Here is a 57671-nt window from a genome sequence, read left to right as displayed (position 1 = left end):
GATTGGGGCCGGCGCAACGACGGTGGCGCTCGCCGCGACGGCGCAGCAGATGATCACGCCGACCGACACGCCGCTCAGCAGCCCGGCGCCGACGCCGATGTCGCTGTCGGGGTCGTCCGATCTTGCGCAGTCGCTCCGGCTGGTCATCGAACCGGTCGAGAAGGAGATGATCGACGGCAAGATCGTCTACATGGTGTTCTATTTCCACGAGAGCGGCCAGCCGCAGCCGGTGTTGCGGTACCGCGAGGGCGAACCCGTCTCGATCAGCGTCACGAACAACGACCTCGTCCCGCACGGCTTTGCGATCACCGGCATCCCGCAGGCGACGGTGCCCGAAATTCCCCCCGGCCAGACGCGGCAGGTGCCGGATTTCGTCGCGCCGGTCGGCGGCTCCTATCTCTATCATGATCCGTATGAGCCGCCGCTCAACCGCATCCTCGGGCTGCACGGCGCCTTCATCGTCGACCCTGCGCTGGGCACGACGGTCGCGGGCTCGGCCACGCCGTTCAGTCGCGCGATGCACACGCCGCAGATCGCCGCAGTGTTCGATGCGTTCGGGCGGCACCCGCGCTTTCCCGGCGAGCGGTGGAAGGCGGGGGATCCGGCCCGCGACAAGCTGTGGCTGTTCTCGCAGACCGATTCGGCGATCAACGCGCGCGTGGCGGCGGGGTACCGGATATCGGGCCAGGCGCTGATCGATGCGTTCCTGCCCGATCATTTCCACATCAACGGCCTGAGCGGGTTCGATACCGCGGTCCACGACACCACGGCCAGCGTCGACCGGGCGGCCGCGCAGGCGATCGAGCCGGTCGGGAAGCAGGGCCAGCCGACCTTGCTCCGGGTGATGAATGCCGGGCTGTGCACGCATTCGGCGCACATCCACGGCAATCACCTGTTCGAATGTACCGAGGCGGACGCGAGCGGCGTCCCCTATTGCGAGACCAACGTCTACGAACGCGACGTGTGGATCATGCGGCCGATGGACCGCAAGGACATGATCCTGCCGTTCGAGCGGCCGCCCGACGTGCCGGTCTGGCCGCCGAGGGAGGAGCCGTTCCCGCTGAAATACGTGATGCACTGCCACACCGAGATGTCGCAGACCGCGGGCGGGGGCAATTATCCGCAGGGACTGGTCACGCACTGGACGATGACCAGCCCGATCTACGCCTTCTGATCCGGTCGAGACGATGGGGAATGACCATGGGCGATGAAAGTATCAGTCCGTCGGGGATCGACTGGACCAAGACCGCGGCACAGGGCGTCACCAATTTCCAGACGTTCGGCTGCAACGTCTTCAAGGCGAGCCTGCCGACGCCCGACCGGCTGACGCCCGACATCAGCTTCGTCCGGCAGGTGACGACCAGCGGCAATCTGGTCGCGCCCGACGGGGTACGGCTGCGCTACTGGGCGTTCGAGGATCCGGCGAGCGGCATCAAATCACCCTATCCCTCGCCGCTGATGCGCGTGCGGGAGGGACAGATCGTGCATGTCACTTTGCTCACCGCCAAGCATGCGCACACGATCCATCATCACGGGATCGAGCCGACGACGATGCATGACGGCGTCGGCCATGTGTCGTTCGAGGTGGCGAACCAGTTCACCTATCAGTGGAAAGCGTCGAGCCCCGGCACCTTCTTCTATCACTGCCACCGCAACACCCCGCTGCATTTCGAGATGGGGATGTTCGGCGGGCTGATCGTCGACCCGCCGGAGGGGCCCGGCTATCTCTATTCGACGCCGATGCAGAATGCGCCGTACCAGCGCTACCAGGTCGAGCGGCTCTGGGTGTGCGACGACATGGATGCGCGCTGGCACAATGTGCTGAGCAACAACCATGATGCGGGCATGTGCGGGGAGAATGTCGGGTTGAACCGGTTCGAGCCCAAATATTTCCTGATCAACGGTGTGTTCCCGACCAAGACGATGACCGATCAGCGGGTCGCGGCCAAGGCGCGGGTCGGCGAGACCATCCTCATCCGGCTGCTCAACGCGAGCTACTCGATCCTTCGGGTGACGTTCCAGGTGCCGGTGACCTGCGTGTCGTGCGACGGGCACCGGCTGGGCAAGGAGAGCTGGAATGCGCCGATCGTCTTTCCCGCAGGCACGCCGATCGAGCTGACCAGCGCCGCTCGGCTCGATTTCCTGATCACCGCGACTCAGCGCGGCGCGATCAACGCAACGATCGAATATCTCCACTGGATCACCCGCCGCGTCCAGGACAATGGCCGCGGCGTGGCCAAGACGCAGATTGTCGTATCATGACCACACCCCCGACCCGATCCGCCCCCCCGTCCGCTCGTCCCGGCCATGCGACGCATGCGGCAATGCCCATGCAACTGGGCGGGGCGTTCGACTTTTCCGATGTCGCAGGCCGCCCGATCGGGCCTTCGGACTTTCGCGATCGCTGGACGCTGCTGTTCTTCGGTTACAGCCGCTGCCGCGCGAGCTGCCCGATGGCCATTCCGCGGATGGTGCAGACGGCGGAACGGCTGCGCCAGTCGGGGATCGCGGCGCGTGCGCTGTTCGTCGACATCGACGTACCGCCGCTCGGCGTCGTGCGATTCCGCCGGCCGGGCGCGGCGGCGGCGATGGCGCTGCAGGCGCCGCCGCATCATGGTCATGGCGAGCTCGACCGCATTGCCGCGATGCGCGCGCTGGCCAAGAAGTTCGACGGGCGGCTGGTGGTCGCGACCGGCACGCGCGCGCAGCTGAACGCCGCGACGCAGGCGTTCAACGTCGCGCGCGAGCACATCCCGCCAAGGCCCGGCGAGATGGGGCACAGCATCAACCATTCCTCGCTCATCTATGTCCTCGCGCCCGACACGCGTGTCGCGGGCTATGCGATGCACGACCAGCCGTCGGTCGCGCTCGAGGACATGATCCGTCATCTGGCACGCCGCCGGGGCTGACCCGGCGGCTTTTGTGTCCAGTATCGTCTCGACCGGCTGACCCGCTCGCCGGATCGGGACCCCGCCGCCGGAACGAGCCCCCCCTCACTGGCGGCGGGGTAGCGCCGCGCATGGCCTTGCTCGACCGCGCACAGACCGGGATTCGAAGCGTGTTCGGATCCATCGCCAGGCGGAGCGGCCGCGAACCCGGCCGTTCGGCCTAGGACAGGGCCTAGGCTGCCAGGGGCCGGCGTAGGTCCTTCATGGGCCTTATCCCGCCGAACGAAGAATGGAAGGTTGGCGTCACGACGTGTGCCGGTCTTCGATCACGACCCGATCACGATCGCTCGAGACGTTTCGCGTTTCGTCATTCAGAGGGGAAATTGCATCATGTCTGGTGACTTTACCGTCGATCTGGGAGATCTGAACTTCATCCTGGCGCAGATCAGGATCAGCGAGCGCAATGCCGCTGGCGAGTCACTCGCGGATATCCTGGGCCCCCAGGCGCAATTAATCCCCTATGGTCTGCGGACCGTCGATGGCAGCTACAACAACCTGCTGCCGGGCAATGCGGTGCTGGGCGCGGCGGACCAGCTGCTGCCGCGGCTGACGACGCCGGTGTTCCGCAATCTGAACGACGGCGCGACGTTCGGCACCGGGCCCGGTGGACCGGTCCTGACCAACACCGATTACGGCACGCCGGGCAGCGTGGTCGATGCCGACCCGCGGCTGATCAGCAACCTGATCGCCGACATGACCAACACCAATCCCGCGGCGATCGCCGCCTGGTACGTCAACGCGCATGCGCAGGCCGCCTATGCCGATGCGCATGGCGGCGACGCGCCGCCCGACGGCTATATCCCGACCAACGAGGAACTGGCGTCGATCCCGAACCTGTCGCCGGACATCGGCCTGTCGCCGTCGTTCAACGCCTGGATGACGTTCTTCGGCCAGTTCTTCGATCATGGGCTCGACCTGATCACCAAGGGCGGCAACGGCACGGTGCTGATCCCGCTCCAGCCCGACGATCCGCTCTATGTGCCTGGCGGCCCCAACTTCATGCCGCTGACCCGGTCGACGCAATATGACGCCAACGGCAACCCGGTCGTCGGCGGGACCGAGACGGTCAACACGACGACGCCGTTCATCGACCAGAACCAGACCTATACCTCGCATGCATCGCATCAGGTGTTCCTGCGCGAATACAAGTTCTCGGTCGATTCGGATGGCGACGGGGTGAAGGATTCGCATGCGATCTCGACCGGGCGGCTGCTGGACGGCGCGATCGGCGGGATGGCGAACTGGGCCGAGACCAAGGCGCAGGCGCTGACGATGCTGGGCATCCGGCTCGACGATTACGACGTGCACAATGTGCCGCTGCTGCTGACCGACGCGTATGGCCGGTTCATCCCCGGCGCGAACGGCTATGCGCAGATCATGCTGAAGGACGGCACGCTGCTCGAGGGGACGGCCGAGGGCGTGGCGGTGCCCGCGAACGCGTACTTCACCGGCCACGCGTTCCTCAACGACATCGCGCATCATGCAGAGCCGGTGCTGGTCGACCTCGATCACAATCCGGCGACGCCCGCGGTGCGGCAGACCGCCGACACGGACCTGCTCGACTTTAATGGCGACGGCGTGTCCGACGAGGCCGACCTGGTCGCGGGCGAGGGGCGGATCGTCGATGTGGATGGCGACCACGCGATCACGCTCGACGACCTGCGCGACGTCAATCTGGACGGCGTGATCAACGCGCGCGACCTGATCGCCGACGACAACAACCCGCTGACCTATGACAACGAGATGCTCGACGCGCATTTCGTCACGGGCGACGGCCGCGGCAACGAGAATATCGGGCTGACCGCGGTCCACACGGTCTTCCATTCCGAGCACAACCGCGTGGTCGAGGCGGACAAGCTGACGATCATCGCATCGGGTGACCTTGCCATCGTCAACGAATGGCTGCGGCCCGCCGCGGACGGCACGCGCAGCGCGATCACGCAGGCGGAGCTCGATGCGATCGAGGCGCTGAGCGGGACCGCCAAGACGCTGGCGATCAACGCGCTCGACTGGGATGGCGAGCGGCTGTTCCAGGCGGGGCGGTTCAGCACCGAGATGCAGTATCAGCATCTGGTGTTCGAGGAATTCGCGCGCCGGATCCAGCCCAATATCGATCCGTTCATCTTCAGCAACACCGCCGACATCGACCCCGCGATCACCGCCGAGTTCGCGCATGCCGTGTACCGGTTCGGGCATTCGATGCTGACCGACACGATCGAGATCACCGATCCGACGCTGTCGACGCAATCGCTGAGCTTGGTCGAGGCGTTCCTGAACCCGCAGGCGTTTGGCGAAGCGGGTCTGGATCCCGTCACCGGCGAGGAGGATGCGGCGATCGCCGCGGGCGCCATCATTCGCGGGATGACGCGCGTCGAGGGCAGCGAGATCGACGAGTTCGTGCCGGATTCGCTGCGCAATTTCCTCGTCGGGCTGCCGCTCGACCTCGCCGCGCTCAACATCGCGCGCGGCCGCGATGCGGGGGTGGCGGCGTTCAACGTGGTGCGTGCGCAGCTCTATGCCTCGACCAACGATTCGCAGCTCAAACCCTATACGAGCTGGTTCGACTTCGCGCAGAACATCAAAAACCCGCTGTCGATCGTCAATTTTGTCGCCGCCTATGGCACGCATCCGCTGATCACCGGCGAGACGACGCTGGAGGGCAAGCGCGCCGCCGCGACCCTGCTGGTGATGGGCGGCGCGGATATCGTCGTCCATGCGAATGCCGCGATGGGCGTCGAGGAACATGTGCTCCAGGCCCCGGCCGATCGGCTCAACTTCGTGCAGAGCAAGGGCAACTGGGCGCCCAACATCGTCGACGGGGTCAATAGCCACGAAACCGGGCTGAACCTGGTCGATCTGTGGATCGGCGGTCTGGCCGAGGAGAAGATGGAATTCGGCGGGATGCTGGGTTCGACGTTCAACTATGTGTTCGAGCACCAGCTCGAAAGCCTGCAGAACGGCGACCGCTTCTATTATCTCAGCCGCACCCAGGGCATGAACATGCTCAACGAGCTGGAGAAGAGCAGCTTCGCCGATCTCGTGATGCGCAATTCCGACCTGGGCGACGTGCATTCGACGCATGTCGACGGCCAGATCTTCAACACCGCGGACTATATCCTCGAACTCGATCCGCTGACGCCGCAGGTCACCAATATCGGCGAGGACGGCACGTATCTGGCGGGCGGCACGTTCGATCCGGTCTGGGAGGACAGTTTCCAGCAGGCGTTCGATCCCAAGGTGGATCGGATCGCCCCGGGCGCGGACGTCGACGGCGACGGCCATGACGATGGCGGGATGCTCAAATATAGCGGCGGCGAGCATGTCGTACTCGGCGGGACCGAGGGCAATGACCGGCTCTATGGCGACAAGGGCATCGATACGCTGTGGGGCGATGGCGGCGATGATTACCTGAACGCGGGCACGGAATCCGATCAGGTCTATGCCGGCGACGGTGACGACATCATCGAGGATCCGTTCGGCGACGATTTCCTGCGCGGTGGCGAGGGCAATGACGTCGTCAGCGGCGGCTCCGGGCTCGACATCATGTTCGGTGGCGGCGGCCAGGACTTCATGGTCGGCGGCACCGACGCGAAGGAGATGTTCGCCGGCCGCGGCAACGACTTCCTGCTCGGCGGCAGCGGCAGCGACGGTCTGATGGGCAATGAAGGCGACGACTGGATCGAGGGCGGCGACGGCTTCGACAGCGTGACGGGCGAAAATTCGAACCTGTTCTTCAACAGCCCGATCATCGGCCACGACATCCTGAACGGCGGCGGCAACGACACCGATTATGACGGGGAGAGCGGCGACGACATCATGATCCAGGGGGCGGGGATCCAGCGCAACAACGGCATGGCCGGGTTCGACTGGGTCATCCACCAGGGTGATACGACCGCCGCCAATTCGGATCTGGGGCTGAGTGCCGCGGTCAACCAGCAGGCGTTCACGCTGCGCGACCGCAACGACCTGGTCGAGGCGCTGTCGGGGTGGAAATATGCCGACACGCTGACCGGCCGGCAGATCCCGCTCGGGCTCGTCAGCACGGGCGCCAATTTCCCGGACCTGCTCGGCGACGACAATCCCCGGATCCTCGGCAACAACCTGTACGAGGACGGCGTCCGGCTGATCACCGGGCTGCGCGAGCTGCTGAGCTTCAAGACCTGGGATGCGAACGATGTCGATGCGCTGGTGATGGACGGCAGCACGACCGACGACCTGCTGATCGGCGGCGGCGGTGCGGACGTCATCAAGGGGCGCGCGGGCAACGACATCATCGACGGCGACGCCTATATGCACGTCTTCATCAGTGTGCGCGAAAACAAGGACGGCTCGGGCGCCGAGCTGTTCCGCGCGGATTCGCTGACGGAGATCCAGGCGCGGCTGCTGAACGGGACGATCAATCCCGGCCAGCTCGTCGCGTCGCGCGAGATCGTCTACCGCGAGACCGTCAACGGCTATGCCACGGGTGCGGCGACGATCGGGTCGGGGATGGATACCGCGGTCTATATCGGCAACCGCTCCAACTTCACGATCACGCTGCGGCCCGACGGGCGGGTCAGCGTCGTCGACAATGTAGGGGACGAGGGCAGCGACATGCTGCGCAATGTCGAGCGGATCCAGTTCGCCGACAGCGTCGCCGAGATCAACCGCCAGCATGTCGGCAGCTTCGGGATCGATAACGTCGAGCCGGAAATCGATCAGGTGCTGACGGTCACGACGGGCAGCTTCATCGATTATGACGGCACGACGAGCTTTGCGCGGCAGTGGCAGCGTCAGGTCGAAGGGACGTGGGTCGATATCGCGGGGGCGACCGACGACACGTACAAGGTCACGGTCGACGATATCGGCCAGCCGCTGCGCGTCGCGACCAACTATACCGACAATCGCGGGTTCAGCACGCAGGGGACGAACCAGCCGGAGGCGGTGGTCTATTCCGACGCGACGATGGCGGTCGCGATCCCCGATTACGCGATCCTCGGCGACGAGGAGGCCAACGCGCTGACCGGCACGGAGGACGCCGACCTCGTCTTCGCGCGCGGCGGCGATGACACTTTGCTCGGGCTCGACGGGGACGACCGTCTGTTCGGCGAAGACGGGAACGACAGCCTCGACGGCGGCAGCGGGGCCGACCGGATGGCGGGGGGGCTGGGCGACGACACCTATGTCGTCGATGACGGCGGCGACACGGTCGTCGAGGGCAGCGAAGGCGGCACCGACACGGTGACCAGCAGCATCAGCTACACGCTGGGCACCGAGGTCGAGAATCTGGTGCTCGGCGGCTCCGCGGGGATCAGCGGTACCGGCAATGCGGGCAACAACGTGCTTACCGGCAACGGTGCCGCCAACACACTGACGGGGCTCGCCGGTGCCGATTTCCTTGATGGGGGAGCGGGCGCCGACACCATGGCGGGCGGGCTGGGGGACGACACCTATGTCGTCGACAGCACCGGCGATGTCGTCAGCGAAAGCGGGGGCGACGGGACCGACACCGTCCTCAGCAGCATCGCCTACACACTCGCAACGGGGCTGGAAAACGTCACGCTGACTGGAAACGCGGCGCTGAACGCCACCGGAAACGCGGTCGCGAACATCGTCACCGGCAATGACGGGGACAACAGTCTGGCGGGGCTCGCGGGGGACGACCGGCTGACCGGCGGCGGCGGCAACGACCGGCTGGACGGCGGCACCGGTGCGGACACGATGGCGGGTGGGCTCGGCAACGACACCTATACGGTCGACAATGTCGGTGACGTCGTCGACGAGACAGGCGGCGACGGCGTCGATCTGGTCAACAGCAGCGTGAGCTTCGCGCTCGCGGGCGGCGTGGACAACCTCACGCTGACGGGCAGTGCGGCGATCAACGCGACGGGCAACGCCGATGCGAACGTCCTGACGGGCAATGCCGGGGTGAACCGGCTGACCGGGCTGGACGGCGCGGATACGTTGCGCGGGCTGGCCGGCAACGACCAGCTGTTCGGCGGGGGCGGGGCGGACGACCTCGACGGTGGTACCGGCGCGGACAGCCTGTCCGGCGGCACGGGCGACGACATCTATACCGTCGACAGTGTCGGCGACGTCGTCGACGAAACCGACGGTGACGGCGTCGACTTGGTCAAGAGCAGCGTGACCTTCACGCTCGCCGCCGGTGTCGAGAATCTGACGCTGACGGGGAGCGGTTCGCCCAGCGCGACGGGCAACGCCGCCGCCAACATCCTGACGGGCAATGGTGCGGCGAACACGCTGACGGGTCTCGACGGCGACGACACGCTGATCGGGCTGTCGGGCAACGACCGGCTGAACGGCGGTGCGGGGGCGGACATCCTGAACGGCGGCACCGGATCGGACATCATGACCGGCGGCGACGGCGACGATCTCTATAGCGTCGACACGACCGGCGACATCGTCGACGAGACCGGCAGCGACGGTATCGACACCGTCACCAGCAGCATCACCTACACGCTCGGCGCCGGCGTCGAACGCCTCACCCTGACCGGGACGGGGGGAATCGCGGGGCGGGGCAATGCCGCCGACAACGTCATCACCGGCAATGACGGCGCCAACGCGCTGTCGGGCTTTGCCGGCAACGACCAGCTGTTCGGCGGCGCGGGCACGGATACGCTCGACGGCGGCACCGGCCAGGACGTGATGTCCGGCGGGCGCGGCAACGACAGCTATGTCGTCGACGATATCGGCGACGTCGTCGACGAGACCGGCGGCGACGGCCTCGATACGGTCACCAGCAGCGTGTCCTTCACGCTGGAGTCCGGGGTCGAGCGTCTGACGTTGAGCGGGGTGGCGGCGATCGATGCGACGGGCAGCGCGGATGCCAACATCCTGACGGGCAATGCCGGCGTCAACATCCTGTCGGGGATGGAGGGGGCCGACACGCTGCGCGGCATGGCCGGCGACGACCGGCTGTTCGGCGGCGCCGGGGCGGACACGCTCGACGGCGGCACCGGCGCGGACGTGATGGCGGGTGGCCTGGGCGACGATATCTACATCGTCGACACTCTGGGCGACAGCGTCGACGAGACCGACGGGGACGGCGTCGATCTCGTCACCAGCAGCATCACCTTCACGCTGGCCGACGGGCTCGAGAACCTGACGCTGACGGGCACTTCCGGGGTGCACGGCAACGGCAATGCCGGCGCGAACGCACTGACGGGCAATAGCGCGGGCAATATCCTGTCCGGGTTCGACGGCGACGACCTGTTGCAGGGGCTGGGGGGCAACGACCAGCTGCTGGGCGGCGCGGGGCAGGACCGGCTCGTCGGCGGCACCGGCAGCGACCGGCTGACCGGGGGCACGGGCGACGACGTGTTCGTGTTCGTGACCGGGCAGGGCAATGACACGGTGGTCGATTTCGACTTCGATGCGGCCGGGGGACAGGACCTGCTCGATGTTTCGGGTTGCGGCATCACCGCCGCCAATTTCGGGGCACAGGTGCTGATTTCGCAGGTCGGCGTCAACACGGTGATCACGATCGGCACGCAGACGATCACGCTCACCGGGGTGAACGCGACGACGATCGACCACAGCGATTTCGGGTTCTGATCGATGATGCAGATGTTCGGGGACCGGCTGGCGCAGCCGGTACGGGATGCGGTGACGCGCTGTCGGTCGCATCTCCTTGCCGCCTTGCTGTTCAGCGCGCTGGTCAACATCCTGTACCTCGCGCCGACGCTGTACATGATGCAGGTCTATGACCGGGTGGTGCCGACCGGGGGCGTCGTCACTCTGGTGATCCTGACGCTGGTGCTGGGGGCGGCGATCGCCACGATCGGGGTGCTGGAGGCCCTGCGGTCGCGGCTGATGGTCAAGGTGTCGCTGCGGCTCGACCAGCGCGTGTCGCGGGCGATCCTGGCGCGGCTGATCGAGCGCGGTCACACCCGGCAGCGCGACCCGACGACGGCACAGGCGATGCGCGAGTTCGACACGCTGCGACAGGTGATCACCGCGCCGACGCTGGTCGGGATCTTCGATGCGCCCTGGACGCCGATCTATGTTCTGGCCGCGGTGCTGATCCATCCGCTGCTGGGGCTGTTCATCATCGCCGCGGGCGCGTGCCTCGCGGTGCTGACATGGATGTCCGAGCGGGGGACGCGCGGGCTGATGAGCGTCGCGCACACCGCCAATGCCCGGTCGGCGATCGTCCAGGAGGATATCGCCCAGCAGGCCGAGCTCGTCCGCGCGCTGGGCATGGGCCGGGCGATGGTCGACCGGCAGATCGTCGAACGCGGCGACGGGCAGGCAGCGCTGGCTGCGGCGCAGATGGCGACCGCGCGCTATGCCGCGATCGCCAAGTTCATGCGGCTGTTCCTCCAGTCGCTGGCGCTCGGGCTCGCCGCGGTCCTCGCGGTCGAGCGGCAGATCTCGGTCGGATCGATCATCGCCGCATCGGTGCTGCTCAGCCGTGCGCTGCAGCCGGTCGAGCTGCTGATCGGCGGCTGGTCGAACCTGCAGAGCGCCAACGAGGCGCTGAAATCGCTGAAGCAGTTGTTCGACACGGACGCGGCGGCGGCGCCCGCGACCGTCCTGCCGGCGCCGCTCGGCCGGATCACCGCGCGCAAGATCACCACGCGCAGCGCCGATGGCGCGGCGATGCTGCTCAAGGGGGTGAGCTTCGACCTGCAGGCGGGGCAGATGCTGGGGATCGTCGGGGCATCGGGGGCGGGCAAGACGACGCTGATCCGCATCCTCGCCGGTGGGATCGCGCCCGAGGCCGGACAGGTGCTGCTCGACGGCGCGGACTCGATCCTCTGGGATGCGCAGCGGCTCGCGCGGTACCGCGGTTATGTGCCGCAGGAGCCCGGCTTCCTGACCGGCACGGTGGCGCAGAACATCGCCCGGTTCGCCGATCCGAACGCGGTGGACCCGGTCTCGTTCGACCGGCGGGTGATCGACGCGGCCAAGGTCGCGGGGTGCCACGCGCTGATCCTGTCGCTGCCCGGTGGCTATGACTGTCCGATCGGGCGCGGCGGGCTGGCGCTGTCGGCGGGTCAGCGGCAGCGGATCGCGCTGGCGCGGGCGATGTTCGACGACCCGCCGATCCTTCTGCTCGACGAACCCAATGCCGCGCTGGACGCGGAGGGCGAGGCGGCGCTGATGCGCGCGCTGGAAACCAGTCGCCAGCGCGGCGCGACGATCGTGATCGCGGCGCATCGCACCAGCGTGCTGGCCGCCGCGGATCGGCTGCTCGTGCTCAACGCCGGGTCGGTCGACTGCGAAGGTCCGGCCGAGGAGGTTCTGGCCGAGCTGGCGCGCCGCGCCGGCGGGAGCCGCGGCAATGTCGTCGGACTGAAGGGGGCTGTGTCATGAGCATGATCGACGATTCGGCGCGGGTTGAGATCCGGCGCGGCCTGCGCGTCGCGGCGCTGTTCTTCATCGGGCTGCTGGGGGGCGCGTCGATGATGCCGCTCGACGCAGGCGTCTATGCCCGCGGCGCGGTGATCGTGTCGGGCAAGCGGCAGGCGGTGCAGAATCGCGACGGCGGCATCGTCACGGCATTGCGCGCCGTCGAAGGCCAGAAGGTCGCGCGCGGGCAGGTGCTGCTCGAGATCGCGTCGGCGGACCTGCATGCGCTCGAACGCGGGATGACCGCCGAATTGATGATGCTGTTCGCGCAGCGCGAACGCCTGCTCGCCGAACGCGACCGGCGCGCGGTGATGGCCGAGCCGGTCGAATTCCGCACGCTGCCGGCGGCGGACCGGGTGCTGGCGGAGGACGCGCTGCGCGGGCAGCGGTTGCTGCTGGCGGCGCGCCTGCGGACCGCGCAGACCGAGAAGGCGGTGTGGATGCGGCGCGCCCACGCCAATGCCGAACAGATTGGCGGGTTCGGTGAGCAGATCGCGGCGAACCGCCGGCAACGCGCGCTGCTCGACGACGAGCTGACGGGGATGCGGGTCATCGCCGCCAAGGGCTTTGCCTCGATCAACCGGATCCGTGCGCTGGAGCGGACCCAGGCCGCGCTCGACGGCGAGCATGGCGCGCTGGGTGCGCAGATTCTCCAGACGCGCGATGCGATCGGCGAAGCCGAACTCTCGGCCGCGGGTGTCGATCGTCGCCAGATCGAGGAGGTGGAGGGGAGCCTGCGCGATCTGCTGGTGCGGATGAACGAGCTGCAACCCAAATTGCTCGCGGCGCGCGAACAGCTCGCCCGCTCGATGGTGCGCGCGCCGGTGGCCGGCACGATCGTCGGCCCGACGATCTACACGATCGGCGGGGTGGTCTCGCCGGGGCAGACGTTGATGGAGATCGTGCCCGATCGCAGGGCGCTGGTCATCGAGGTGCAGGTCTCGCCCGACGATGCCGACGACATGCGCCCCGGCCAGACGACGCAGGTCCGCTTCACCGGATTCCACGACCGCGCGATGCCCGCGCTCGACGCCCGGATCGACACGGTGTCGGCGGACAGCTTCACCGAGGAGCGGACCGGCAATCGCTTCTTCCGGGCGGAGGCGTCGTTGCTGCCGGAAAGCTATCGGACGCTCGTCGCGCTGAAGGGGCCCGGCGCACTGACGCCGGGCATGCCCGCCGAAATCCTCGTCCCCCTCCGGAAACGGTCCGCGCTCGACTATCTGATCGGCCCGTTGAAGGAGAGCCTGTGGCGCGGCGGTCGTGAAGCCTGAGTGAGTGCGGGGTCAGGCGGCCAGGCCGTTCGCCTCGACATGCGCGGCGATGTCGCCGGCGGTGGTCCACCAGATGCGCGGATCGTTCGCCGCGCGGAGTTCGGTCAGCACGCGGGCCAGTGCGGGGACCCGGTGTGCCTGTCCCATGATATAGGGATGGAGCGCGATGCCGAGGACGAGCGGACGCCGGTCGCATTCGGACAGCAGCTGTTCGACGCCGTCGCGGATCATGGCCGCGAACGTCACCGCCTCCTGCTTGCGCGCGATGATCGCGGGCAGGTCGTTGATTTCCTGGGAATAGGGGATGGAGAGCAGTCCGCCATGAGAGGTTGCGAGCCGGGTCGGCTGGTCGTCATGCGCCCAGTCGAGGACATAGCGATAGCCATTTTCGGCGAGCAGGTCCGGCGTGGCGTCGCTCTCTGAGATCCACGGCCCCAGCCAGCCGGTGGGACGCACGCCGAGTGTGGCCAGCCGCTCGGTCACGTCGGCGATCATCTGGGTCTCGCTCGGGTGCGCAAGGGACCCTTGCGCGGTCGCGTTGGTGCCGCCATGCGCCGCGATCTCGTCGCCGCGGTCGCGGCACGCCTCGGCGAGCCCCGGGCAGCGATCGAGGACGTCGGCGTTGAGCAGCGCGGTGGTGCGCAGGCCCAGCCGATCGAACAGGTCGAACAACCGCCACGCCCCGACCCGGTTGCCATAATCGCGCCAGGCATAGTTCATCACGTCCGGGTCGGTCTGCGCAGGCGCCAGTTCCGGACCCAGCCCGCCGCCGAAATCGAACACCTCGTAATTTACCCCGAAATAGATGGCGAGGCGGCGGCCGTCGGGCCAGTCATAGTCCGGGCGGTCGACGATCGGGCGATAGGCGTAGCGGCCATGGTGCGACGTGCTCATCACGCTGGAACGCGCGGGTCGCGGGATAGAAACGCCATGATGCAGATACTTATGGAATCCATGATCGCGGCCGGAGCGAGCGAGCCGTCGGGTCCGACCCGCTCAGCCGTCCACAGGGGCGAAACCCTCGACGGTGGCACGGTACAGATCGGCGCGCGCCTGGCTCAGGGCGGCGTCCTGGTCGTCGCCCTGGCCGACGACCAGTCCCGCGAGCGCGCGGACCGGGCCGATCCATGCGCCGCTGCCGCGCAGCCTGAGGCGGCGGGTTTCGAACGCGGCGATGGCTTCGTCGGCGAGATCGCGGGCTGCCGTCAGGGCGACGTCGGTCACGACCACGACGAATTCATTGCCGGTCCAGCGGATGATCTCCTCGTCGGGAAACACCCGTCGCAGGTTCGCGACAAAGGCGCTCAGCACATTGTCGCCGACGGCGTGGCCGAAGCGCTGATTGACCCCGGCCAGATCGGCGACGCTGAAGATCATGAGGACATAGCTTCGCGCCTGTTCGGCAAGCTGTGCGAAGATCGGCCGCGCGCCCTCGGACGTCAGCGCGCCAGTGGCTGCGTCGCGCATCGGATCGTGCCGCGCCGTACCGAGCGAGCCAAGGTCGGACTGGAGCCGGGCGACGTCGCGGCGCAGCTCGGCCAGCTCGCGTTCGGCATCGGCCAGCCGGGTCACGAGCAGCGTCGCATCTGGCCAGTTCTCCGCCTCGCTCGCCATCGCGCTGACGTCGTGGCTGAGCGACCGCGTCAGCGTCTGCGCATCGGTGGTCAGCGCGCCGAGCTGGTTCGCGCGTGCGGTGACCGCGCTCTCGCGTTCGGCGGTCGTGTCGCGCTTGATCGCAAGATGGCGTTCGCTGAGCGTTTCGAGCGCGCGTGCGGTCAGCCTCAGGCCGCCATCCGTCTCGGCCGCCACGGCGCGCGCCAGGTCCGATCCGGGATCGGCGACCACGGCAAGCGCGAACGTATAGTTTTCAGCCACCGGTGCGAGACGATGTGCCTCGAGAAAGGCGAGCGCGTCGCGCGCCGCACGAAAAGCCTCTGGCATGCTTGTCTCGAACCTTTTTATGTACTGGATTGTACAACGCGGGATCGCGCGCGTCCGTTTCATTCCGACGCCCCCTAGCGCGAAAGAGCGTGCGATCAATCCTTGCGCGGCGATCGGTTCCGCGTTCGGGGGCGTGTCGCTGCGACGGGTAGCGGCTGATCGCGGGCGGCAGCGGCGCGGTTTTTCTTATGATGGGGGGCATGTTCCGGGATGGGACGGCCCGTCGACGCCTGTTGTCCGCTATAGAGGGATATGTTGCGCCAAGGGGGGAGTCCGGTCGTACCGGTTTCAGTCCATTGCCGGGGTAGCCGCACCGGGCTGCTGGACGCTGCTGCGCGCTTGCTGGGGGCGCTGCGACGACGGCAAGGTGGTGGCGGTGGCATCGCGGCGGCGGGCCGCGTTGCGCAGGCGGCGCGGTGCGTGCCGACCGGGTGGCGCCCCGATGGGATGAGCCGCGCATCTCGGCTCTGGTTTCTTCAAACCGCCTATGGCAGAGCCTTGGCCCTGCTGAGCATAAGTCGAGATTGTGGCGGGCAGGGAGCTGGCACTGTGGAAAATACTAAAGTTACCGGCACGCGCGGTGCAGTGTTCGATCGTATTGGCTCGACCTCGCATCGTCACCAACTGCGCATCGCTCTTTATATCCTGTTGGTGTTTGCTGATCTGCTCGCGGTGGTTGCTGCATTCGAGCTCGGTATATTTGCAAAATATGGCCGTTTTGCTGTTACGTCGCATATGAACGTCGTCATCGTCACGGCGCCAATATATGTGCTGACGGCGTTCAACAATGGCGCCTACTCGATCGACGTGCTGCGCAAGGCCCGGGCCGGCATCATGCGCTCGGCGACGGCGCTTTTACTAGCCTTTTCAAGCTTCTTGTTCATCTCCTACTATTTTCGGGCGGTGCAGGCGGAATCCCGTGGTGTCATCAGCATCGGAATGCTCGGCAGCTTCGTGCTTCTCGCAGTCTTTCGATTGGTCATCGATCGGTTTGTCCGCCTGACGATTGGCGGCAACGTGACCACCGATCTGGTGATCTTGGACGACGTCGAATTCGCGGTGCCTGCACATTGCAAAGTCGTCGAGACGCGGGCCGCGAACCTTCGCCCGAACATGCAGGATCCGATGATGCTCGATCGACTCGCGCGCCAATTGCGCGGTGTCGACCGCGTCGTGATCGCCTGCCGGCCCGACAAGGAGCGCGAATGGGCGATGCTGCTGAAGGGCGCGGGCATTCGCGGCGAGATTATTTCGAACGAAATCGACCAGGTCGGCGCGATCGGGCTCGACACTTTCGTCGGGCGGTCGACGCTGGTCGTGGCGGTCGGACCGCTGAGCACGCGTAACCGGATGATCAAGCGGACGTTCGACCTGGCCTTCGCGGTGCCCGCGCTGATCGTCGTGCTGCCGCTTCTGCTGATTACCGCCGCGGCGATCAAGATCGACAGCCGCGGACCGGTCTTCTTCCGGCAGGATCGCGTCGGCCGCGGCAACGCGCTGTTCAAGGTGTTCAAGTTCCGGTCGATGCGGGTCGACCAGTCCGACGCGAGCGGCAGCGTTTCGGCGTCACGCACCGACGACCGGATCACGCGCGTCGGTCGCGTGATCCGCGCGACCAGCGTCGACGAGCTGCCGCAGCTGCTGAACGTGCTGCTCGGATCAATGAGCATCGTCGGGCCGCGACCGCATGCACTGGGGTCGCTGGCGGGGCAGCAGCTGTTCTGGGAGGTCGATGAACGCTATTGGCACCGTCACGCGCTAAAGCCGGGGATCACCGGTCTCGCGCAGGTGCGGGGATTCCGGGGTGCGACGCATCGTCGCGACGATCTGACGCAGCGCCTTCAGGCCGATCTGGAATATATCCTGGGCTGGTCCGTGTGGCGCGACTTTGGCATTCTCGTGTCTACGGTACGGGTCGTTGTGCACCGCAACGCATTCTAGTGCACCGTAAGACACGTACAAAAAATGCCGCGACAGTAATTTAACATACGCTTTCTTAACCACCAGTATGGCATGGTGTCGTCATGCCCCTTCACGCACCTCTTGCTAACCTGGCTGACCCCGTATCGCCACATGCGGCGTTTCGTGGCGGCGATCCGCTTTCCGGCGCTACGACGGATTCGTTCGACGGGGCGCGTTCCGTCGCAGACCCGCTCGCGGCCGAGCTTCAGGTCGTCGACCCGCGTGCCGCCAACCCGTTGGCCGGCGACCGGATCGATTATGAGAACTGGCTCCTTCCGGTCGAGCCCGCCTCGTTGGGTGAACGCGCGATCCGGGCCGGTTCGACCATCGCCGGCGTGGCGGTCTTCGCCGCGGCGCTCGCTGGTGTCCTTGCCTGGATCATCTAGCGTGCGTGCGGAGATGACGGCGATCGGGCCGGTGGCCGAGCGCCGGCGAAAGCCGAGTCGTGCGGCAATAGCGCGCGCGAGCACGGTCCGTGCGGCCGATGCGCGGGCGATCGACGTCCGTGTCGAGGATCTGTCCGAAGGCGGTTTCCGTTTTTCCAGCGCCAGCGTCCTGCCGGTCGGTGCCCATATCCGCGTCGGCCTGGCCGGTGCGGGGCAGGCGACCGCGCGGATCGCGTGGCGCGACGGCGAGGCGCATGGCTGCGCTTTCCAGCCCCTGCTGACGAACGATCAGATCCAGTCGGCCTTCACACACACGATCTGCGAGTCCGCGGTCCTGTCGTTGATCCCCGACAGCGCGGTGGTGCCCATGCCCGCCGCGGGTGCGGCGCTGGCGCCGCCGCAGCGCTTTGCAGCGCCGGTGCGGCTTATCCTGCTGGTCGTGGCGAGCTGCGCATGCTGGGCTCTCGCGACGCTGCTGCTGCGCGGACTTTCATCGTTCTGAACCGACGCTGACGCTGGTGTGGTGGTCTGCGCGTTGCAGCCCTGCTCCGGGGGCGGTTGCCGGCCTCTTCGACCCGCTGAACGCACAAGATTTTCAGGATCTTAGCTAATTTTGCGCTAGTCTAGATATTAGTATTGATTATTTATGACCCCTGTCCCATGTTGAGACAAGACGGTTGAAACGACCGCTGAGGAGAGTGTTCATGACTGCGCTTCCCGGCCCGGCTATCCAGGCCCCATCCTATCCCGAAATCCCCTCGGCCGTGCTCGGTCTTATTACTGGCCTCGCGGTCAGCGTTGCGCTCTGGGCGTTGATCGTCCTGATGGCATTCTTCCTGGCCTGATTTCAAGCACATGGGCGGTCGCTAATCTCGCGTCCGCCTGTGTCTGACGATTCCGGTCGTCGAATTGCCAAAATGCTTCGGCGCTCGAGATATGACGGTTCGCCTTCGCCGTAGTGCCGCGGTGATTATCAGCCCTAAGCGTTCGCCTGACCCGCTTGAAGCAACAGGGCCTGTACGCTCGCGGTAAACTCGGCTTTGGCGATGTGGGCATCGTAATCGATGCCGAGCGACGATACGCTCCTCCTCAGCGAATCGCCCCGGAATACGCGGCCAAGTACCCCGACTTTCTCAGCCCTGCACGCCGCGTTTCCGCAGGACATCTTCATACACATCGGCGAACTGCCGCGCGACGCTGCGCCAGTCATAGGCCAGACTCGCGGCAATGTTGTTCGCGCGGTTCGATTCATAGGCGGCGCTCGCATCGCGGTGTGCGGCTTCGATCCGGGCCGCGCCCGCCTCGACATCGTCAATGTCGAACAGGATGCCGCTGCCGGACGAGCGGACCAGCCGGCGGAAGGGCGGGATGTCGCTGACGATCGGGGTCAGGCCAGCGGACAGGCCTTCGACGACGCTCAGCCCGAAGCCTTCATAGCGTGACGCCGAGCCGATATAGCTGGCCTCGCCGATCAACGCCTTGATACCCTCGTCGCTGGGCGAGGGCACGAGCGTGACCGCCCGTTCGGTACCGGTCCGGCGCATATGCTCCTCGATCTGTGCAGGCGTGACGTCGGCCGGGCCGCCCGCGATGATCAGCCGCCAGTCGCCGTGAAGCCGGCCGAGCGCGGCCACGAGGTCGATCAGGCCGGTGATGTTCTTGTTCGAGGAAAAGCGTCCGATATAGATCATCGTCCGGGTCGGCTGTGGCGACGCTGCGCCCTGCCATTTGCCGATATTGACGCCATTCTCGATCGTCACCGTCTTGCTCGCGGCGATCTGGTTGAACCGGGCGGCGTCGCTTTCGCTCGAGGCGATGATCCGGTCATAGGCGAGCGACGACGCCCGCGTGACGCTGGCGAAATAGGCGAGCTTCAGCCGGCTGGCGAAATCGGTGTGGAAGAAGCCGCCATGCGTCGAGGCGACCATCGGCCGGCGGTGGAGCGGACGGGTGAGCGCCATGCCGTCGAAAAACGAATCGATCGCATGGACATGGACGATATCCGCCTCGCCGAGATGCTGCAGCACGGTGGGCGCGAGCGGATAGCGCGTCGAGCCGCGGAACGGGATCCGCTGCACGGGCACGCCCTGATAGGTGTCGCGCGGCGGCAGCGTCGCGTCGAGACGCGAAAACTCCCGGTCGAGCGTGACCACCGACGTGGTAATTCCGCAGTCCCGCTTGAGCGCGACCGCGAGATTGCTGACGGCGTCTTCCAGCCCGCCAATGGCCGGATAAAATTGACGAACGACGTGAAGAACGTGCATCGGCTTCCCAACGTGATCCAGATTGCCAGCCCCTTTGTCTGATTACGGCCAACCGTCCAGCCCAAAGTCGATGGAGTGTCATGCATGTCCGATAAGCCAGCGCCGGCGCAGCCAAAGCGTTCCCGTGTCGTCATCCTGTCGGCATTTCAGGATTACCGGACGCCCAAGCGCGCCAGCATCCATCAGGTCGCGCATGCGCTGGCGCAGGATGGCTGCGACGTGTCGTTCATCTCGACCCGGTTCAGCCTGATCTCGAAGAAGAAGGGCGATTCGCGCCTGTTCCTGTGGGACCAGGCCAATGCCTGGCACAAGGTGGACGGCGTCAATTGCTATCTCTGGCGGACGCCGCTGCATCCCTTTGCGACCAACAATGCGGTCGCCGATGCGGTGATGGCGAAGCTGTTTCCGCTGTTTGCCAGGCTGCCCAATGCCGATATCGACGGCGCATTCCAGGCGGCGGACTATATCGTCATCGAATCGAGCGTCGCGGCGATCTTCATCGACCGGATCAAGCGGCTCAACCCGACCGCCAAGATCATCTATTACGCCACCGACCGGCTCGATACCGTCGGCGCGCATCCCTATGTCCGCCGCCATCTGGTGAAGAACGCGCGGCATATCGACCATGTCTGCCTGCGGTCGACCAAGATGGTGTCGGATTTCCTGTGGGCGAAGGATCGCCTGTACCGTGCCGAATTCGGGATCGATCCCGCCGACTTCGAGACCGTCGGGCCGTCGCCCTATACTGCGCAGCGCAATGCCGTAGCGGTCGGGTCGATGCTGTTCGACGAAAGCTTCTTCCATGCGGTCGCGCCGCAGTTTCCCGATGTGCATTTCCACGTGATCGGCTGCGGGAAGAGCTTCAAGGGGCCCGACAACGTGTTCGTCCACAAGGAAATGCCGTTCCGCGCCACGCTGCCCTATATCAAGCATGCGAGCATCGGCATCGCCCCCTACCGGCTGGCGCCGGGGGTCGAGTATCTTGCCGAGTCGAGTCTGAAATTGGGACAATATGAATATCTGCAGATCCCCGCGGTCTGCCCCGATTTCGCGGTCGGAGCGAACCCGTTCCGCGCCGGCTATGTGTCAAACGATCCGGCGTCGATGATCGCGGCGACCGAAAAGGCGCTGGCGCTGGCGGGGCAGGTGCCCGCGCGGCATTTCTCGACCTGGACAGAGGTCGCCGACCGCGTGCTTCGTCCCGAAAACTACCCTGACGCCCGCATCGTCGCGGACTAAATGAGCGGGGCTGGCGCGTCGCCCGCGGGCGCGGGCCGGCCCGCCAACCCTCTCGGATATCGGCGTTTGATCGGTATCGGCACGGATCGCTGGAGCAGCGTACCGGCCCGCCGCATCAGGTGAACCACCTTATTGATGGCTGGCGGTTCATCTTCTAGGAGTTCCGCCGAATATCAATGTCCGTACGACGATCGTAGGGACCAACATCGTCTGAGGGATTATAATGCGCATAGCGATGGTGGGATCGGGTTACGTTGGTTTGGTGTCGGGCGCATGTTTCGCCGATTTCGGACATGACGTCATCTGCATCGACAAGGATGCCGGCAAGATCGCGGCGCTCGAAAACGGCATCATGCCGATCTACGAGCCGGGTCTGGATGCACTGGTGGCGCGCGGCGTCGAGGCCGGGCGGTTGCGCTTCGGTACCGATCTTGCCGCGAGCGTGAAGGGCGTCGACGCGGTCTTCATCGCCGTCGGTACGCCGTCGCGGCGCGGTGACGGTCATGCCGACCTGTCCTATGTCTATGCCGCCGCCGAGGAAATTGCCGGCGCGATCGACGGCTTCACCGCGATCGTCGACAAGTCCACGGTCCCGGTCGGCACCGGCGACGAGGTCGAGCGGATCATCCGCCGGGTCAATCCGGATGCCGATTTCGCAGTCGTGTCGAACCCCGAATTCCTGCGCGAAGGCGCCGCGATCGACGATTTCAAGCGTCCCGACCGCGTCGTGATCGGCAGCGACGACGAGAAGGGTCTTGCGGTCATGCGCGAGATCTATCGTCCGCTCGCCCTCGGTCGTTCGCCGCTGGTCGAGATGAGCCGGCGTGCTGCCGAGCTGACCAAATATGCCGGCAATGCGTTCCTCGCGACCAAGATCACCTTCATCAACGAGATCGCCGATCTGTGCGAGAAGGTCGGCGCGGACGTGCAGGACGTCGCGCGCGGCATCGGCCTCGACAACCGCATCGGCTCCAAGTTCCTGCATGCCGGCCCCGGCTATGGCGGTTCGTGCTTCCCCAAGGACACGCTCGCGCTGCTCAAGACCGCGCAGGATCACGACGCGCCGCAGCGCATCGTCGAGGCGGTCGTCGCGGTGAACGACAATCGCAAGCGTGCAATGGGCCGCAAGGTCATCGCCGCGGTCGGTGGCGACGTTCGCGGCAAGACGATCGCGGTACTCGGCCTGACCTTCAAGCCGAACACCGACGACATGCGCGACAGCCCGGCGATCGCGCTGATCCAAACGCTGCAGGATGCGGGCGCGACGATCAACGTCTATGATCCCGAGGGTCATGAGCAGGCGAAGGCGGTCATTAAGGACGTGACCTATTGCACCGGTCCCTATGAGACGATGGAGGGCGCCGAGGCGCTTGTCATCGTGACCGAATGGGACATCTTCCGCGCGCTCGACTTCAAGCGCGTCAAGTCGCTGCTGGCGTCGCCGGTGCTCGTCGACCTGCGCAACATCTATCCGCGCGACATGGTCGAGAAGGCCGGGCTGACCTATCACGCGGTCGGCCGCTGATCGACCGGGACGGGCGGCGCGCCGATCGGTGCGCCGCCTGTCTAATTAAGCCAAGGGCCAGTCCGGTTATTCGACCAGGCTGGCATATTGCATATGATCCGGGTCCCGCATCGTGTCGGGGGGGATGACCGCATCGTCGGTATCGCTGGTGGCTGGTGTGCCTGCGTCGGCGCCGGTCGCCGCTGCAGGCGATGCCGCTGCTGCAACCGCGATACCGGGTTCGCTCGGTCCGGCCCCCGATCTCACGACGACGATTCCCGCCTGTTCGGGCGCTTCGACCGCGGATCCGCAGGCGGCGAGCATCGCCAGCGCTGCGATGCCGACCATGCCGCGCAGGGCAGCGCCAAAGGGCTGAGGTCGACCACCATCATAAAGTGAGCGCGGCAGGACACGGTTCCGAGCATGCGGGCGAGCGGCCAGGGCCGGCGCGGCGGACGCGACGGCGCGATGCGCGTCGTGGATCAGGGGCATTGGAAATTCTCCGTTGGCACCCGATCCTTCACTCGGCCGATGCAAAGGAGGTCTCTTCAAACCTGGTTAGCGGCGGGTTTAGGGTAATGCAGATCCTGTTCTACCATGATCGACCACTGCTGCCGGGGCCGGCGCGTCCGGCCGGCCGGATCAGCGCCCGGGCAGGGATGGGCGCAGCACGTAGATGATATAGCCGACACTGGCCGCAAGCACGAGCACGGCGGGGATCGCATAGCCTTCGTTGCCGAGCCAGTTGCTCAACGCACAGGCGATCGCGGGCGGCAGATAATGCCACACCGTATCGACCGGCTCATCCTCCATCGAGCGTTGCAGATAGAGCAGCGCCAGGCCCGCAAATACTGCGACGCTCAGCCAATCGTAAATTGTTTCCATGATATACTTCCCAAGCCGCCCGGAACCCGGTCGGCGCCACATTCCGTCAGAGGCGATCCCTATGCCCGGTCCTTCTAGATTTTCTCATCGTCTCGGGCAAATGCAGTATCTTGCCCCCGCTCTCGCGGTGGGACTGCCCTGACGACGACCACGGCGCTGCGCCCGACCCCGAGCGGGCGCGACGTCTAGGCCTGACGGGCTCGCGACCGAGCAGGTGCAGTCGGGGATCAGCCAGCGTCAGGCGGTGCTGTGCAAGGCGGCGAAGATCGACGATGCGAAGGGCTTCGCGCCCAAGGTCAGCCCGACGCCACCTTCTTGAATTGCGCGAGCATTGCCTCGGACAGTCGCATCGGATCGAGCGGCTCCAGATCGGGGCGGCCGCCCGGTGGGCTGGTGCGAAGCATGTCGATGTTCGCGCGCAGCGCCGGCGGCGCGAGTGGGGGATCGAACAGCGTGACCCAGCCGCCAGCGATCTCCGCCGCCAGGCTGGGCAGCGTGCCGACCGCGGGGGCGAGTAGCGGGCGGTCGAGCGACAGCGTGACGAGCGCGGTGCCCGAATTGAGCGTCGAAATCTGGTTCATCAGGCACGCGTCGCAGGCGGCGATCGCCGAGGCGAAGCGCGCATCGTCGAGCGGACCTGTCACGACACGGATCGTCCCGTCGGATCGCGCCGCGACGCCGGCCAACTGCGCGGCGATGTCGTCATCGCCCGCATCGCCCGCGATCAGCAGCATCTCGTCGGGCCGGCGGATGGCGAGGAACGCCTCGGCGGCCTCGACGAGGTTCTTGCTGGGGCGGAGCGACCCGATCATGCCGAGCACCCAGATACCGTCAGGAATCGCCCAAGCCGCGCGCGCTTCGGCACGAGGGATCGCCGGATAGTCCTCACGATAATGCGGGTGCGGAATGATCGTCCCCGCGACCGCGGCGATCGCCGGATGCGCGGCGCGATAGTGCTCGAGCGAGGCCGCGGACAGGCCGATCAGGTGATCGATCTGGCCGAGGAGCCGTGCATGATAGGCGTGCCAGACCCGGTGCCGCCAGCCGGTCAGGTCGCGGTGCGGCGTGACATTGTGCGCGGTGACGACGAGCTTGCCGCCCGATCGACGGATCCCCCGCGCGGCGTTCAGCACGCGCGCGGCCTTGGCTGCGACGATCGCCGGGTTGTTGCTGCCCGAGCCTTCGAAGATCCCCTCGGGCCAGTGGATGTGGAAGATGTCCGCGGCGGGAATGCGCCGCATTAGCGGCCGGAACGCGGTGATCGAGGCCGCGGGCGCGCGGAACGCGCCGTACATGCGGCGGACATAGGGGTTGAGGTCGCTCGGATCACCGGCGGGCCAGGCGAGGACGCGGAGCGGATCAGCCACGGGCCACCGCCGTCCGCGCGAAGCGGATGAGCGCGAGCATGTCACGGCGGCCGATCACGAACAGCGCCGCGGCATAGACGACCGCGCCGACCGCGACGTGGATGACCAGCGCGAGCAGCGGGGAGGGGACGTCGATCATCCGGTGCAGCAGAAGCAGCGCCCCGACCATCACCGCGGATGCGGCAAGCGAGGGTGCTATGCGCGCAGCATAGGCCATCGGTTTTATCCTCAGCAGGTGGAGGGCCGCGCCGACCGAGAGCGGGTAGAGCAGGACGGCGCGGACGGTGAAGCCGATCGCGAGCGCCTGGAGACCATAGCGCACGACGACGAGGAACAGCGATATGTTGCTGACCGCGTAGATCGAGGTGAGGACCGTCTGCCAGTGCGGCTTGTCCTTCACCAGGATGATCGCCTGATTATACTGGCCGATCGTCGTCAGATAGGCGGTGCCGGCGATGATCGAGATGATCGGTGCCGCCTCCATCCATTTCGCGCCGAGCGCGACGCGCACGACCAGATCGCTGACCGCGATGAGCGACAGGAACATCGGCGCGGTGATCGCGGTGGTGAACGAGACCGCGTTCAGAAACGCGCCGCGGAGCCGTTCCTCGTCGTCGCGAAGCCCGGCAAAGGTCGGCAGCGCGACGCGCGACAGTGCGGATGCCATCAGCTGGTTGAGGCCGAGCAGGATGCGCTTGGCCGCGTTGTAGATGCCCGTCGCCGACGCGCCGAGATAATAGGACGAGAAGAACGTGTCGCTCTGCGTGTTGGCGAAGTTGGTGAAGCCGGTGATCGCGACATGGCGGCCATAGCGCCAGGTCGCGAGCAGCTTTGCGCGTTCGACGCGCAGGCTCGGCCGCCAGTCGCTGACGACCCAGAGCAGGATCGTCGACAGCAGGGAGGTGGTGAGCTGCTGGACGACGAGCGCGGTCAGGCCCCAGCCGTTCATCGCGAGGAACAGGCCCGCACCGCCGCCGACGAGCAGCGCGAGGATCGAGCGGATCGCGAGCGGCTTGAACAGCAACTGGCGCGTCATCCACGCTTCATGCGTGCGCGACAGTCCCGAACTGAGCAGCAGGACGGAGGTCAGCCGGAGCGCGAACTCGATCCGCTCATTGTGCATGATCTCCGAGATGAACTGCGCCGACAGCAGCATCAGCGCCGCGCCGATCACCGCGCCGATCTGGATCAGCAGGAAGCAGGCGTTGTAGTCGCCGGCGTCGGGCGCACCGCGCGAGACGATCGCGGTGGCGAAGCTTTCGACCGAGATCTGCTTGAACAGCTCGACGAAGAGCAGACAGGTGGCGAGGATGCCGAAATCGGCGACCGGGACGAACCGTGCGGTCACCAGGAAGACCAGGAGGTTGATGACCTGGACGAGCGCGCTGTTGACGACTGACCAGATTGCGCCGCGTCCGACCTGTTTACCTAATGAGGGGGCAGCCATGACTCACTCCCACAGATCGTGCGGGAATGTCGCGAGCAGCGCCTGGGGATCGAAGGATATCGGCGGTGCGCCCCCCATTTCGAGCGCTTCGGCGACACTGTTCGCGGAGTCGATGCCGGATCGTCCGGTCCCGCGCGCATAATCGTCATATTTGAACGGCGGCTCGGTCTCGGTCAGGCGGACATGCCGCGCGGGAATGCCGAAGGCCTCGGCGATCACGACGCCGTGGAGCGAACTTGCGAGCACCAGATCGGCGCCGACGATCTGCTCGACGACTGCGTTCCAGCCGCGCAGCGGCGACACGAACGGCAGGCCGAGCGTCGGCGCGAGCGTGAGGTCGTGGAGGTTGGGGACGAACAGGACCGGCCGGGCGCTATGCCGCTTGAAGCGGTCGGGGAACAGCGTCGGCAGCAGCAGCGCGGGGTCGCCATAGACCGCCGGGACGTCCAGCCCGCGCTCCGAAAGGAACGCCGCCGTCAGCGGACCGCGGACCGCGCGGATGTCGAGTGCGTCGAAGGCGTGGCGGTCGGCGGGAATCTTGCCGTTGACGCCCGAGCCCCAGACGGTGTCGCCGGTCTTGGCGAAATGCATAACCGATCCGACCGTGAACAGCGTCGCGTCGCGCGCCGTCTCCTCGTCGAGGCTGCGGCCGTGCAGCGCGAGAACACGCTCGGCGACGACCGTCGCCAGCCGGTCGCCGAAGTTGATCGCGCTGCCCGCGGGACGCCATTCGAACACGTCGACGCGCGGATAGCGGTCGTCATAGGACGGCGGTGGCGCATGGCGCAGACGCGAGAGCGCGCGGTGCAGGCGAGGAGGCATCATCTGTTTCATCGCTTCATCCGTTGTCCGAGCGTCGCGGCCAGGAAGGTCGCGTTCCCGACCAGATAGCGAGACGCCATCCGTCGGGGCTCCTGCAGAAGGCGGAAGGTCCATTCGATGCCCGCGCGCTGCATCCAGAGCGGCGCGCGGACGAACTGGCCCGCAGTGAAATCGAGAAAGGCGCCGATGCACAGGATCACCGCACCGACTGCGCCCGCATTGGCGGCCGCCCATTTTTCCTGCCGCGGCTGTCCCATGCCCGCGAGCACGAGTCGCGCGCCCGATGCGCGGATCCGCTCCGACAGGGCGGGTGCCTCGTCGGCGCTGAAAAAGCCGTGATGGCTGCCCGCGATACGGATGTTCGGGAAGCGCTCCGCGAGGATCGCAGCGGCCTTTTGCGCGACGCCCGGCGGGCTCCCGAGCAGGAAGACGCCCGTTCCCGCCGGCAGTGCGGCGAGCACCGCGGGCGTCAGGTCGGTGCCGTTGAGATTGGCCGGGAAGCGTGTGCCGTAGAGCAGCCGACTGGCGATATCGACGCCGCTGCCGTCGTTGAAGAACACGCCCGCCCGCGTCGCGGTCACGAAGGCGGGATCCGCCCGCGCAAGGTTGACGCTGTGCGCATTGCAGAAGCCGAAGATGGCCGGACCGTCGCCTTCTACCGCGGAAACGACCTGTGCAACGGCACCCGGTACATCGGTGGCGACCACATCAATGTGGCCGATGCGCCGGATCTCCATCATGCCCACCATGCTCAATCGATCAGGATCGAGCCGAGAACGGGGGTGGCATGCTCCTGCAGCACGGCCGCGGCGTTGCGCAGCGCGCGCGCGTCCGACCGGTTGCGGCGCGCGACGATGATCGCCGCGTCGAGTCCGAAACACGCCTCGAGCTGTGTCGCGCTGGCGGGGCCGGCATCGAAGATCACCAGCCCATAATGATCGCGCAGCGGATCGAGCGTGTTGGCGAGACGCTGCCGGTCGAAGAGCTCGGACGCGTTGGGGACGCTCGGACCCGCCGACAGCAGCGACAGGCCGGGGATCGCGGTGGTCTGGGCGATCGCCTCGACGCGGCCGCCCGATGACAGCAGCGTCGACAGACCGGTGCGGTTGGGCAGGCGGAACAGCCCGTGCTGACGCGGTGCGCCGATGCCGCCATCGACCAGCAGCGTCGAATAGCCGGCCTGGGCGCACGCGACCGCCAGATTGGCGGTGAGCACGGTGGTATGCAGCGTTTCGTCGTCGATCCCGATCATCGCGATCCCCTGAAGCGGGGAGCCGTCGGGACGGACGTCGCGCGTCACGATCGCGCGAATGTCGCGCGCGGTGACCGCGATGGGATCGTCGGGCGCGAACGCCGCGACGACCAGCGGATCGACGCGCTCATCGCCCTCGGGAAGAACCGTGAAGCCCTGCTGCAGCTCGATCGCGCGGCGCACCTGCTCCTCGGTCGCAAAGCCGAGCTGGACCGCCGCCTCGCCGAACAATAGCCCGGTTTCGGCCTGGCGATGCTCGATCTGGCGATGCGCCTCGGGCGACAGCGACAGCAATTTGCCCAGAAGCTGCCGCTGGCTGGGCGCTTCGGCGCCCGGCGCGACCGCGGGACGAACGACATTTGCCGTTTCGCTCGAACGAAGCCTCATGACGTCTGCCTTCCACCCAGCAGCGACGCGACGCGCGACTGCGAAAACGATACCGAGCCCAGCACGGGCACACCCATGGCGGTCGCTGCGCCACTCGACGTCCGCACCCGCGGCCGCCACAGTTCGAGCGCCAGCGCCGTCCCCGCTGCCAGCATTCCGCCCAGCACGAGGCCGAGCGCCAACCGCATCGGTACGTTGGGCGAGGAGGGGAACATCGGCGGCTGCGCGACGTCGAGCTGGACGACGTTGGTCGACGGCGCCTCGCTCTGGAGCCGCATCGTGCCGAGACGCTGGGTCACGGTGTCATAGGCCGCACGGGCCGAATCGACGTCGCGCTGGAGCACGTCGAGCTCGGCGCGGTCGCCCGCCAGCGACAGCATCTTGCCGCGCTGCTGGTTCAGCAGGGCGCGCATCTGGCTTTCCTTGCTGCTCGCCGCACCGCTGGCGACACGCACCGCATTGGTGCTCGTCCCGGTCTCGACCGCGAGCCGGCGACGCAGCGCCGACAGTTCCGCCTCGGCGGCCTGGCGCTGCGGGTGGTTCGGACCGAGATCCGCGCTGAGCTGTGCGACTTCGGCCGTCTTGGCCGAGATCTGCGTGCGCAGACCCTGGACGACGCCGGCCGACTGCACGTCGAGCCCGGTGCTGCCGCCGCCAGCGCGCGCGCCGGCATCCGCCGCCGCCGCTTCGGCTGCGGTCAGCTGGCCGGACAGTTCGGTCAGGCGGGCGGCGTCGGTGTTGTTGGTCGTCGTGTCGACGATACCGGTGCGACGCTGGAACGCGGTCAGCCGGCCCTGTGCCTGCTCAAGCGCGGTGCGGACCTCGCGCGTGCGATCCTCGAACCAGCGTGAATAGGTGCGGGCGGGATCGGTCTGCAGTTGCAGGCGCGCTTCGAGGTAGCTGGTGGCAAAGCCATTGGCGACCTGGGCCGAGAATTGCGGATCGGCCGATTTGAAGCGGATCGCGAGCACGCGCGAGGTCCGGCCGGGTATGACCTCGAGCCCGCTGAGCAGCTGACGACCATACCAGGCGTTGACGTCGCCGGTGCCACCGGTGCGCGCACGCCACTGGTCAGCAACCTGCGGGTTGGCGGCAAGCTTCAGGTCGCGGACGACCGCGGCGGCAATCGCCTCGCTCTGCAGGACGTCGGCCTGGGTCGCGACAAGCGCGGCCACGCCATCCTGCTGCGGCGCCGCCTCGTCGGTTACAGACTGGGCCGGGCCACCGTCGAACAGCAGCGAGGACTGCGCGACATAGGTCTTGGGCGTGACGGCCGTCCAGAGTGCGACCAGCACGACGATCAGCAGAATGATCGCCAGCTCGATACGCCAGCGCGCCTTGAGCGACGCGATCAGATCAGCGGGTATTAGCAAGGTTGCTCTCCTGCGGTGCGCCAAGCCGGGCCGCCGTGGTGGAAACAGGGGTCGTCATCAACAGCGCGATCAGCATCTGCGGCGCGGTACTGTCACGGAAATACACGCCATCGTGTTCGCCGTCATTGCCCCGTTCGCGGACCAATGCGGGGTCTAGCATCGAAATGGCACGATCATATCGATCGGTATCAAGCAAAACGACGTCCATCGTCGCGGCGGCGCGGGCCAAAGCTTCGAGCGCATCGCGCTGTTCGAGTGTGCAGCCGAGCACGACCTTCGCGAACAGCCGCGCATCGGGCTCGTTCATCTGCGCCCAGTGGCTGAACGCATCGACGAAGCCGGTGCGGGTATGCGCCTTGGTGACGATATCCGCGTCGCTGCTGACAGCGGCGAGCGACGAATGCCCGGCCAGCATGCGCAGGTGATAGGGCGAGCCACAGGCGGCATCGGCGATCATCGCGCGCGCATCGGTATCGAAGCGGACGCCGGTATTGGCCTCGCCGCGTGCGATCAGCGCGTCGACGCTGTCGGCGCCGATCCGGCCCAGCGACACGATCCGCATGTGACGGCGGAGCGACGGGTGGCCGGCGACGACGTCGGACACGGTCCGCGCGATCCCGACCAGCACGAACAGCACCGGCACGAGCGCGTCGGACAGCAGCTTCATCGCCGCCGCGACGTCGCTCTTCACGCTCGCATCCTCGATCCGGTCGAACTCGTCGAAGATCAGAATCGTCGGCGCGGTGACGCGGTCTGCCACCAGATCGACGAACGCCCGCGGGCCGAAATTCTCCGGCATCTGTTCGAGCTTCTGCGCAAAGGCACGCTGTCCGCCGGGCGCGAAGGCTGCGGGCGGGAGCGCATCGAGATAGAGCCTGATGATGTCGGCGAAGGTCGCATGCGGTTCGCACGCGAAATAGAGCACGACGGCGCCCGATTCATCCGCATGCTCGCCGAGCACGCGCACCAGCGACGTCTTGCCCGAGCCGCGTGCGCCGTGGATCACCGCATGCTGGTGAAAGTCGAGCGTCGCGGCGAGCAGATGGTCGAGCTCGACCGCGCGTCCGAACAGTTCGCCGCGGGTTCGCACCGGGCGTGCGGCATCGAACGTGTCCGCGATCCTGCGCCGGTCGCCGATCAGCCGCGTCGCGGTGCTTGCCGGGGCGGGATCCGCGGGCAGGTCGACGACCGGCGCGGCGGGCGGGGTGTAGCGATGCGTCAGCTCGATCACGGGGGGCTCGGCCCATCCGCGGCCGTCCAGCCAGCGCGTCAGCGATGCAATCCATGACTTCAACATAATTCTTGTATCTGCCTTGCCGATCCGGGGAGCGGGTACGCGACGTTGCTGCAACGCACAATAGGATTGCGGTACGGCTCCACGGGGCCACTATACCCTGTGATCATTAAGATTTGTGCCGTATCAGGATAGACATTTGCGGTTTGTCCCCGGTCTTGTCGGGTTGCACGCTGTACATATACGGCCCCCACAGGGCGCCGCCTGCCCAATAGGTCCAACCGAGCCAGACGTCCGAGCCCGCGTCAAGTGTGCCGAGCACCGCATCGAGCGCGGCGAGGCAGTTCGGGTCGCTGCTGGCGCCGAATTCGCCGAGAAATCCCCGTGCCTTGTTGGCGCGCAGCCAGGCGGTGGCCGAATCGAATGCCTGTGCGGCGGCCTTTGGCGACACGCATTCCGGATGCGTTCCCGAGGAGTCGGCATCCGGATATTGGTGCATCTCGAACGCCATGTTGTTCGCCGGGTCGACGAGCGTTTTCAGCGCTTCGCCGTTCGAGTCGCTGCCTTTCGTCCAGGAATGGGCACCCGACCAGTTCGTCCCCGGGACGAGCACCAGATTGCGCGCGCCTGTCGCGCGGATCGCCTGTAACGACGCCTCCGCAATCGGTCGCCACGCGGTGGCGGAGAGGCCATTAGGTTCGTTCATCACGCCGAACGCGATACGCTTGTCCCCGGCATAATGGCGGGCGAGGCGGGTCCAGAGGTCGGCGAGCATCGCGCCGCGCGGGTCGATCTGGTCGAGCCGTTGGCCCCGGTATTTGGCGTAATTGTGCACGTCGAGGATGATCAGGCCGAACCCGCCGAGCCCCGCGATCGATTCGTCGAGCCGTGCGAGTTCCGCGGCGTCGATCGGGGCATTGGGCTGCGGTTGCAGCCGTTCCCAGAGAACGGGCACGCGGATCGCATTCATGCCCGCGGCGACGAAGGGCGCGGTCTCCTGTGGCTTGGGGTAGAAATAGTCGAAGCCGTAGCGCCCGGGAATGCGCTTGGAGGCAAAGCCGCCCGTCGCGATGTTGACGCCGGTATAGCGCGGATGCGCGGGCCTGCGCGGCCCTGTCGCGGAGGGGGCATCGGCGGCGGGATCGAGCGTGATCGGCAGACCGGTCCGCGCGGGCGCAATCATGACCGCAACGCCAGCCGTCGCGACCAGCGCAGCGCCTCCCAGCGCGATGAACAGGCCGTTATGTCGCATCGGCACGCCCATCACCCAAGCCGGTGACCCGTGCAAGCATCACTCGACCAACGCCGGGGGAATCGCGACGGCTGGTCCGGGTAGCGGGGTGCCCCGGCGCCGGCGGCGACGGACATGGGGGGGGCAGGAGGGCATGAAAAAGGGCGCCCCTTTGCCGGAGCGCCCTCTTCTCAGGCCGTGGCCGCAGACGTCAGGCTGTTGCGAAACAGACCTGGCGACGACGAACGCGCAGGGCATCGCATGAAACGAAACATTCCGGCCCCCGGAAGCCGATCACTGATTCAGAGCCATTTTTCATTGATGAAGACCGAGTCCTCGGCCTTCAGTTCGCCGTCGAGATCGACCTTCTTCAGCTTCTCGCCGTCGCGGAAGATCGTGACGTTCCGTGTCGATCCGGCGAGCGTCGGACCACCGGCGCGGGCAAGCGCTTGGCGAACCGTCATCCCGGTCTTCAACGGGAAGGATCCGGGCGAATTCACCTGGCCATAGACATAGATGACGGGCGCGACCGGAACGAAGAGCGTGTCCTTCGCCTCGAGCAGCGTCGCCGCGCTCCATTCGCCGCTGAGGTCCGACAGGAGGATGCGGTGTTCGACCGGATCGCCGACGCGCTTCAGGATCGCAAAGTCGGCGCTGGTCCCACGCGTGCCGCCCGCGCGGGCGAGCGTCATGCCGACGGTCAGCTGCAGATCGAGCGGATAGATGCCGGGGGTTCCGACCTCGCCGAACACGGTCACCGAACTGCTGACGAACTGCGTGACCTCGACATTGACGACGGGCTTGACGAAATAGCCGCCACTCCGCAGCCGGGCGGCGATATCCGCGGCGAGTTCGCGCGCGGTCTGGTTGCGCACCTGGACCGCGCCGAGGAACGGCAGGGTGATCGTGCCGTCGCTCTTGACGCGCGTCTTGACCACCTGGCCCGGGCCCTGGCCAAAAATCGTCACCTCGACCTCGTCATCGGGGGCCAGCCGATAGCCGTCGTTGGGTACGGCACCCGCCGGCGCGGGTGTCGGGCGCGCGGTTGGTACCTGCGCCCCGGCGGCCGCAGCGGCCATGAGCAACGGCAGAACAAGCGAATGCGCCATGCGGATCTTCATCATCATCCCCTTAGAAACGGGCCGTGACACCCGCCGATGCGGATGTGGCCGTATAATCGTAAATCGCATTGTCGGCTGTGCGGCGCTGATGCGTGACGCTCAGGCTGAGCCGTAGCGACCGGTGAAAATCGAATGCATAGCTTCCGCCGACGACGTTCAGCCTGTCCTTGCCGCGTGGTGGCTGAAGCGTGAGCGCCAGATCCTCGCCGCGCGGGTCGCGTCGCGCGCGCTGGGCGAACAGCGTGGCGGTGCTACGCGCCGAGAGCAGATAGGACACGTTGAGATTATAGCTGTCGGCGATGATATAGGTCGCGCCAAACGAGCTCTGATTCTGCACCGCACGGCGGCCGGAGCCGACGATCGTGAACCGGGGCACCGGGCGTATCGTCACCTGCGCGTCGAACGACGGGCCGCTGAAGGACGGCACGGCCGCGCGCTTGGGGTCGGCATGCGTGATGCCGCCGCCAAGCCGGAAGCTGACGCGCGGCGCGACCGAACGTTCGAAGACCAGCTGGACGTCGGTGATCATCGTCGAATCGTCGATCCCGGTCAGATCCTCGATACCCGGGCGCGCGATCTTCGCAACCGAGCCAATGAGCTGCAGCGTACCGAGGCTGGGCCGCCCATAGCCGATCCCCGCGCGCAGCGCCGACTGGTTCGTGTCCAGAACCTTGCGGCTGCTGTTGGTGAGCGACACGCGGTTGACACCCACCGCGGGAAAGAACCCCGCCGCGGCGCGGCAGCTCGCGCCGACGTCATAGACCTGGCGCAGGAAGCTCTCGGTCACCACGGTGTTGGTGTCGCCGAGATCGAACTGTGCGCGTTCGAGCGCCGCGCTGCCGGTCACGCTGCAGGGCGCGCCGACCGGGGTCGTCACGCTCGAGGTCAGGTTGATCCGCTCGCGATCGAGGCCGCTGAACCGGGTGTTGAAATCATAGCCGACCGTGCCGCCGGCGGTGACGCGGGTGCGTCCGAAGATGCGGTTCAGGTCGACCGCCAGCGCCGGCGAAACGCGGATATTGTCGCGCGGCCCGCTCCCGCGCGCGTCGTTGAGACGCAGCACGTTGCTGTCATAGACACTGGTGATCACCGGCACGACACGAAACCGGTCGACATTGCCCGCGACGGGCACGCTGACGGGTGTGTTGACGTTGACCGTCTGTGCCTGCGCACCGCTCACCAAACCGCCAGTCATCGCCGCCGCGAGCGCGACCTTGCCGATCCGTGCAGTTCGGTCGTCTCGAGCCCTTCGCATTGTTTCCCGTCATGTTTTCAATTGCTACCCGCATGATGCGCGGTCGCATTTGTCCTTCGAGCTATTCCGGCGCTTGTCAAATCTCGACTCGCGGCACCGGGCCCAAGGGCACCGCGTCTCGATAAGTGAAAAGCGCGATCAGGTCGAGTGACGGCGTCGCACGGTGCTGTCCCTTGATCGTACACCGGGTCGCGACGATTCGGGTGTCAGGCCTCGGCGATCAGGCTGAGAACGTCGCCGATCAGGCGTCGCATCGCGTCGCGCGCACCATCGGCATCGCGCGCGGCGATCGCGACGGCGACCGCAGCATGGTCGGCGATGTTCGCGCTGCGCCCCTTGATCCGGTTGGTGAAGCGGATCGAGGTGCGAAGCGCGGTTTCGACCACCGACTGGAACTGTGCGTAGAAGGGGTTGCGCGACGCGCGCAGGACGGCGACGTGGAACGCGATGTCCGCGTCGAGCGGATCGTCATAGCTGCGCTCAGCAGCGGCCATCCGCGCCAGCCCCGCCTCGATCGCAACCATGTCCTGTTCGGTGTGGTACAGCGCCGCGAGCGCCGCCGCTTCGGGTTCGATCCCGATCCGCAACTGGTTGAACTGCTGCAGCAGTTCGACCGAGAATTTGCGGTCGAGCAGCCAGCGCAGCACATCGGTATCGAACAGGTTCCAGCTGCTCGATGGCTGGACGATCGTGCCCTGTCGCGGGCGCGCGCTGACCAGTCCCTTGGCGGTGAGCATCTTGACCGCCTCGCGGGTGACCGATCGGCTGACGCCATGCGCCACCGCGATCTCCGCCTCGGTGGGGAAGGGCCGATCCGTATATTGGCCGGTCACGATGGCCTTGCCGAGCAGGTCGAGCATGCCATGCGTAAGGTTCCGTCCCAGATCCCGATTCTCCAGGGCAACGACGTCGGTCAGCACACGCTCCATAAAGCCTGTGTGGCGCAAACCGGTCCGGCTGTCACCCACTGCAAGCGTCTGGGTGGCGTGGATTGTCATATAATTCTGCCGCGCGTGTGCCGGGAAGGCGCTGCGGAAGGGCGAACGGGCAATAACGCTATCCCCGGAAGACCGAACCGCCTAGACGGCGCGCTCCCCGGGGGGCCGCTGACGCGCGGCTGAGAGGTGGGCTGCAGCCCATGACCCGCTGAACCTGATCCGGTTGATACCGGCGTAGGGAGGGCTGGCGGCGCGTCCGTCGTCCCTCCGTGTGGAGTGGACGCAAGACCGTGATGATCCTTCGATTTGACCTGATGACGGGCCGGCCGCCCCGTGTTGCATGTACTGCGCTGGCAGTGGCACTTGCTGCTGTGGTGGCCTTCGCCCCCGCCAGCGCGCAGACGCAGGCGGATTCGCGGGACGGCGCCGACCCGGTCGATATCCGCGTGGTCGGCCTTCTCGATCCCGAGGGGCTGCTCCCCGACCAGACGGTGCCCAAGTCCGAGAGCGCGATCGCCGCGGCGTTCATCACCAAGCAGGCGCCGACGCTCAACGCGTTCCAGCTGGTCAATCTCCTGCCCGGCGCGACCGTCGCGTCGAGTGATCCTTACGGTCTGTCGACCAGTTCGAGCCTGACGTTGCGCGGGCTGGGGCAGGACGAGATCGGCGTGACGATGGAGGGCGCGCCGCAGAACGACATTGGCTATTATTACGCCTATCCCTCGCAGTTCGCTGATACCGAGAATCTCCAGCGGATCGCGCTGGCGCAGGGCGCGGTCGATATCGCGTCGCCGACCCTGGGCGGTGCGGGCGGGTCGCTGTCGCTCTGGCTCGACGATCCGAGTGCGGCGCCGCGCGGGCTCGTCGACCTGTCGATCGGATCCTATGCGGCGCGGCGCGGCTTCGTCCGGCTCGATAGCGGACGGATCGGCCAGACGGGGCTGCGGGCCTTCGTCTCTTATTCGAACACGCGCGCGAACAACTGGCGCGGTGCCGGCCATGACACGCGCCAACATGTCGATGCCAAGCTGCTCGGCGAATGGGGCAACGGCAACCGCGCGAGCCTGGCGCTGTCGTTCAACGACGCGAACTCGTCGACCTATCGCAGCCCGACGCTCGCCGAATGGCGCGCGCAGGGACGCGATTTCAACTTCGATGCGCGGTACAGCGCGGGCAACACCAATTACTGGCGGCTGTACCGTGCGCCGTTCCGCAACCTCTATGCGTCGGCGCCGGTGCATCTGGCGCTGGGCGCAGGGGTAACGCTCGACAGCACCAGCTATCTGCAGTTCGGCTACGGCAATTCGCCCTATGGGACGCAGCTCGGCACGACCGGCAATTTCCTCGGCATCGAGCCGCTCGCCGATCCGATCGCGCTGCCGGGTGCGGTCGACGGGGTCGCGACGGTGCTGGGCAATTATACCGGCGACCAGCGCCGCGCCGGGACGGTCAACACGCTGACAATCGAGCGCGGCATCCACCGGCTGACCGCGGGGCTGTGGTTCGATCACGGCACCGACCGCGTCGTCCAGTCCTACACCGCGGTCGGCGCCGACGGCGAACCGGCCGATCGCTGGGGGTATCGCGCAAAGGCGATCCGGACCGCGGACGGCCGGTTGCTCGCCTATGAGAACCAGCGGACCGTGACGGTGACCAAGGCGGCGTTCCTGGCCGACCATGTCACGCTGACCCCGCGTCTTGCGGTCGATATCGGGTTCAAGGGCGTCAACGTGCTGCGCAGCGGGCGCAACTACCTGCCCGGGCCGCAGGACCGCGTCCGCCTCGACAGCTTCGCCGCGCTGCCGCGGGCGGCGGTGCATTACGAGATCGACGACCGGCAGCAGCTGTTCGCCAACATCACGACGAACTTCCGCACGCCGAACGAGTTCAAGCTCTACGACAGCTATGCGGGCGGTGCGCTGGTCAGCGCGGGGACGACCGCGCTCAAGAACGAATATGCGGTCTCGCAGGAGCTGGGCTATCGCTATATCGGTACAGCGCTGTCCGCATCGGTGACGGGGTTCCATTATGATTTCCGGAACCGCCAGCTGGCGACGGTCATCAACAATGGTGGCGCGCTGGTCAATTCGACGCTGAATGCCGGGGGGCAGAGCTCCTACGGGATTGATGCGGAGATCGACTATCGCCCGGCGCGCGGTGTCAGCGTCTATGTCTCGGGCGAATATCTGCGCGCACGGATCAGCGACGACCTGCCGGTCGGCGACGACTATCTGCCGACCCGCGGCCGGCATGCGGTCTCCAGCCCGACCGTCCAGGTCGGTGGCGGCGGGACCTATGACGACGGACGGCTGTTCGGCAGTTTCGTGGTGAAATATGTCGGGCGGCAATATGCGACCTTCGTCAATGACGAGAGCATCAAGGGCTATGCGACGCTCGACCTGTCGGTCGGCGTGCATCTGGCGTCGATGCTCGACGGCAAGCGGACCGACCTGCGGCTGAACGCGATCAACGTGACCGATCCGCGCGTGCTGGCGGGGGTGCAGTCGGTCTCGACCAATGCGCGCGACGTGATCGGGCGCGGCGGGACGCTGATCGCGGGATCTGCGCCGACCTATTATGTCGGGAGTGGTGCGGCCGTCATGGCGACCATCTCCCGCGGCCTGTGACCGATGCCGGCGCGATGAGCGGCGCGGGCTCGCCGGCGGCGCATCTGGTCCACGGGATGGGCACCGACATGGCCGCGCCGAGCTGGCCGGCAATCACCGCCGAGGAAGCCGCGACCGTGGTCGCGCAGTTCCCGGCCGCCGGTCGACTCGCGCGCGTGCACTGGCATTCGCCGCGGCCCTTCTCCGCGGCGGCGCTGATCGAGACCGGGCAGGGGATGTTCCTGCTCAAGCGGCATCACCGCCGTCTGCGGACGCCCGATCAGCTGGGCGCGGAACACCGGTTCATCGCGCATCTGCGCCCGCACATTGCGGTGCCGGAGGTCATGACGCTCGCCGCCAGCGACAGCGGCGCGCTGGCCCGTGGCGACTGGACCTATGAACTGCATCGCAAGGCCGCCGGCGTCGACCTGTATCGCGACCGGCCCTCCTGGACGCCGTTCCTGTCGCTGGCGCAGGCGCGGGCGGCGGGCGTTGCGCTGGCGCGGCTGCACCGCGCGTCGCAGGGGTTCGATGCGCCGGCGCGACCGCCGCAACCGCTGGTCGCCAGCTTCACCATCCTGCCCGATCCCGACCCGATCGCGGCGACGGAACGCTATATCGCGGCGCGGCCGGCGCTCGCCGCCTTCCTCGCCCGGAGGCCGTGGCGGCGCGAGTTCACATCGCTGTTCAGCGTGCTCGGCGACGGGTTGCAGCCACGGCTCGCCGCGCAGCCGGCCTTGTGGACGCATAATGACTGGCATCCCTCCAACCTGCTCTGGGAGGAGGAGGACGTGCGGACCGTCATCGATTTCGGGCTGGCGGACCGGACCTGCGCGCTGCACGACCTGGCGATCGCGCTCGAACGCAGCGGTGTCGCCTGGCTGGCGCTCGGGCAGGGCGCGGACGCCACGATCGGCCAGCCCGAGGCGGCGTGTGCGCTGCTGGCGGGCTATGCGGCGACGACCGCGTTCGGTGCGGAGGACGGGGCGACGCTCGTCCGGCTGCTGCCGCTGGTGCATCTCGAATTCGCCTTGTCGGAGGTCGCGTATTTCGCAGGGGTGCTCGGCGACATGAGCGCGGCGGCGCTGGCCTGGGACGGCTATCTGATCGGCCATGCGGCGTGGTTCCTGTCCGAACCGGGGCAGGCGTTCCTCCGCCGGATCGCCGATGCGGAGCACGGCGCGTGACGATGCTCGAGATCGCCGCGGTCGCGGTCAGTTTCCTCGGCATCTGGCTGACCGCGGTGCGGCGGCTGTGGTGCTGGCCGGTCAACCTGCTGGCCTGTGCGCTGTACTTCAAGCTGTTCCTCGACGTGCGGCTCTATGCGGACATGATGCTGCAGGCGGTGTTCGCGGGTGCGCTGCTCTATGGGTGGCGCAACTGGACGCGCGGGCGGCAGGATGCGGGCGACGTCGCTGTCGTGCCGCTACGGCCGATCCCCGCGCTGGCGGGGCTCGGCGCGGGTGCGGGTGCCGCGATGGCGATCGGCTTTGTCATGAGCCGCTATACCGACGCGGCGCTGCCCTGGATCGATGCGACGCTGAGCAGCTTCAGTCTGGTCGCGCAATATTGGACCGCGCGGCGGCACAGTGCGAGCTGGCTGCTGTGGATCGTCGTCGACATCGTCTATGTCGGGATGTTCGTCGTGAAGGGCCTGATGCTGACCGCGGGGCTCTATGCGGCGATGATCCTGCTCGCGCTACTGGGCTATCGACAGTGGCAGGCGGCGCGTCAGAACCAGGCGCGCACACCGAGCGCGAGCGAAACCCCGCCGGTCCTATCGCCATCGCTGCGCGCATAACGGGCAGTGGCGCCGTGGCGCCGTTCCCAGGACAGCCCGACATAGGGCGCGAGTTCGCGGCGGATCTCGTAGCGTAGCCGCAGGCCGAGTTCGGCGGTGGACAGCCCCGCGCCGATCCGGCTGCCGGGCATGTCCTGCGCGGCGAGGTTCAGCTCGACACGCGGCTGGAGGATCGCACGCTGGGTGATGCGCTGGTCGTACCAGGCCTCCGCACGCGCCAGCACGTCGCCCTTGTCGGAAAGGAACAGCGTGCCCTCGACGTCGAACCAATAGGGCGCCAGACCCTCGACCCCGAGCGCGGCATAGGTCCGCTTGTCGCCTGCGCCGAGATCCTGGCGGACGCCGGCCTGCAGGTTCCAGTACGGGTCGAGCGCGCGCGAATAGAGCGCCTGCACTTCGGCGGCCTCGACCCGGTCGCCGAAACCGCCTTCGCCCTCGGTCTTGACGACCAGCCGGTCGATATCGCCGCCGAACCAGCCCGCGCCGTCCCAGCGATAGCCGTCGCGACCGTTGCGCACCTGGACCTCGGCGAGGTTGAAGAGGATCTGGCTGAAGCGCATGCCGCCATGCTCGTCGCGCATCATCCGGTTGGCCTTCGCCATCGTTGCGGGATCGTAGAAGCGCGCCGCCGCGAGCGTGGTCGGCGGCGCGGGGGGCGGTGCGGTGCCCGCGGGCTGGTCGGTGCCCGCCGGGGCGGCGGGACCGTCAGACGCGGTCGGGGTGCAATGGCCCATCGCGGCGTGTTCGGGCGGGCACGGGTCGGCGGCGGCTGAGATGGCTGGCGGTGGGGCGGTCGCGTCACCGGCGGCGGGTTTGCAATGGCCCATTGCGGCATGCTCGGCCGAACAGGCGGCGGTCGGGGACATGTCCATCGCCGGCATTGCTGATGCAGCGGGCTTCGCAGCGCGCGCACGCGCGGGCGTCGTTTTGCGTACCGCGGGTTTTGCCGGGGCGGTCTTTTTGGGTGCCGGCCTTTTTGGTGCGGGCTTTTTGGGCGCGGGTTTGGCGGGCATCGCCATGCCGGGCATCTTCATTCCGTGCATGTCGTGCATCTGTGCCGCGGCGGGCGTGGCCGTGACGGTCGCGAGGAAGAGAGCGAGCGTCTTCATGCCGCTGCTCCCGCTTCGCTGTCGGGGCGGACGGTGACGACCTGCATCATGCCCGCGTGCATGTGGTAGAGCATGTGGCAATGGAACGCCCAGTCGCCGACCGCATCGGCCGTGAGGTCGAAGGTCGCGGTGCCACCGGGGGCGACGTTGATCGTGTGCTTGCGCGGCGCATGATCGCCGTGCCCGGTCACCAGCTCGAAGAAATGGCCGTGCAGGTGAATCGGGTGCGCCATCATCGTGTCGTTGACCAGAGTGACGCGGACGCGTTCGCCCTGGCGGAACGGGATCGGCGCCTTGACCTCGTTCAGCTTTACGCCGTCGAACGCCCACATATAGCGTTCCATGTTGCCGGTCAGGTGGATCTGCAGCTGCCGCGACGGCGCGCGCAGGTCGGGATTGCGCTCGAGCGCGACGAGATCGCGGTATACCAGCACCGTGTGGCCGGTGTCGCTAAGGCCCTGCGGCGGCTCGCCGGTGCGATCCATCGACATCGGCGCGACGGTCTGTACGGTCGGCGTCTTCGGCAGGCCCGGCGCGTTGGCAAAGTCGCGCATGCTGTGGCTCATAGCGGGCATCGGCGCCTCGCCGGCGGGAGCCTTCACGGGCTTGTCCATGCCCGGCATCGTGCCGTGGTTCATCCCCGCCATGCCGCCCATCGCGCCATGATCCATCGCGGCCATGTCGCCCATGCCCATGTCCTTCATGGTCGCGAGCGGGCGTTTGCGCAGTGCCGGGACCGCAGCGACCATCCCGATGCGCGGCGTCAGCGTGGCGCGCGCCATGCCCGACCGGTCCCAGGCCTCGGCGACGAGCGTGTGGGCGACGGGCGCGGCGGGTTCGACGATCACGTCATAGGTTTCGGCGACCGCGATCTGGAACTCGTCGACCGCGACCGGACGCACGTTCTGGCCATCGGCCTGCACGACGGTCATCTTCAGCCCCGGAATGCGGACGTTGAAGTTGGTCATCGCCGAGGCGTTGATGATGCGCAGGCGGACGCGCTCGCCGGGCGTGTATAGCGCGGTCCAGTTGTCCGCGGGGCCGTGTCCGTTGACGAGATAGGTATAGGTCGCGCCCGTCACGTCGGACACGTCGGTCGGGTCCATCCGCATCCCGCCCCACATCCGCCGTTCGCCCGCCGGCTGGTCCCGGCCCGCGAGCAGGCCGCCAAGCGTCTGCTTCTGATAGTTGAAATAGCCGCCCTGGAGCTTCAGCCTGCGGAAGATGGCATGCGGGTGAAGCGGGCTGTGATCCGACAGGACGATCACATGTTCGCGGTCGGACACGATCGGATCGGCGCCGGCGGGATCGATCACGATCGGGCCGTAATGCCCCATCTGCTCCTGCAGCCCCGAATGGCTGTGATACCAATAGGTCCCCGCCTGCACGACGGGGAAGTCGTAGGTGAAGGTGGTTCGCGCCGGGATGCCGGGAAAGCTGATTCCGGGCACGCCGTCCATCTGGAACGGCACGAGCAGCCCGTGCCAGTGGATCGACGTCTCCTCGTCAAGGCTGTTGGTCACCGACAGCCGGACCTGCTGCCCCTGTTTCAGCCGGATCAGCGGCGCGGGGCTGGTGCCGTTGATGCCGATCGCGTGGCTGCGCGTGCCGTCGATCGTCCGCGTCAGATGCGCCACGGTCAGCGCGATATCGGTGCCGGACAGCACCGGCAGCGGGGTCGCGATCCCGGCGGACACGGGCTGGGCCCAGGCGGGCAGCCAGGGCAGCGCGAGCGCGCCGCCGCCAAGCGTGGCGTCGCGCAGGAATTGGCGGCGGGTCGGTCGGGTCATGCGGATCCTCGGGCCGGGAGCGGCCACGTCTGTCAGGTCATACGCCGCCGATCGGCTTGCCCCTCACGACGTTAGACAAATCAGGCCGCGGCGGCGAGCGCGGCGCGGGCGCGACGGATCCGGGTCTCGACCGCCTTCGTGCTGATCCCCAGCGCCTGCGCGGCCTCTGCCTGGCTCAGCTCGTGGATCGTGCACAGCAGCAGCGGCTCGCGCAGCGGGGCGGGAAGCCGCGCGATATCGGCCAGCGTGCGGGCGAGGTCGTCGCGACCGATCGCGTTCGTCTCCGTATCCGCCGCCCCGTCCGCGACCCGCTCGCCCGCCTCGATCGGCAACACGCGGGCGAGCATATGGCGGACGCGGCGGCGACGGTGCCAGTCGCGGCATTTGTTGATCGCGATCCGCGCGAGCCATGCGCGCAGCGACCGGTCGCGGTCATAGCGGGACAGCGCGGCGTGCGCCGCGACAAAGCTGTCCTGCAACAAATCGAGCGCCTCGTCGGGATCGCCGATCTGCGCGAGGATCAGGCGGTAGAGCGGCTGTTTGTGCCGCCGCATCAGTGCCGTGAACGCCGCCTGCCGGTCCGCCGCGGGCCCGGCGAGATGCGCGGCGACCAGCGCGGCGTCGTCATAGGCATCGAGATCGATGCTCGTGCGGCGCACGGTCCTGTCGGGGCGGGGCGGGATCAATGCGCGGGGGTCAGCGCCTGCACGACGACCCGGTCGAACGCCGCGGTCTGGTCGGCGCGCATCACGCCGCGCATTGCAAAGACATGCGCGAGCGTCGCCTTTTGCAGCGCGCCCATCGTCCGGTGCGACCGGTCGACCGCGGCGGCGACCGCGGGGCCATTGGCATGTTCGCGCTCGATCGCGGCAGCGAGACGGACATTGTCGGCGCGCAGCTCCGCTTCCAGGGCCGCGCGGCGGACCGCGAACTCGGCCTCGAGCCGGTCGAGCGCCGCCTCCTGCGGGGCGTCGAGCACCACGTCGCGGTGGAGCAGCGTGTGAAGTTCGGTGCCGTGCGCTGCGCCCGGCGCCCGGATCCAGCCGCCGATAAACACACCGGCGATCGCCGCGAGGAAGGCAAGGACGATCGTCGGTGCCGCACGCCGGACCACGGACGTCACTGCCCGAGCAGCAAGGTCGAGGGAGCAAGCGCGCCGTCGATTCCGATCGGGATCGACGCCTGCGCGGGCGCGCCATGGCCGATCGGTGCCGCCCCGCCGATCAATCCCAGCACCAGCGCGGTACCGACCGACCACCGCCCGACCAGGAGGCTGGTGTGCCGACTGCGCGCATTCTCCGCGATGCTCTCGAACACCGACGCCTCGACGCCATCGAGCGCGCGCGGCACCGGCATCGCCGCCAGCCGGGTCAGTCCTTCATCGACAGGATCCTGCATCGTCCGCTCCCTCTGCATCCAGACATACGCACCGCCGCGGGCGATCCCGCATGATTTTTGCCGGCTGGCGAGAATGGGTTGCCGCCGCCGTGCCGCCGTTAATGCTTGAAGCAGTGCGCGCGGTGCCATTGCAGGAAATGGGGGTGCGGCCGATCGGCTGTGCGAGCCGGCGCGGTGGCATAGCCACTCGCGTTGACGACCCCGCGGATCGTGTCGGGATCATTGGCCTGGCGCGATACGAGGATGGCGAGATCATCGGCGAGCGGCAACAGCCCGCGGTCGAACATCCAGTTCGCGGTGCCCGACAGCGCGAGCCCGTTGCTGACGATATCGGGGCCGTTCGCCTCGACCGGGCGGATATGCGCCGCCTCGACCTCGGCACGGCCGCCGCCGTTGATCAGCTTCAGCCCGGTGATCGCGCATCGTTCGTCATAGGCGCGCAGGACGGTGCGGCGGAATATCCGGTCGCGCACGATCCGAGACGTGAGGCTGGCGATGCGCGGACGATCGCCCTCGATCAGGAACGGGCTGCGCTCCTCGTGCCAATGGCCATCGTCCACCGTGTCGGCCACGTCATCGCCGGTGCGCGGCAGCAGCGGGGCATCGTCGTCGAGGCCGAGCGCGACGATCCGGTTGAAGTCGGCAGCGGAGATCGGGCGCACGGCGGATTGCGCGTGGCCGGATATCCGCCCCTGATCGTTGAGAACGCCGCGTTCGACCGGACCGTCAACTCCGGCAAAGGGCACGGGGGTTGCGAAGTCGAGATAGGAGCCGGGCTCGATCAGCGCGCGATACATTGCCGGCGCCGACGGATCGGGGATGATCCGCTCGACCTTGGCGACCGCGAAATAGCCGCGCGTGGCCGCGACCTTGCGGGGTTCGTAATAGAGAATCCAGTCGCCGATACTGGGCTGCGCACGGCTCAGATACTGGGCTGGGAACTGGTATCGTTCGGCCGGGCTGTCGTCGTAGATCGAGTCCGAGCGGTGAATGAAAACGCCAAAGGCCATTGCTGACCTTAGCGCATCACTTCAGATCCACCAGCCGTGACCGCGCCTACCTAGAGCGGAGGATCAGACGAACATTTCCATCTGGCGCGGCTTCGGCGCCACGATCGGGCGGAGTTCGGCGCGGTCGGACAGCGCGACCGGACGCCAGTCCTCGGCGATGATGAACGGGCGGATCTTGGCGACCGACACGGTCAGCCGCGCGACATCGGCAAGGTGGAGGCGGCGCCAGCGGCGGCTGGTCAAGATGCCGTTGACCGCCTTCACGCCGAGCCCGGGGACGCGGAGCAGCATCTCGCGCGGCGCACGATTGACGTCGACCGGGAAGCTGCCGCGGAACTTCAGCGCCCAGGCGAGTTTCGGATCGATGTCGAGCGGCAGCATGCCGGTCGCGTCGTCCGCCGCGGCGACGACCTCGTGCGGCTGGAATTCGTAGAAGCGCATCAGCCAGTCGGACTGATAGAGCCGGTGCTCGCGCATCAGCGGCGGGCGTTGCAGCGGCAGCACCGCACTGGCGTCGGGGATCGGGCTGAACGCCGAATAATAGACGCGGCGAAGACCGAACCGGTCGTACAGCGTCGAGGCCTTGCGGACGATGTCGCCATCGGTCGCGGCATCGGCGCCGACGATCATCTGCGTCGACTGGCCTGCGGGGGCGAAGCGCGGCGCGGACTTGTACTTGGCCTTGGCGTCCTTGCCGTCGACGATCGAGGCCTTGACCTCGCGCATTGCGGTCTCGATCCGGACGCCGTCCTTTTCTGGGGCGAGCCGCTTGAGCCCGCCTGCGGTGGGCAGCTCGACATTGATCGACAGGCGATCGGCATAGAGCCCCGCCTGATGGACGAGCTCGGGATCGGCGTCGGGGATCGTCTTGAGGTGGATATAGCCGCGGAAATGATGATCCCCGCGCAAGCTGCGCGCGACCTCGACCATCTGCTCCATCGTGTAGTTGGACGAGGCGATGATCCCCGAGGAGAGGAACAGCCCCTCGATATAGTTGCGCTTGTAGAAGGCGATCGTCAGGTCGACGACCTCCTTTGCGGTGAAGCGCGCGCGGCGGACGTTCGAGCTCTTGCGGTTGATGCAGTAATGGCAGTCGAAGATGCAGCTGTTGGTCAGCAGGATCTTGAGCAGCGAGATGCATCGACCATCGGGCGCATAGGCGTGGCAGATCCCCATGCCCTCGGTCGAGCCGAGCCCCTTGCCGTCCTTCGAATTGCGCTTGGCAGTGCCCGACGACGCGCAGGATGCGTCATACTTCGCGGCATCGGCCAGGATCTCGAGTTTCTCACGGGTGTCGAGCTGGGCCATACGTTCATCTTACGTTCCGCACAGATGCCTGTCGATTGATGCGGATCAACTGTCCGGGGATTATCCAAACAGGCCAGCGACGTAGCGGATGATGTCGACGAAGCTGCCGAGGCTGATCGGGAGGAGCATCAACGCGAGCGCATAGACGAGGAGCATGCGGCTGAGCGCCTTCTCATGGCGGAAGGCGGGCTTGCGCGGCGGGAGATCGTCCTTGCGCGGCCAGATCGTCGAGTCGTCGAGGAACATCCGACCATTATAGCGCGATTGCTCGCGTTTCGCAGCGGGTGACGCCTTTATGCCGCGACGAGGATGGTGGCGGCCTGAAGATCGACCGAGACGAGGCGACTCACCCCGGGTTCGATCATCGTCACGCCGAACAGCCGGTGCATGCGGCTCATCGTGACCGCATTGTGCGTGACGACGAGGTAGCGCGTGGCGGTGTCGCGCGCCATCCGGTCGAGCAGGTCGCAGAAGCGGTCGATATTGGCGTCGTCGAGCGGCGCGTCGACCTCGTCGAGCACGCAGATCGGCGCGGGATTGGTCAGGAACAGCGCGAAGATGAGTGCGACCGCGGTCAGCGCCTGCTCGCCGCCCGACAACAGCGTCAGCGACTGGAGCCGCTTGCCGGGGGGCTGGGCGAGGATCTCGAGCCCCGCCTCGAGCGGATCGTCCGAATCGACGAGCTCGAGATGCGCGCTGCCGCCATTGAACAGCGTTGCGAACAGCCGCTGGAAATGGCCGTTCACCGTCTCGAACGCCGCGAGCAACCGCTGTCGCCCCTCGCGGTTGAGCGTGCCGATCGAGCCGCGCAGCCGGTGGACCGCCTGACCCAGCTCGTCGCGGTCGGCCGCATTGCCGACCGCCTCGGTTTCGAGTGCGGCGAGCTCTTGGTCGGCGACGAGGTTGACCGCGCCGATCCGCTCGCGCTCGGCGGTCAGGCGGTCCTGTGCGCGGCTCTCGTCCGCAGGGGTGCGGACATCGGCGGCCGCGAAGTCGAGGCGTTCGGGCAGGACGGGGGCGGGGCAGGCGAAACGCTCGCCCGACAGCCGCCCTAGTTCGCGGCGCTGCTGCTCCTGTGTGTCGACACGGACGAGCGCGCCGGCGCGGTGCTCGCGTGCCTCGGCGAGCGCTTCGGCCGCGCGGCGATGCGCGTCGTCGGCGGTGCGAAGCGCGGCTTCGGCGGCGCGTTCGGCGGTCTGGAGCGTGTCGGCGTCCGCGCGCGCGGCGGCGTGCTCGGTATCGAGCGTGGCGATCGCGGCATCGAGGGTGGCGGGGCGGTCCGCGAGTGCCTCTGCATCGGCGGCGACGTCGCGGGCGCGGCGGTCCAAGGCGGTGATGCGGGTTGCCGCTTCGCCTGCGCGCGCACGCCAGCTGCGGATATCGGCCTGCGCGGCGGCGAGGCGTTCGCGCGTTTCGGCGCGCAGCCGGTCCTGTGCGGCGCGGTCGCTGCGCGCCTGTGCGACCGCGCCGCGGCGGGCCTCGGCGTCGCGGTGGAGCGTCGCGACCGCGTCGGCGCTGGCGCGGCCGTCGGGCAATGCCGCCACCGCGGCGTCGGCGGCGGCGAGGTCCGCCGCGGCATCGGCCTGTTCGGCATGGACGCGGTGGGCGCGCTGGTCGAGATCGGCACGCTGTCCGGCGCGGCGTTCGAGCGCGGCGGCGGCGCGATCCTCGTTGCGTTGCGCGTCACGGATGCGGGTCTCGGCGGCGGACAGGTGGGCGCGGGCGTCCTGGGCGGCTTGGCGGTGCGCGGCGATATGCTGGTCGATGGCGGTGCGCGCCGCGTCGTGCGTCGCGAGCGCGGCGGCGGCCGCCGGGCGCGCGGCCTCCAGCGCGTGCAGGCGATTGCGACGTTCAAGCCGCTCGGCGGCCGCGGCGCCGCTGCCCTGCGCGACGAAGCCGTCCCAGCGGCGCAACACGCCGTCGCGGGTGACGAGGCGCTGGCCGACCGCGAGCGGCTGGCCGTCGTCCTGGTCAGTGACGAAGACCTGCGCGAGCCGGCGCGCGAGGGAGGCGGGTGCGTCGACGTCGGCGGTAAGCGCGGTGGTGCCGGGCGGCGGCGCGGGATCGCCGGGCGCGGGCACAGCGCCGGCCCAGGCGGCGGGGTCGGTATCCAGATCGTCGCCGAGCGCGGCGGCGAGCGCGCGCTCCAGCCCCGGCATGGCGGTGACATGGTCGAGCAGCCGGTCGCGGCCGCTGCGCTGGGTCGCGCGGGTGAGCGCGGCGGCCTCGCTGTCGAGCGCGGCGAGTTCGGCGCGGGCGGTGGCGCGCGCAGTCTCGGCGGCATCGCGCAAACCACTTGCGGCGCGTTCGTCGCTATCGGCCTGCGCGAGCGCATGGCGGGCGGCGGCGGCGTCCTCCAGTGCGGCGAGACGCGCCTCGGCGGCTGTGGCGCGATCGGCCTCGAGCGGGGCGGAATCGCCGAGCGCGCGGTGCGCCGCCTCGATCTGCGCTGTGTCGCGTGCGGCGCGATCGGCGCGGGTGCGCGCGGCGGCGCGCGCGGCGGCGGCGACCCGCGCCTCGGCGACGTCGCTCGCATGGCGGGTCATCGCCTGCGCCAGCGCGACCTCGACGTCGCGCGCGGCGCGTTCGGCCTCGGCCTGCGCCGCATCGAGCGCGGGAAGCGCGGCGGTGGCGGTGGCGATCGCGGCATCGAGCGCGGCGATCTCGGTCGCGAGGCGGGCGAGCGCGTCGGCGGCGTCGCTGGCGAGGCTGCCCTCGCGCAGCCGGTCCTCGGCGATACGGCGGCGCGAGTCGGCGAGATCGGCGAGGCGGCGGTCGAGCGCGGTGCGTTCGGTCCGCAGGCCGGCCAGCCTATGGCCGGTGTCGGCGGCATGGTCGCGCGCGGCGAGCGCGGCGGCGCGAGCGGTGGCGACCGCGGCGGCGTCGTCGTGCTGCGCCTTCGCCGCAAGGGATTCGGCGGCGGCGGCGGCGGCCACCCGCGCCTCGGCCTGCGCGGCGTCGGCGGTCGCCGACTCGGCGGCGGCAGCGGCGTCGCGCCAGCGTGCGAAGATCGTCCGTGCCTCCGCGACGCGGATCTGGTTCGACAGCAGGCGATAGCGTTCGGCGGCGCGCGCCTGGCGTCTGAGCGCGGCGGCTCGTGCGTCCTGGTCGGCGATGACGGCGTCGAGCCGGGCCAGATTGGCCTCGGTCGCACGTAGCCGCGCCTCGGCATCCTTGCGGCGGACATGGAGCCCGGCGATCCCGGCGGCATCCTCGAGCATCGCGCGGCGGTCGGCGGGCTTGGCGGCGATGACCGCGCCGATCCGGCCCTGGCTGACCAGCGCGGGGCTATGCGCCCCGGTCGCTGCGTCGGCGAAGAGCAGCCCGACATCCTTCGCGCGGACGTCGCGGCCGTCGATCCGGTAGGCAGACCCTGCGCCGCGTTCGATCCGGCGGACGATCTCGCGTTCGTCGGCGCCGTCGGGGCCGGCGATCTCGGCGAGGATCGACACTTCGGCGAAATCGCGCGCGGGGCGGGTCGCGGTCCCCGCAAAGATCACGTCGTCCATGCCGGCACCGCGCAGCGACTTGGCGCTGGCCTCGCCCATCGTCCAGCGCAGCGCCTCGAGCAGGTTCGACTTGCCGCAGCCATTGGGGCCGACCACGCCGGTTAGCCCGGATTCGATCACCAGGTCGGCGGGTTCGACGAAGCTCTTGAACCCGGTGATGCGGAGGCGTTTGATCTGCATGGCGCGCGCTCTCCCTTCACGATTGGCGAGCGTAGCGCGCTCCTGCTCTCCCGCGAAGGCGGCAGCCCGGATTGGGTCCCCGCCTTCGCAGGGACACACTCCGAACTGCCGAATGCCCGCCGGAGGGGATGCGGCTTACGCGCCGGCGGCCTTCAGCGCCTTTTCCATCTCGCTCCACGACAGCACGTTTTCCATCTTCTTGCCGTTCAGCAGGAAGGTCGGCGTGCCAGTGACGGTGCCCGACTGCATCGCGTTTTCGGTCGGCTTGGCCATGATCTCGAGCTGCTTCTGGTCAGCGAGGCAGGCGCGCGCCTTGGCCTCGGGGATGCCGCGCTGCTTGACGAAGTCGATCGCCCCCATGTGCTCGGCGAGCTTGGTCGCGACCGCGGTCGGGGCGAGATTGGCAAGGCTCTGCTGCATCGCCGGGGGCATCGTCTGGAGCTTGTCGAGGAACGCGTTCTGGTTCTGGTACATCTGTTCGAGGATCGGGAAGAACGGCGCGGTCCCGCCGCACTGGCCGAGCAGCGTCAGCGCGACGTCGGGCGCGCCGTGGACCAGGAAGTCGCGGAATTCGAAGCTGACCTTGCCGGTCGAGACGTAATTGTCGGTCAGCGGCTTGAACGCCTCGCGGCCGAACGCGCCGCAGGTCGGGCAGGAGCGCGCGCCATATTCGACCAGCTTGATCGGGGCATTGGGGTTGCCCATCAGATAGCCCTCGTCGGTCTTGACGACGGTCTCGGTCCAGTTCTGGCCGGCGGGGGCGGTCGCCGCGGCGACGGGTGCTGCGGCCTGGGTGGTGTTCGACGAATCGCCCCCCGAACAGGCAGCGAGCGCGAGCGGCAGGACGGCGATGGCAGTGACGAACTTCATGCGGGATACTCCAACGAAATTAGCGGGCGCCGGCAGTGCGCAGCGCGGGTTCGAGCTGGGTCCAGCCGCCATGCGGCATGACCTTGCCGTTGATGAAGAAGGACGGCGTCGAATCGACCTCGGGCGGTGCCGCCGCGGTGATGGCGAGGATCCGGTCGATCTCCGCCGTATCCGCGAAGCACGCGTCGATCGCGGCGGCAGACAGCCCGCGCGCCTTGACCAGATCGGTCAGCCCCGCGCCATCGGCATAGGCCTTGAGCTGCGCCGGCCGCGGATAGAGGTTGATGCGCGCGGCATTGACCTGCTGGAACTCGATCCCCTTCTCGAGCCAGGCGGGCTGCGCCGCGAAGATCGCCGCCGATGTTGGGAAGAACCCGCGCGGCCCGGTGCAGCGCGCGAGCACCGCCGCAGCGAGATCGAGCCGGTCACGGATCATGTGCCGGAATTCGAGGCTGGTCGATCCCGACGCGATCATCTTGCCCTTCAGCACCGCCTGCGACTGGGTCGAGAAATCGGCACAGTGCGAGCAGGTGTAGCTGGCATATTCGACGAGCTTGACCCGGGCTGCGGGGCTGCCGAGCACATAGGTGCCGCTCGCCGTCCGGGTGACGGGCACGGGCTTCGGGGCGGGCGCAGCCGCGGTGAGCAGCGCGAAACCGAACAACGCAAAGAACAGACGCATTCAGCTGATCCTGGGAAGGCCGCTCGTCGAGGCGACGCCGGCGGCGAGGGATTCGAGAACCGCACGCAGTTCGGGATCGGCGATGCCCTTCAGGCTCAGACCGAGATCGGCGGGAACAGTGCGGAGCGGGGGCGGCGCCGCCTTGACGCGTGGCTTGGCGACCTCGCCCTGGCGGATGGTGATGCGCGCGACCGCGGCGTAGCCGAAGAAGCGGTTCACGCGCTCGGTGATCTCGGGAATGACGTGCTGCATCATCGGCGCATGCGCGCCGCGCACGGTCAGGGTCAGGACGCCATCCTGTTTCTGTCCCATCGGGAAGCGGATCGATTCGGGCGTGCTGACGCCGGAAAAGCGCTCGCCGACGATCTCGGGCCAGCGGCTGACGACCGAGGACTGGATGAAGCCGAAGCGCCGGAACGCCGCGCCGCCGATCGCGGGGAGCAGCTCGGCGACGGCGCGCGACCGGTTGGCGCGCGGCGCATCGGCGTCGACTTTGGGTTTGCGGGCAGCAGCTTTGCGGACGGCGGTCTTGCGCGCGGGCGGAACGTCCGTCGTGCTGGCCGCGGTCGCGGACTTTTGTTCGGTGGTGATACCGGGCGGGTTGCTCATCGCGCCACCCATGCCATAGGCGGCGCGTGAACGCCAAGCGCTCTTCGGTCCCCGTGGCCCTGCTCGACTGGTATGACGCGCATCGTCGCGTGCTGCCGTGGCGCGCCCGGCCGGGCGAGACGGTCGATCCCTATCGCGTCTGGCTGTCGGAGGTGATGCTGCAGCAGACCACGGTCGCCGCGGTCACCCCGCGCTTCCTCGCCTGGACCGCGCGCTGGCCCGATTTTGCGAGCCTCGCCGCGGCGGACGATGCCGATGTGATGGCCGCCTGGGCGGGGCTCGGCTATTATGCCCGCGCGCGCAACCTGGTGAAGGCGGCGAAGGCGGTCGTCGCGGAGCATGATGGCGTGTTTCCGCGGACCGAGGCCGAGCTGCGGACGCTCCCCGGGCTCGGCGCCTATACCGCGGCGGCGGTGGCGGCGATCGCGTTCGGCGAGCGCGCGGTGGTGGTCGATGCCAATGTCGAGCGCGTCGTCGCGCGGCTGTTCGCGATCACGACGCCGCTCCCCGCCGCGCGTCCGGCGATCCGCGCGGCCGCGGACACGATCACGCCCGACATGCGAGCGGGCGATTTCGCGCAGGCGATGATGGATCTGGGATCCTCGATCTGCACGACGCGCAACCCCAAATGCCTGCTGTGCCCGCTCCGCCCCGACTGCGACGGCTTTGCGCAAGGCGAGCCCGAACGGCTGCCGGTCAAGGCAAAGAAAGCCGCCAAGCCGCAGCGTCACGGGACGATCTTCTGGCTCGAGCGCGACGGACAGGTGTTGCTGGTGCGCCGCCCCGACACCGGGCTGCTCGGCGGCATGCGCGCGCTGCCGACCGGGCCCTGGACCGACCAGCCGCCGGGGTTCGAGGCCGCACCGGCACAGGCCGACTGGCAGATGCTCGACGACCGCGTCACGCATGGCTTCACGCATTTCGACCTCGAACTCGGTCTTGCGGTGGCGCGGGTGGAGGCGCATCAACCCGGCGAATGGTGGCCCGTCGAGACCCTGGATACCGCCGGGCTGCCGACTGTTTTCGCCAAGGCCGCCCAGGCTATACGGGCGCGATAGGGAGGCCTGCATGACGCGTGCACACTGGATTTCGACCGGCGTGATTGCCGCACTGGCGGCGACCGCCGCCCTGGGGCAGGCGCAGCGACAGGCCGCCCCCGGCCCTATCGCCGTCACCGAACGCGCGGGCGATCCCGCACGCGCCATCTTGCCGAGCGTCGAACGGCTGTTCGACGGCTATGTCCGCGACAACAAGATGCCCGGTATCGTCGGCGCGTTCGGGCTGGGCGACCGGCCGACCCTGTTCCTGGCGAGCGGCAAAATCGGCGACGAGCCGGGGCGGCCGTTCGCCGATGCCGATTCGCTGTGGCGGGTCTATTCGATGACCAAGCCGATCACCGGGATGGCGGCGATGATGCTGGTCGAGGACGGTCGGCTGAACCTCGACGATCCGCTGAGCAAATACATCCCCGCGTTCAAGACGATGACGGTCGCGACCAGCCCCGACACGTCGCTGGCGACGCGGCCCGCGAAGACGCCGATCACGATCCGCATGCTGCTGACGCATACTGCGGGGCTCGGCTACAGCATCAATGTGAAGGGCCCGCTGCTCAAGGAATATGAGCAGCGCGGCGTGCTGCCGATGTCGGTCAATGCGCAGATGGAAACGCAGATGGCCAAGGTGCGCCCGACCTCGCTCGAGGGCTTCGCGAACCGCGCAGCGACGCTGCCGCTGGTCGCCGAGCCGGGCACCAAATGGAGCTATTCGATCGGGCTCGACGTGATGGGCCGGGTGATCGAAGTGGCGAGCGGGATGTCGTTCGAGCGGTTCCTGCAGACGCGGATGTTCGCGCCGCTCAAGATGACTTCGACCTTCTTCATGGTGCCACAGGACCAAGTGAAGCGGCTGGCGACCAACTATGCGTTCGTCGGCGACAACCGCACCCCGCTCGACCCCGCGGCGACGTCGGTGTTCGCCGAGCGGCCGAGCTTTCCCTATGGCGGCGCGGGGCTGGTGATGTCGGCGCGCGATTATGACCGGTTCCTGCACATGCTGCAGGATGGCGGGACGCTGGGCGGGGTGCGGGTGATGAAGCCCGAGACGGTCGCGCTCGGCATGTCGAACCTGATGCCCAAGGGGGTGTCGTTCGGCGGGATCGGCACCGGCACCGGTGCGGCGGCTGCCGGCAACGCGATGGGGTTCGGCGCGGGTGGGTCGGTCTATCTGGCCGACGTGCCGGGCGGCGCGTCGAAGGGCACCTATGGCTGGGGCGGCGCGGCGGGGACGTTTGCCTGGGTCGACCCGGTCCGTCATGTCCGGAGCACGGTGATGGTCAATTATTTCCCCGGCGAGAAATGGCCGCTGCGGAAAGAGGTGGTCGGCGCGCTGGTCGCCGATGTCGCGCGACGCGGATCCGCGGGGGGCGTGCGCCGATGAGCTTGACCGCGGATCTCATGCCCGATGTCGCACCGGGTTTTACCGGCGGGATGCTCGACCGTGCCGACGCACTGCGCCACGATGCGGACGCGCTGGCGGCGGCGCAGGGCGACTGGCGGGCGCGGCTGCTCGCGCTCGACGGTCTGTTGCCGGGGGTGACCGATGAGGGGCGGCTGGCCTGGACGTCGATGGCCGACCTGCCCGACGATGCCGAACCGATCCTGCTCGGGCTCGACGAGAGCGGGCGGCCGCATTTCACCGCGCTGCTGGCGGGCATGGGGGTCGACAACGCCCCGGCGATGCGCTCGCCCGCGCTGATGGCGGTGCTGGGCAGCCTCGCGCCGGGCGAGGCGGCGACCTATGCCGCGGCGCGCAGCGTGCTCGACTGGCATGTCCGGCACCGCTTCTGCGCGAAATGCGGGACCGCGACGGCGATGTTCCGCGCGGGCTGGGCACGCAAATGCCCCAATTGCGCGACCGAGCATTTCCCGCGCGTCGATCCCGTCGTCATCATGATCGCCGAGCATGACGGGCGCGCGCTGCTCGGCCGCGGCAAGGGCTGGCCGCCGGGGCGCTATTCGGCGCTGGCGGGGTTTCTCGAGCCCGGCGAATCGATCGAGGAGGCGGTCGCGCGCGAGATCGCCGAGGAATCGGGCGTGCGCGTCGGCCGGGTGCGCTATGTCGCGAGCCAGCCCTGGCCCTTTCCCTCGTCGCTGATGATCGCGTGCGTCGCGGAGGCGGTGGACGACGCGATCACGCTCGACGTGAACGAGCTGGAGGATGCGATGTGGGTACCGCGCGAGATGGTGCGCGCGGTGCTGCGCGGCGAGGAGGGGCCGTTCCTGCCGCCGCCGCCCTATGCGATCGCGCACACCCTGCTGACCGTCTGGGCGAAGGGGTGACTCAGCCGCGTGTGCGCGCCTGGCGGTAGGTGCCGAGCACGCGGAGCCATTTCGAATGGAAGCCGAGTTCCTCGAGCGCGTGGTCGAGATTGGCGTCGCCTGGCTTGCCGACCACATCGGCGTAGAATTCGGTCGCGGCAAAGCTGCCGTTGCGCTGATAGCTTTCCAGCTTGGTCATGTTGACGCCGTTGGTCGCGAAGCCGCCCATCGCCTTGTAGAGCGCGGCGGGGACATTGCGGACCTCGAAGATCAGCGTCGTCATCCAGTCGCCGCCCGCCGGGTCCTGCGCCGCCGGTGGCTTGCCGCCGCGCGCGAGCGTGACGAAGCGGGTCGTGTTGTGATCGGCATCGGCAATGTCGGTCGCAAGCAGATCGAGCCCGTACAGCGCGGCGGCGGCGGGCGGCGCGAGCGCGGAGATCGTCGGGTCGGCAAGTTCGGCGACCTTGGCCGCGGCGCCCGCGGTATCGGGATAGCTGACCGGCTCGATCCCGTGCGCCTTGAGCCAGTGGCGACACTGGCCGAGCGCCTGCGGATGGCTCATCGCCTGGCGAATGGCGTCGCGCGGTCCGATCCCCATCAACGCGTGGCGGATCGGCAGGAAATGCTCGCCGGTGATTACCAGTCCCGATTCCGGCAGCAGGAAATGGATATCGGCGACGCGACCGTGGAGCGAATTCTCGATCGGGATGATCGCACAGTCGGCGCGGCCGTCCTTCACCGCGTCGATCGCATCGGCGAAGTCGAAACAGGGCAGCGGCAGGCCGTCCGGAAACGCCTCGGTCGCCGCGACATGGCTGTTCGCGCCGGGCGCACCCTGAAACGCGACCGCGCGCGCGGGCTCCGCCATCGCGGCTTGGGTCATCTGCGCGACGATCGGACGGGCGGGGGCGGCGAAGTTTTCCATCGCCACGGCGCGTAGACAGCGGGCCGGATGCAATCAAGGGCGCGCGGCGCCCGCGCAAGACGGGGCGCAGCGTTTGCTTGCGGTGTCGGTCAGGCTTTTCTATGGCTGTCCTAAATCAAATAGGGGTGGGTGCGCTTTATGGACGACAGGACCAATACGATCGCCGGCTGGGTGCTCGCAGGTTGTGGTGCGGCGCTTGGGCTGTCGATCGTGGGGGGCATGTTGTTCCACGGCGAGCGCCCCGAGAAGATGGGCTATGCGATCGAGGGCGTCGTCGAGGAGGGTGCCGGCGGTGGCGCTGCCGAGGTGGCGATCGCGTCGCTGCTGCCGACGGCCGATGCCGCCAAGGGCGCCGAGGTCTTCAAGAAGTGCG

Annotated in this window: 49 protein-coding genes and 1 riboswitch (2 of these 50 running past the window's edge); of the genes, 19 read left to right on the top strand and 30 right to left on the bottom strand. The window is 67.9% G+C overall.

Going from position 1 to position 57671, the window contains the following annotated elements; genetic code table 11:
* From C8J24_RS04205 to C8J24_RS04180, 6 genes are all read left to right on the top strand, one after another.
* A protein-coding gene (locus C8J24_RS04205; RefSeq protein ID WP_107930509.1) for a cupredoxin domain-containing protein crosses the window boundary here: on the top strand, nt 1-1174 show its 3' portion. It extends 23 nt beyond the left edge of the window; the window shows 1174 of its 1197 coding nt (coding positions 24-1197); its start codon lies off the left edge, out of view; its stop codon occupies nt 1172-1174.
* 26 nt (nt 1175-1200) lie between these two features.
* Nucleotides 1201-2262 carry a multicopper oxidase domain-containing protein gene (locus tag C8J24_RS04200; protein ID WP_167396693.1) on the top strand — a complete coding sequence of 354 codons (1062 nt, stop codon included), beginning with the start codon at nt 1201-1203 and terminating at the stop codon, nt 2260-2262.
* 62 nt (nt 2263-2324) lie between these two features.
* Nucleotides 2325-2909: an SCO family protein gene (locus C8J24_RS04195; RefSeq protein ID WP_167396692.1), complete on the top strand. Its 585-nt coding sequence runs from the start codon at nt 2325-2327 to the stop codon at nt 2907-2909.
* 369 nt (nt 2910-3278) lie between these two features.
* Complete coding sequence (locus C8J24_RS04190; protein WP_107930502.1) at nt 3279-10502, top strand: peroxidase family protein; 7224 nt, start codon at nt 3279-3281, stop codon at nt 10500-10502.
* A gap of 3 nt (nt 10503-10505) precedes the next feature.
* On the top strand, nt 10506-12266 hold the full coding sequence (locus tag C8J24_RS04185; RefSeq protein WP_107930500.1) for a type I secretion system permease/ATPase: 1761 nt from the start codon (nt 10506-10508) through the stop codon (nt 12264-12266).
* A complete protein-coding gene (locus C8J24_RS04180; protein ID WP_107930497.1) occupies nt 12263-13576 on the top strand; it encodes an HlyD family type I secretion periplasmic adaptor subunit in 1314 nt (437 codons plus the stop codon). Before C8J24_RS04185 ends, C8J24_RS04180 begins: the two co-directional genes overlap by 4 nt.
* A gap of 12 nt (nt 13577-13588) precedes the next feature.
* Here C8J24_RS04180 and C8J24_RS04175 read toward each other — a convergent pair whose 3' ends face one another.
* The 3 genes from C8J24_RS04175 to C8J24_RS17805 form a co-directional block, all read right to left on the bottom strand.
* Entirely contained in the window at nt 13589-14470 is an 882-nt protein-coding gene (locus C8J24_RS04175; protein ID WP_107930495.1) for a polysaccharide deacetylase family protein, read from the bottom strand.
* A 102-nt stretch (nt 14471-14572) separates the two neighbouring features.
* Entirely contained in the window at nt 14573-15517 is a 945-nt protein-coding gene (locus C8J24_RS04170) for a GGDEF domain-containing protein (protein ID WP_167396691.1), read from the bottom strand.
* Nucleotides 15518-15805: 288 nt separating this feature from the next.
* On the bottom strand, nt 15806-16252 hold the full coding sequence (locus C8J24_RS17805; RefSeq protein ID WP_244180537.1) for a hypothetical protein: 447 nt from the start codon (nt 16250-16252) through the stop codon (nt 15806-15808).
* Here C8J24_RS17805 and C8J24_RS04165 point away from each other — a divergent pair.
* The 4 genes from C8J24_RS04165 (at nt 16169) to C8J24_RS17495 (ending at nt 18710) form a co-directional block, all read left to right on the top strand.
* Nucleotides 16169-17458, top strand: coding sequence for an exopolysaccharide biosynthesis polyprenyl glycosylphosphotransferase (locus tag C8J24_RS04165; RefSeq protein WP_244180521.1), 1290 nt, complete (start codon nt 16169-16171; stop codon nt 17456-17458). The two genes, C8J24_RS17805 and C8J24_RS04165, sit on opposite strands and share 84 nt — an antisense overlap.
* An 83-nt stretch (nt 17459-17541) precedes the next feature.
* Nucleotides 17542-17865, top strand: a complete 324-nt coding sequence (locus tag C8J24_RS17505; RefSeq protein WP_031394409.1) for a hypothetical protein — start codon at nt 17542-17544, stop codon at nt 17863-17865.
* Nucleotide 17866: 1 nt separating this feature from the next.
* Nucleotides 17867-18367 carry a PilZ domain-containing protein gene (locus C8J24_RS17500; protein ID WP_167396690.1) on the top strand — a complete coding sequence of 167 codons (501 nt, stop codon included), beginning with the start codon at nt 17867-17869 and terminating at the stop codon, nt 18365-18367.
* A 202-nt stretch (nt 18368-18569) separates the two neighbouring features.
* On the top strand, nt 18570-18710 hold the full coding sequence (locus tag C8J24_RS17495) for a hypothetical protein (RefSeq protein ID WP_156360375.1): 141 nt from the start codon (nt 18570-18572) through the stop codon (nt 18708-18710).
* A 288-nt stretch (nt 18711-18998) separates the two neighbouring features.
* On the opposite strand, the gene C8J24_RS04155 is transcribed toward C8J24_RS17495, so the two are convergent.
* Nucleotides 18999-20129: a glycosyltransferase family 4 protein gene (locus tag C8J24_RS04155; protein WP_107930486.1), complete on the bottom strand. Its 1131-nt coding sequence runs from the start codon at nt 20127-20129 to the stop codon at nt 18999-19001.
* Between the two features lie 84 nt (nt 20130-20213).
* On the opposite strand from C8J24_RS04155, the gene C8J24_RS04150 reads away from it, so the two are divergent.
* Nucleotides 20214-21368: a GumK N-terminal domain-containing glycosyltransferase gene (locus C8J24_RS04150; protein ID WP_107930484.1), complete on the top strand. Its 1155-nt coding sequence runs from the start codon at nt 20214-20216 to the stop codon at nt 21366-21368.
* A gap of 223 nt (nt 21369-21591) precedes the next feature.
* A complete protein-coding gene (locus tag C8J24_RS04145) occupies nt 21592-22893 on the top strand; it encodes a UDP-glucose dehydrogenase family protein (RefSeq protein WP_031396235.1) in 1302 nt (433 codons plus the stop codon).
* Nucleotides 22894-22959: 66 nt separating this feature from the next.
* On the opposite strand, the gene C8J24_RS04140 is transcribed toward C8J24_RS04145, so the two are convergent.
* From C8J24_RS04140 to C8J24_RS04080, 13 genes are all read right to left on the bottom strand, one after another.
* Nucleotides 22960-23220 carry a hypothetical protein gene (locus C8J24_RS04140; RefSeq protein ID WP_107930482.1) on the bottom strand — a complete coding sequence of 87 codons (261 nt, stop codon included), beginning with the start codon at nt 23218-23220 and terminating at the stop codon, nt 22960-22962.
* Between the two features lie 294 nt (nt 23221-23514).
* Nucleotides 23515-23757 (bottom strand): XrtV sorting system accessory protein, encoded by a 243-nt coding sequence (locus tag C8J24_RS04135; protein ID WP_031396237.1) that lies wholly within the window; start codon nt 23755-23757, stop codon nt 23515-23517.
* A 296-nt stretch (nt 23758-24053) separates the two neighbouring features.
* On the bottom strand, nt 24054-25124 hold the full coding sequence (locus tag C8J24_RS04130; protein ID WP_107930480.1) for a glycosyltransferase family protein: 1071 nt from the start codon (nt 25122-25124) through the stop codon (nt 24054-24056).
* The gene (locus C8J24_RS04125) at nt 25117-26571 is read right to left on the bottom strand and encodes a lipopolysaccharide biosynthesis protein (protein ID WP_107930478.1); all 1455 of its coding nucleotides are present in this window, start codon (nt 26569-26571) and stop codon (nt 25117-25119) included. Before C8J24_RS04125 ends, C8J24_RS04130 begins: the two co-directional genes overlap by 8 nt.
* Before the next feature lie 3 nt (nt 26572-26574).
* Complete coding sequence (locus tag C8J24_RS04120) at nt 26575-27396, bottom strand: polysaccharide pyruvyl transferase family protein (protein ID WP_208620907.1); 822 nt, start codon at nt 27394-27396, stop codon at nt 26575-26577.
* A 5-nt stretch (nt 27397-27401) separates the two neighbouring features.
* Nucleotides 27402-28142, bottom strand: a complete 741-nt coding sequence (locus tag C8J24_RS04115) for a WecB/TagA/CpsF family glycosyltransferase (protein ID WP_107930476.1) — start codon at nt 28140-28142, stop codon at nt 27402-27404.
* Nucleotides 28143-28144: 2 nt separating this feature from the next.
* Complete coding sequence (locus tag C8J24_RS04110) at nt 28145-29032, bottom strand: CpsD/CapB family tyrosine-protein kinase (RefSeq protein ID WP_037530233.1); 888 nt, start codon at nt 29030-29032, stop codon at nt 28145-28147.
* A complete protein-coding gene (locus C8J24_RS04105; protein WP_146163634.1) occupies nt 29029-30405 on the bottom strand; it encodes a GNVR domain-containing protein in 1377 nt (458 codons plus the stop codon). Before C8J24_RS04105 ends, C8J24_RS04110 begins: the two co-directional genes overlap by 4 nt.
* Nucleotides 30389-31699, bottom strand: coding sequence for an ATP-binding protein (locus C8J24_RS04100; RefSeq protein ID WP_167396689.1), 1311 nt, complete (start codon nt 31697-31699; stop codon nt 30389-30391). The genes C8J24_RS04105 and C8J24_RS04100 overlap by 17 nt, the downstream gene beginning before the upstream one ends.
* A 109-nt stretch (nt 31700-31808) precedes the next feature.
* The gene (locus C8J24_RS04095; protein ID WP_244180510.1) at nt 31809-32891 is read right to left on the bottom strand and encodes a glycoside hydrolase family 5 protein; all 1083 of its coding nucleotides are present in this window, start codon (nt 32889-32891) and stop codon (nt 31809-31811) included.
* Between the two features lie 281 nt (nt 32892-33172).
* Complete coding sequence (locus tag C8J24_RS04090; RefSeq protein ID WP_160172665.1) at nt 33173-33991, bottom strand: SLBB domain-containing protein; 819 nt, start codon at nt 33989-33991, stop codon at nt 33173-33175.
* A gap of 10 nt (nt 33992-34001) precedes the next feature.
* On the bottom strand, nt 34002-35246 hold the full coding sequence (locus C8J24_RS04085; RefSeq protein WP_107930468.1) for an outer membrane beta-barrel protein: 1245 nt from the start codon (nt 35244-35246) through the stop codon (nt 34002-34004).
* A gap of 206 nt (nt 35247-35452) precedes the next feature.
* Nucleotides 35453-36175 carry a FadR/GntR family transcriptional regulator gene (locus C8J24_RS04080; RefSeq protein WP_056673965.1) on the bottom strand — a complete coding sequence of 241 codons (723 nt, stop codon included), beginning with the start codon at nt 36173-36175 and terminating at the stop codon, nt 35453-35455.
* Between the two features lie 164 nt (nt 36176-36339).
* Nucleotides 36340-36428: riboswitch (TPP riboswitch) on the top strand.
* A 70-nt stretch (nt 36429-36498) separates the two neighbouring features.
* On the opposite strand from C8J24_RS04080, the gene C8J24_RS04075 reads away from it, so the two are divergent.
* Genes C8J24_RS04075 through pnuC form a run of 3 tightly spaced genes read left to right on the top strand, consistent with a single transcriptional unit; the run spans nt 36499 to nt 40591 of the window.
* On the top strand, nt 36499-38811 hold the full coding sequence (locus C8J24_RS04075; RefSeq protein WP_107930466.1) for a TonB-dependent receptor: 2313 nt from the start codon (nt 36499-36501) through the stop codon (nt 38809-38811).
* Between the two features lie 14 nt (nt 38812-38825).
* Nucleotides 38826-39977 (top strand): phosphotransferase enzyme family protein, encoded by a 1152-nt coding sequence (locus tag C8J24_RS04070; protein WP_107931438.1) that lies wholly within the window; start codon nt 38826-38828, stop codon nt 39975-39977.
* Nucleotides 39974-40591 (top strand): nicotinamide riboside transporter PnuC, encoded by a 618-nt coding sequence (pnuC, locus tag C8J24_RS04065; protein WP_107930464.1) that lies wholly within the window; start codon nt 39974-39976, stop codon nt 40589-40591. The genes C8J24_RS04070 and pnuC overlap by 4 nt, the downstream gene beginning before the upstream one ends.
* Here the strand turns inward: pnuC and C8J24_RS04060 are convergent.
* The 12 genes from C8J24_RS04060 to C8J24_RS04005 form a co-directional block, all read right to left on the bottom strand.
* Complete coding sequence (locus C8J24_RS04060; protein ID WP_107930462.1) at nt 40522-41700, bottom strand: copper resistance protein B; 1179 nt, start codon at nt 41698-41700, stop codon at nt 40522-40524. The two genes, pnuC and C8J24_RS04060, sit on opposite strands and share 70 nt — an antisense overlap.
* Nucleotides 41697-43490, bottom strand: coding sequence for a copper resistance system multicopper oxidase (locus C8J24_RS04055; protein WP_107930460.1), 1794 nt, complete (start codon nt 43488-43490; stop codon nt 41697-41699). Before C8J24_RS04055 ends, C8J24_RS04060 begins: the two co-directional genes overlap by 4 nt.
* A gap of 80 nt (nt 43491-43570) precedes the next feature.
* Nucleotides 43571-44149, bottom strand: a complete 579-nt coding sequence (locus tag C8J24_RS04050; protein WP_420894088.1) for an RNA polymerase sigma factor — start codon at nt 44147-44149, stop codon at nt 43571-43573.
* A gap of 23 nt (nt 44150-44172) precedes the next feature.
* Nucleotides 44173-44604, bottom strand: a complete 432-nt coding sequence (locus C8J24_RS04045; protein ID WP_107931436.1) for a periplasmic heavy metal sensor — start codon at nt 44602-44604, stop codon at nt 44173-44175.
* Between the two features lie 5 nt (nt 44605-44609).
* Nucleotides 44610-44888, bottom strand: coding sequence for a hypothetical protein (locus tag C8J24_RS04040; protein ID WP_056673976.1), 279 nt, complete (start codon nt 44886-44888; stop codon nt 44610-44612).
* Between the two features lie 98 nt (nt 44889-44986).
* Entirely contained in the window at nt 44987-45898 is a 912-nt protein-coding gene (locus tag C8J24_RS04035) for an HNH endonuclease (RefSeq protein WP_107930458.1), read from the bottom strand.
* A 63-nt stretch (nt 45899-45961) separates the two neighbouring features.
* Entirely contained in the window at nt 45962-47206 is a 1245-nt protein-coding gene (locus C8J24_RS04030) for a putative DNA modification/repair radical SAM protein (protein WP_107930456.1), read from the bottom strand.
* A 60-nt stretch (nt 47207-47266) separates the two neighbouring features.
* Nucleotides 47267-47452: a hypothetical protein gene (locus C8J24_RS04025; RefSeq protein WP_031394247.1), complete on the bottom strand. Its 186-nt coding sequence runs from the start codon at nt 47450-47452 to the stop codon at nt 47267-47269.
* Between the two features lie 47 nt (nt 47453-47499).
* Nucleotides 47500-50895, bottom strand: coding sequence for a chromosome segregation SMC family protein (locus C8J24_RS04020; RefSeq protein ID WP_107930454.1), 3396 nt, complete (start codon nt 50893-50895; stop codon nt 47500-47502).
* Between the two features lie 135 nt (nt 50896-51030).
* Nucleotides 51031-51765, bottom strand: coding sequence for a thioredoxin domain-containing protein (locus C8J24_RS04015; protein ID WP_031439788.1), 735 nt, complete (start codon nt 51763-51765; stop codon nt 51031-51033).
* A 19-nt stretch (nt 51766-51784) separates the two neighbouring features.
* Nucleotides 51785-52447 carry a DsbA family protein gene (locus C8J24_RS04010; protein ID WP_107930452.1) on the bottom strand — a complete coding sequence of 221 codons (663 nt, stop codon included), beginning with the start codon at nt 52445-52447 and terminating at the stop codon, nt 51785-51787.
* A complete protein-coding gene (locus tag C8J24_RS04005; RefSeq protein WP_107931435.1) occupies nt 52448-53056 on the bottom strand; it encodes a DUF721 domain-containing protein in 609 nt (202 codons plus the stop codon).
* 26 nt (nt 53057-53082) lie between these two features.
* Between C8J24_RS04005 and C8J24_RS04000 the strand changes: the two genes are divergently transcribed.
* From C8J24_RS04000 to nudC, 3 genes are read left to right on the top strand one after another with little or no spacing between them, the layout of a single operon-like run.
* Nucleotides 53083-54114 (top strand): A/G-specific adenine glycosylase, encoded by a 1032-nt coding sequence (locus tag C8J24_RS04000; RefSeq protein ID WP_037529879.1) that lies wholly within the window; start codon nt 53083-53085, stop codon nt 54112-54114.
* 10 nt (nt 54115-54124) lie between these two features.
* Entirely contained in the window at nt 54125-55492 is a 1368-nt protein-coding gene (locus tag C8J24_RS03995; RefSeq protein ID WP_107930450.1) for a serine hydrolase domain-containing protein, read from the top strand.
* Nucleotides 55489-56394, top strand: coding sequence for an NAD(+) diphosphatase (gene nudC, locus C8J24_RS03990; protein ID WP_244180397.1), 906 nt, complete (start codon nt 55489-55491; stop codon nt 56392-56394). Before C8J24_RS03995 ends, nudC begins: the two co-directional genes overlap by 4 nt.
* A gap of 1 nt (nt 56395) precedes the next feature.
* Here nudC and C8J24_RS03985 read toward each other — a convergent pair whose 3' ends face one another.
* Nucleotides 56396-57298 carry a prephenate dehydratase gene (locus tag C8J24_RS03985; protein WP_107930448.1) on the bottom strand — a complete coding sequence of 301 codons (903 nt, stop codon included), beginning with the start codon at nt 57296-57298 and terminating at the stop codon, nt 56396-56398.
* 138 nt (nt 57299-57436) lie between these two features.
* On the opposite strand from C8J24_RS03985, the gene C8J24_RS03980 reads away from it, so the two are divergent.
* On the top strand, nt 57437-57671 hold the 5' portion of the coding sequence (locus tag C8J24_RS03980) for a c-type cytochrome (RefSeq protein ID WP_031396507.1). 470 nt of this gene lie beyond the right edge of the window; only the first 235 of its 705 coding nucleotides appear in the window; it begins with the start codon at nt 57437-57439; its stop codon lies beyond the right edge, outside the window.

This window comes from Sphingomonas aerolata (assembly GCF_003046295.1).
Classification (GTDB): domain Bacteria; phylum Pseudomonadota; class Alphaproteobacteria; order Sphingomonadales; family Sphingomonadaceae; genus Sphingomonas; species Sphingomonas aerolata.
The sequence above is the reverse complement of the archived record's forward strand: the minus strand, read 5'-3'. Positions and strand labels throughout refer to the sequence as shown.

Coding starts and splice junctions, on each gene's coding strand:
- C8J24_RS04200 (WP_167396693.1), top strand. CDS start 1,201: ATGGGCGATGAAAGTATCAGTCCGTCGGGGATCGACTGGACCAAGACC.
- C8J24_RS04195 (WP_167396692.1), top strand. CDS start 2,325: ATGCCCATGCAACTGGGCGGGGCGTTCGACTTTTCCGATGTCGCAGGC.
- C8J24_RS04190 (WP_107930502.1), top strand. CDS start 3,279: ATGTCTGGTGACTTTACCGTCGATCTGGGAGATCTGAACTTCATCCTG.
- C8J24_RS04185 (WP_107930500.1), top strand. CDS start 10,506: ATGATGCAGATGTTCGGGGACCGGCTGGCGCAGCCGGTACGGGATGCG.
- C8J24_RS04180 (WP_107930497.1), top strand. CDS start 12,263: ATGAGCATGATCGACGATTCGGCGCGGGTTGAGATCCGGCGCGGCCTG.
- C8J24_RS04175 (WP_107930495.1), bottom strand. CDS start 14,470: ATGAGCACGTCGCACCATGGCCGCTACGCCTATCGCCCGATCGTCGAC.
- C8J24_RS04170 (WP_167396691.1), bottom strand. CDS start 15,517: ATGCCAGAGGCTTTTCGTGCGGCGCGCGACGCGCTCGCCTTTCTCGAG.
- C8J24_RS17805 (WP_244180537.1), bottom strand. CDS start 16,252: ATGCGACGTAACAGCAAAACGGCCATATTTTGCAAATATACCGAGCTC.
- C8J24_RS17505 (WP_031394409.1), top strand. CDS start 17,542: ATGCCCCTTCACGCACCTCTTGCTAACCTGGCTGACCCCGTATCGCCA.
- C8J24_RS17495 (WP_156360375.1), top strand. CDS start 18,570: ATGACTGCGCTTCCCGGCCCGGCTATCCAGGCCCCATCCTATCCCGAA.
- C8J24_RS04155 (WP_107930486.1), bottom strand. CDS start 20,129: ATGCACGTTCTTCACGTCGTTCGTCAATTTTATCCGGCCATTGGCGGG.
- C8J24_RS04150 (WP_107930484.1), top strand. CDS start 20,214: ATGTCCGATAAGCCAGCGCCGGCGCAGCCAAAGCGTTCCCGTGTCGTC.
- C8J24_RS04145 (WP_031396235.1), top strand. CDS start 21,592: ATGCGCATAGCGATGGTGGGATCGGGTTACGTTGGTTTGGTGTCGGGC.
- C8J24_RS04140 (WP_107930482.1), bottom strand. CDS start 23,220: ATGGTCGGCATCGCAGCGCTGGCGATGCTCGCCGCCTGCGGATCCGCG.
- C8J24_RS04135 (WP_031396237.1), bottom strand. CDS start 23,757: ATGGAAACAATTTACGATTGGCTGAGCGTCGCAGTATTTGCGGGCCTG.
- C8J24_RS04125 (WP_107930478.1), bottom strand. CDS start 26,571: ATGGCTGCCCCCTCATTAGGTAAACAGGTCGGACGCGGCGCAATCTGG.
- C8J24_RS04120 (WP_208620907.1), bottom strand. CDS start 27,396: ATGATGCCTCCTCGCCTGCACCGCGCGCTCTCGCGTCTGCGCCATGCG.
- C8J24_RS04115 (WP_107930476.1), bottom strand. CDS start 28,142: ATGGTGGGCATGATGGAGATCCGGCGCATCGGCCACATTGATGTGGTC.
- C8J24_RS04110 (WP_037530233.1), bottom strand. CDS start 29,032: ATGAGGCTTCGTTCGAGCGAAACGGCAAATGTCGTTCGTCCCGCGGTC.
- C8J24_RS04095 (WP_244180510.1), bottom strand. CDS start 32,891: ATGCGACATAACGGCCTGTTCATCGCGCTGGGAGGCGCTGCGCTGGTC.
- C8J24_RS04090 (WP_160172665.1), bottom strand. CDS start 33,991: ATGAAGATCCGCATGGCGCATTCGCTTGTTCTGCCGTTGCTCATGGCC.
- C8J24_RS04085 (WP_107930468.1), bottom strand. CDS start 35,246: ATGCGAAGGGCTCGAGACGACCGAACTGCACGGATCGGCAAGGTCGCG.
- C8J24_RS04080 (WP_056673965.1), bottom strand. CDS start 36,175: ATGGAGCGTGTGCTGACCGACGTCGTTGCCCTGGAGAATCGGGATCTG.
- C8J24_RS04075 (WP_107930466.1), top strand. CDS start 36,499: ATGACGGGCCGGCCGCCCCGTGTTGCATGTACTGCGCTGGCAGTGGCA.
- C8J24_RS04070 (WP_107931438.1), top strand. CDS start 38,826: ATGAGCGGCGCGGGCTCGCCGGCGGCGCATCTGGTCCACGGGATGGGC.
- C8J24_RS04060 (WP_107930462.1), bottom strand. CDS start 41,700: ATGAAGACGCTCGCTCTCTTCCTCGCGACCGTCACGGCCACGCCCGCC.
- C8J24_RS04055 (WP_107930460.1), bottom strand. CDS start 43,490: ATGACCCGACCGACCCGCCGCCAATTCCTGCGCGACGCCACGCTTGGC.
- C8J24_RS04040 (WP_056673976.1), bottom strand. CDS start 44,888: ATGCAGGATCCTGTCGATGAAGGACTGACCCGGCTGGCGGCGATGCCG.
- C8J24_RS04035 (WP_107930458.1), bottom strand. CDS start 45,898: ATGGCCTTTGGCGTTTTCATTCACCGCTCGGACTCGATCTACGACGAC.
- C8J24_RS04030 (WP_107930456.1), bottom strand. CDS start 47,206: ATGGCCCAGCTCGACACCCGTGAGAAACTCGAGATCCTGGCCGATGCC.
- C8J24_RS04025 (WP_031394247.1), bottom strand. CDS start 47,452: ATGTTCCTCGACGACTCGACGATCTGGCCGCGCAAGGACGATCTCCCG.
- C8J24_RS04020 (WP_107930454.1), bottom strand. CDS start 50,895: ATGCAGATCAAACGCCTCCGCATCACCGGGTTCAAGAGCTTCGTCGAA.
- C8J24_RS04015 (WP_031439788.1), bottom strand. CDS start 51,765: ATGAAGTTCGTCACTGCCATCGCCGTCCTGCCGCTCGCGCTCGCTGCC.
- C8J24_RS04010 (WP_107930452.1), bottom strand. CDS start 52,447: ATGCGTCTGTTCTTTGCGTTGTTCGGTTTCGCGCTGCTCACCGCGGCT.
- C8J24_RS04005 (WP_107931435.1), bottom strand. CDS start 53,056: ATGAGCAACCCGCCCGGTATCACCACCGAACAAAAGTCCGCGACCGCG.
- C8J24_RS03995 (WP_107930450.1), top strand. CDS start 54,125: ATGACGCGTGCACACTGGATTTCGACCGGCGTGATTGCCGCACTGGCG.
- nudC (WP_244180397.1), top strand. CDS start 55,489: ATGAGCTTGACCGCGGATCTCATGCCCGATGTCGCACCGGGTTTTACC.
- C8J24_RS03985 (WP_107930448.1), bottom strand. CDS start 57,298: ATGGAAAACTTCGCCGCCCCCGCCCGTCCGATCGTCGCGCAGATGACC.